Raw genomic sequence first — 49,081 nt, forward strand, 5'->3', positions numbered from 1 at the left:
GCAAGGGACAGCCTCATGGTCCGTCTCCATCGCAACCCCATTCTCAGTATAGGCCGCCCTGCCCCGTGCTGTCGATCCGATCAGCTGCCACACCCGGTGATCCGCGACGACCGGCGGCGCCTCAGTCAGGGCAGACGTGTGCTCCAGTGCCTTCACCGGTGCTGACGGCATCGGCCTTGGCTGGTTGCCATTCCCGGAAGCAAGACGCCGTTCGAGGGCAGCAACCGACCCGGCCAAGGTGTCAATCGCGACTTTAAGGGCGAGCACATCCGCGGCATTGGAAATGGTGGAACTTGGACCGGCCGCAGGCCGTAGAGTCGACTCCGGTCGGCTGTCGCGGGTCTCAGGATGACGGTGAGGACAGGCTCCTGCCGCGTGGCTGGGAGGCGACGGACCAGACGCCAAGCAATCCAGAGGACACCCCGGCTAAAAGGAGGAACAGGGTCGGAAAGAGGTTGGCAAACATTGGGGCCTGTGCCCTTCCACGGACGGCAATTAGCTTCAGGCAACGCGACGTGGGGTGTGGCGTTCCTTTGATCCGGCGCAGAGCGCTCACCAGTCAGCCCCTGTAGGCACAATCAGCAAACACACGCTCTTCAGGGTGCCCTTGTGAGACTGATGTGTGATCAACCAAGGCAATGTTTCGCGTCCGGCGTTTGTTACCACAGAAGGGTGGGTGAACTCCCCTATCCTCCCCTATTCAGTTTCCCGTTCTCCCGGGGTCAGACACTCATCATAGCCGGCCCGGCGACCGTGCTGATTGGTTCAACGACGCTTCCTTGGCAAGAGGCGAAGCCACAATCGCAACTGGACCTTTCCGCGTGAAGCTGTAAAGAACACCCGCAACAAAGGACAGAGTAACCAGTATCGATCCGCGATGGAGTGGCTACTCCCAACGCTTTGTGGAGTAGAGCCGTTGTGCCTTCCAGCGGAGTGACAGAACGCATTGAGCTGCGTGGCCATCACAGCACGAGCTATGTTGAACGCGACATCATACATTTTGAGGGACGTCTATGACGTGCAACATTCTTTTCCTGCACCAGAACTTTCCCGGTCAGTATAAACTTCTCTCGCGTGAAATCGGCAGCCGCGAAGGGTTCAAGGTAGTTGCCCTTGGACAGAAGGCACCATTTGGCATCGACTTCAGCCCGGTCAGCTATGAAGCCTATAGCTCCGGCCCGGATCTCTCGTCCGACCTTTTTCCCCCACTCACGTTTTTCTCCGAACAGGTTCGCCGAGGCGATGTAGTTCGCTGGCGGCTGCAGGACCTAAAGCGGCGCGGCTTCACCCCGGATGTATGCTTCGCCCATCCGGGATGGGGCGAGGCGCTGTTCGTGAAGGAAGTGTTTCCGCAGACGAAGCTGATCTCCTACCTTGAGTACTACTACCGCAGCCAAGGCAGTGATCTGGATTTCGACCGCGAGTTCCAGTCGCCCTCCGTAGATATGCAGTATGTCTCCCTGCGCAATCTGCCCACCCTGCAGGCTTCTGCCTTGTCAGACGCCCTCGTGTCGCCGACCCATTGGCAAGCTGGATCGTTCCCATCTCCTTTATCAGAGCGAATCAACGTCATTCACGAGGGGATCGATACGGATGTAGCAAAGCCGGGTCCGGCTCGTCCGTTGACGGTTTCGAGCGGCACGATTCAGCCGGGGCAAACCCTAATCACCTATTCTGTCCGCTCCTTGGAGCCCTATCGCGGCTTTCATTCGTTCATGCGCGCGCTCCCCCGGCTTCAAGCGCTGCTGCCCGACGCGCACGTGGCGATCGTTGGCAAGGAGCCAACAAGCTATGGGCGCAATCCCGGTCAGGGTCGGACCTGGAAGCAGGTGATGGTGGAGGAAGTCGGATCCCAGGTTAACTGGGAGCGTGTCCATTTTCTGGGCACTCTGCCCTATGACGGCTTGATCAATCTGTTCCGTCTGTCGACGGCCCATGTGTACCTGACCTACCCGTTCATCTTGTCCTGGTCCCTGCTGGACGCGATGGCCAGCGGCTGCGCTATCGTCGGATCAGCGACGGGTCCGGTCATGGAAGTGATCCATGATGGACACAACGGCGTTCTCGCCGATTTTTTCGACACAGAGGCGCTGGCCGAACGGATTGCTTCCGTGTGCACGGACCGGGATCTACGGCAGCGGCTGTCGGAGAATGCGCGCCGGACGGTGCTCGAACGGTATGACTTCAACACAATCTGCCGGCCAGCCTACGAGCGCCTAATGAATGAGGCGCTCGCGCTGTAATGCATAAGGTCCCCAGAGTGGAGCCCTCCCGTCTCACCGGGCTTTTGTGCGCGCCTTGGCGCCTGCAGCGGGAGCCTCACCGGCTTCAGACGGAGGGCGGTTGCCTTTGACGGCGTCGAGGCAATCGGCATAGGCGTCGAGAAGCCAGTCGCGGTCAAAGACGACCCCTGTCTCGCGCGACTGCGCCTGTTCGAGTTGCGCAAGATAGCGCAGGAGCGCGAAGGCCACGACCTCCGGACTATCCCCTTGCAAATTTACCGGACGGCTGCTCGCTTCACCGCGCGACTGATCGGCCGTTTGTCCCGTACGCCCCGTTGCCATTGCTGTCTCCTACTGTTCTTTAAGAGCGAAATCATAGATCTGGAATACTGGATCCAGGAAATAGGCCAAGATCGTGCGCTTGCCCGTCTCGATCGAAACCTGCGCCGGCATGCCCGGCGTCAGCTCGACTTGAGCCTCCTCGATATCCTTCGGATCAACCCTGACGACACCCTTATAGTAGGTGCGGTTGGTGGTCCTATCGTCAAAGCGATCGGCGGATACTTTTTCCAGCGTCCCTGGGATCGCCTTATGATACCGCTGGCGGTAAGGCAAGAGATGGATGCTGGCGCTCTGCCCCGGGCGTACGCGATTGACATCCGTAGGGCTGATTTCCACGGCGAGGACCATAGGATCATCCTTGGGGACGATTTCGAGTGCGGTCTGCCCAGGAACGAGCGTCGCCCCCGGTCCGAAGACCGACAGTCCATACACATAGCCGCTTTCCGGCGCCACAAGCACGGCTTGACCCAGCCGCCATTGCGCTGATTGCAAGCGCGGCTCGATTTCGGCCAGCCGGGCGTCATTCTCAGCGCCGTCCCGTGCAATGGTTTCCAGGCGATCCTTGTTCAGCTGCTGCATCTGAATTTCAGCTGCGCGGATCTTGTCCTCCTCGGCCGTGATAGAGCCGGATATTGAGGAAAGATCCCCTCGTAACCCAGCAGCCGACCGGTCCAGGGTCAGCACTCTGGGGCGAGCGATGAGGCCTTTCGCGACAAGCGGCTGCAGCGACGCCAACTCGTCTTCGATGCTCTTCAACTGGACTTGCAACGCACTAGCCCGCCCCCGCAACGCGCTGATCTGGCGGCGTCCACCCTCGATCTGCTGCGTTAGGAGGCTGATCTGGCCCAAGTAGGCGGCTCTCCGTGCTGACAGGAGTGCAGCTTCCTGCTGAAACAGCATTTGGACCTGGGGATCAGCTTTCCGGTCACGCAACGACTCAGGAAACGCCAGCTCGGCCGCGTCAGCCCGTTCCGCCTGAAGGCGCGCCGTCCGTAGCAGGGCTGCGGCGCGACTGCTGCTCAGGACTGTTGCCTCGGCCTTCGCATCGGCGAGTTCGAGCTGCAGGAGCTTCTGTCCCTTTTCAACGAGCTGTCCCTCACGCACGAACACGACGCCAATCTCGCCTCCAGTGGGGTGTTGGATTGCCTTGCGGTTTCCCTCGACGGCCACTTTTCCCGACGAGATAGCCGCGCTGGCCACCGACATGGTTGACGACCAGAAGGCGACTCCCGCTACTAGGGCGAGAGCCGCAACCCCGCCGAACAACACAGGTCCGGATGCCGCGTCCTTGAGCGGGGAAGCAGGAGGCGCTTCGCTCGAAATCTGATTAATCACGGGCCTGTCCCACCTTCTTGACGATTGTTGGCCGACCAAGCTGATTGAACACCTCTGTCGTGGACCCGAAGCTGACCAGCATTCCTTCCTTCAGCACAGCAGCATGGTCGAGATGCATAACCAGATTGGGCCGATGCGTGATCAGGATCACGGTGGTTCCCCGCTCTTTCAGGTCATGCATACAGGCAATCAGTGCCTCTTCGCCAGGTCCGTCTAGATTGGAGTTCGGCTCGTCCAGAATCACGAGAGCCGGATTGCCGATGATGGCGCGGGCAAGGGCAATCAACTGGCGCTGGCCTCCGGATAGGACAGAGCTGTCGCTCAAAGGAGTCTCATAGCCTTTTGAGAGACGCAGGATCACGTCATGCACGCGGGCCCGCTTCGCTGCGTCAATGATGTCCTCATCGGAGAACATTCCGAAGCGGCCGATGTTTTCGGCGACCGTTCCAGGCAGCAGGCTGATGCTCTGCGGCAGGTACCCGACGAATTGGCCGAACTCGTGATTGCTCCATTGGTCGAGTTCCGCACCGTCAATCCGGACGGCGCCGGCGGTCGGCCGCAGGCCTCCCATCAGAATCCGCGCAAGTGTCGTCTTGCCTGACCCGTTCAGCCCAACCAAGCCCAGGCTTTCGCCAGCGCGCACGCCGAAGCTGATCCGCTTCAGGACTGGCCGATCGGAGCCCGGCGGCACGAACGTGACGTCCTGGCAGGTCAGGCTCCCGGTGGGGCGCGGCAGGTGCATGGTGGTGGCGGGCTCAGGCGACTGCTTGAGAGCCGTATCGATCCGCCGCATGGCCTCCTTGACCGGATGGTAGTCCTCCCATGCCGCAATCAGCTGGTCGATTGGCTTCATGGCATAGCTGAAGACAAGAATCGCTGCGAACACCAGCCCGGCTGAGATACCACCGTTGATAACCTGCACTGCGCCGACAGCCAAGATGGCGCCCTGCATGAGGATGCGGGCTGCGCTGAGGAAGGAGGAGAACGCCACGCCTCGTCCGCTGGCAATCAACTGCTCCTGAACCGCCTTGTTGCGCTCGCCCCGCCATCGGCTGACAACGGCGCTCAGCATCCCGAGGCCGACCACGGCCTCGGCCGAGCGGGTCGCCGCGTCACCAAACACGTGCGAGGCATTGCCCACCACGTTCGCCCTGATCAAGGCCTGTTTGGTGAGAATGGAATTGGCGATCGTGGCGGCCGCCGAGATCGCAATGCAGATTCCTGCCGCGACTCCGATGGCTGGATCGAGGAGAAAGAGGATACCGAGGAAAAGAAAACCCCAAGGCATCTCCAGAGCCGCCAGAGCCCCCTTGCCGGTGATGAACTGGCGGAAGTAGTCCAGATCACGGAGCAGTTGCGCATGCGCAGGACCAGTGCCACGCGCCGATTGCCGGATCACGATGGTGAACAGCCGGTCGGCCAAACGTCGCTCGATCCGGGCCGACGCCCGAATAAGAAGCGTACCGCGCACCCATTGGAAAACGCCCTTGGCACAAACGGCAATGGTAAGACCGACCACGAGTGCGACGAGGGTTTCCCAGCTCTGCGACCCAATCACCCGATCCATGACCTGGAACATGAAGATCGGATAGGCCAACAGGAGAAGGTTGACGCCCGACTCGAAGCAAAGCGCGAACAAGAAATGCTGCCGGCACGCTTTGAGCGCAGCGGCGACATCACGATCCTGATGGGGGTGCATGCGATGAGTGCTCATAATGTGGTGTTTAAGCAAAATTGATTAAGTGTAGCTTGACTCAGCCAGTCGTGCGCCCGGTGGGCCGACGCAGCCGCCGCTTTGCAGCAGAAGATGATTTTCTCAACATTTGCAAGCTGAGCCAATCCAGTTTCGCGTCGAAGTCATCAGGACGGTCTGATGTCCCGCTCGACACAAAACCGCCGTCGCGCTCGACCTGCACCTCTCCTATCGTGCTTCGGCCGCCAATCGCTTGGCCTAAGAGAAACCCTTCCAGAGTATAGAATTGCGGCGTGTCGTCCGCTTTTGGTTGGTGGTTTGACAACAGGGCTGCAAAGACGATGTGCGCGGACAGATCGGCATTGGCTGCTTCAATAAGCAGATCGGGAAGCGACACTGATGAGACGTCGTGCCGCGGCAGGCTGGCATCATTCGTGGCACCCACGAACAGAGCCGATTTCTTACCCTGCAGCGTGGTGAGAATCCGCGCAAGCGAATCGCTGCCGCGGGGTACAACACCCGCGCGACAGAACACCTGGGGCTTTGGGTTCTCAGCGGCTTGCTGCGCCACCTGAGCCTCTGTGGTTCGGGGGCTGTAGCAGGTGAGTCGGAGAGGCAGCCCGTAGATGCGGCTCCAGACCTGTGCGTTGGTCTCAAGGGCCGACCACAGGCGCGGATCAAAAAGGCAAAGATGGACAATAAACGGTGTGTCACGCGACGTGAGTGACAGCGCAAGGACAGTGCGGTGCAGAGCGTCGAGATCGTGTCGGACGAACACAACGACGTCGGCACTAGCCTGTGGCGCCTCGGCACCGAGGTCCAGACGGTGCAGCAGGCTTGGCACCACATCAGAACTCGCCGTTGCCAAGGGATGCAGGACCGTCGGGAGCGTTGCAGCGCTCACCTGTGCCAAGGGGGCGAAGTCACGGGCCAGGGCAGCATTGCGAGGATCATTGGCTGTGACCTCACGAACCCAGACAGCATGCGAGCGTCCAGCGTAACTCCATGACAGTTTCACGCAACCCAAGTCAGTATGTGGCGCGGGCGCTTTGACAATGACCTGCTGCTGCCACACACGGGCTTCGCCATCCACCTCACGCGCAACAATGTCGAGTGCCAGCGGCTCCGTTGCTCCAAAGGACTCAAGACGCAGGTTGCTGGCGCCGACATCGGCATCCGCAATGCGCAGGAAGACGGCCACCTCCCGCGAGGGCAAGCGCACGACCCGAACGACCTCGATCGTGGTCACGTCTGAGGGCACAACAGCGTGTTGCCGGCACAGACTGGCGGCCCAGGCCTGAAGCTCCGGCGAGGGCTGTTCGACCAAAGTGTGCAAAGCCTCCACCAGGTCGAGCGCATCGGCTCCGAGCCCCACGGGCGAGAGTCCGGATCGTGAGGATGGCAGGTTGAGCTGAAGCCGAACGAGAGCGTCGGATAGCTCCAGATACAGAGGTGATCCGGCCGCGCCTTCAAGCCATAGCACCAGCCGGCCGTCGCCCTGGTGGAGCACCTGCCCCGCCGCACGCCGCAGCCCGTCTGCGGTTACCGTGTAAGCACCAACGGGGCTGCCGTCGTGCTCCGCGTGAAGATCAAGGAGGTATCCCTCAGGGAAGGCGGCGATCAGATGGCCCGGCGCTTGCCAAGCACTAATAAAGGCGAGATAGCGCTCCAGGACGGGCGCGGGTCCACTTGCCTGCGTGAAGCGACTGGCCACAAGGCCGAGCGCCCGCCGGGTCTCAACATTGTCCCAACGCGCAAGCCGTGTCACCGCCCGACGGACGGAGTCTTGTCCCTCTTTCGAGGTGACGTGCAGTTCACACTCGGATCCGTCGCGAAGGTTCATCCCGTCGAGCAGCAAAACTTCCAAGTTTTGGCCCGGCCGAATCAGCTTTTTTCGCTCGACGACGGACATGGCAACGCTGGCCGCCTGCACACCGGTTAAAGTGGCGTTCTCCAGCTGAGAACACCACACGAAGGCGGCATTGCCCGACCAGGGGATCACAAAAAGCGGAAGAGCTTCCGGCTCTTGCGAGACCGGAAGCTCCCCCTTGTTAGGAATAACAGACATCAGAAGTGGAAGAAGGAACTGTTGACATCGTCCGGATCGTAGCCCACCAGCTTGAACTTGGTGCCGTCGCTCTTCACGGTGACGATCGTGTTGCCCGAACCGTCGCTCTTCAGCGACAGGCTGCTGAGCTTGTTCGCCGCGGTGGCCGAGAGGTCGATGACATCCTCGCCTGCCTTGAAGTCGGCAATCGTGTCGATGTCGCTCTTCGGACCGTTGTCGATCTCGAAGGTGTCACGACCCGTGCCGCCCAGGAGACGATCAGAGCCCGTGCCACCAAACAGCGTATCGTCACCGTCGAGGCCAAGCAGCGTGTCGTTGCCCGAACCGCCGAAGAGCTGGTCGTCACCGACCATGCCGCTCAGGGAGTCATTGCCGCTGTCGCCGTAGAGACGATCGTTGCCTTCATCGCCGAAGAGACGATCGTTGCCGCTGCCGCCATACAGGCTGTCAGCATCATCGCCACCGTAAAGGCTGTCGTTGCCGGAGCTGCCATAGAGCTTGTCACGGCCAGCGCCGCCCTTCAGCAGATCATTGCCGCTCTCGCCGTAGAGACGATCATTGCCGGCATCACCGTAGAGGCGATCGCTGTCCTTGCCGCCATACAGCTTGTCATCGGCCTCGCCGCCGTAAAGCGTGTCGCGACCCGAGTCGCCTTTCAGCAGGTCGTTGCCCGCACCACCCTTCAGCAGGTCACTGTCATCGCCACCATACAAGGAGTCGTTGCCAGCATCACCGAAGAGGCTGTCGCGACCATCCTCACCGAAGATCGAATCGCGTCCGTCGCCGCCTGCAGCAACGTCATTGCCACGGCCGGCCTTAATGGAGTTGTTGCCATCGTTGCCGGCGATCAGGTCACCCGAGGTGCTGCCCGTGACTTTAGCGTTGGACTCGCCGGTCAGGTTCACGCCACGAAAGCCAGTGCCGCTGATGCTGATCGAGCTGCTGGTCTCAACCACATCGAAGCCCTTGGGAGAACCCGATAGCTTTGCGAGCTTGTCGCCGCTGCCGAGCTTCACGTAGTCGGACGCATTCGTGCCCTTCACCGTGTCCTTGGACGAACCGCTGAAGTCACGGAAACGCACCGCGTCGTCGCGAAGATTGCTCGGAATACCTTTAAGAAAATAACTATACGACTCCGGCGAGACGTGACCGTCCCACACACTTCCCATACTTGCCATGAATACCCCCAAAGAAGAGCGGTTTCGCCCATTCTGGTCGTTTCTCTCGAGATTTCTTTTCTATGCCATGCGGCTAAAAAAGGCTGTAACAGATTCACCACAGACGGGCCATAATTTTCCTCGGCGGAGTTAATTTTTCTGGATTAATCCCTTTTGGCTATGGCGGCCTAGTCCATTTGGGCGGGCTATTGCGAGCATAGGGTGAGTGGGTTCTCAAAGCTGTCTAAAATGAGTCGCGGCGGCACGACTTCGGGAGGTGCGACCATCCTAACGGGAGTGACTGAGGAGGATTGGGAGTCGATGCTACAGGAGTTTGGGCCCGTGCTTCCCACGAGGCGCCTACGGCGGCGGTGACTGCCGCTTTCTTGAGGCTCCTCACTATCTCACGGTCCACAACATCACCTGCCTCAAGGGCTTGGGGACCGGACCGGGGGCCGAAGGTCCATCTGGCGCCTGGGTCGGGGGCGTGTTCAAGGCCTTCCTTGGTTCTTTGGCGATGAGCGACACCCCTCATCTGGTGCATATGTTCGACTCGACCATTGTGCTGGCGCACGTCTCGGCCGCGGACGAACATGGGGTAAGGCTCATCGGCGCTGGGTCCCTCGTGTGGCGACTTCTCGGCCAAAATCCACGCAATGCCGGAGGAGATGGCGATCCGTTGGGCTTTTGCCTGGCGGGTGGAGAGGTCGGCGACAGGCCTTACTTCGAAATCCAGCTCGACTCTGGGTAAGAGATCACGCGTCGAGCAGCCGTGGCAGACAAGGGCTATGACGCCGAGGCCGGCAGGCAGGCTGCTCGCTGCCCTGGCATATGCCCACCGAATGACGACCAGGGTGAAGCCGGAGTTCTTCCCGCGGACGCTCTACCGTCGGTGAGCTTGCATCGAGCAGACAATGGGCAAAATGAAACGGGCGCGTTGCTTTACGTTGTGAGAAGACGGATGAGAACTACGGCACTTTCGTCACGCTGAATCTGAGCCTCATCTTCATCAAAAGCCGCCACACTGCCTAGTGCGTTTTACTTCAGTGAGCGGCGCGGCGGAATTTGCACTGAAGATGGAGCTGGCGCTCAGAGTCAGCGGTCAGCTCCAACGTGGTGCAGGCGCCACCCCACTTGGTGAGTCAGTTGGCACCCGCCCGGCCTCAATCAAATCAGAGCTCGTGCGTCTGAAGCTGTGCCAGCAGCATACGGCCGTACTTCGTTTTAGAAAGCTTGGTCGCCACCTCTTCGAAGCTCCACCGGTCGATCCAGCCCTGCCGATAGGCGATCTCCTCAGGCGAGGCGATCAGCTGACCCTGACGCGACTGGAGCACGCGAACGAACTCACCGGCTTCCAGAAGCGATTCGTGGGTACCGGCATCGAGCCAGGTGTACCCACGTCCCAGGCGTTCCACATAAAGATTTCCCTGGTTCAGGTAAGCGTTGTTGAGGTCGGTGATTTCGAGCTCACCGCGATGCGAGGGCTTGATGCTCTTGGCGATCTCGACTGCCTGCTCGTCGTAGAAATACAGGCCGATCACTGCCCAATGCGATTGCGGAACAGCAGGCTTCTCCTCGATAGAGGTGGCCCGGCCATCCCGATCGAAGGCCACGATGCCATAGCGCTCAGGATCGTCGACGCGATAACCGAAGACAGTGGCGCCCTCCCGCCGTTGATCCGCTTGCTGCAGCACCTCAGTCAAGCCATGGCCGTAGATAAGATTGTCGCCGAGCACCAGGCAGGACGGATGACCGCGTACGAAGTCTTCACCAATGATGAAAGCCTGTGCCAGACCATCAGGGCTCGGCTGCACTGCGTATTCGAGGCGAACGCCCCATTGCTTGCCGGTACCCAGAAGCTTCTTGAACGATGCCTGATCTTCAGGTGTCGTGATGATCAGAATATCCTTGATCCCCGCCAGCATCAGCGACGTGAGCGGGTAGTAGATCATCGGCTTGTCGTAGATCGGCAGCATCTGCTTTGAGGTCGACAGCGTCAGGGGGTGCAGCCGCGTGCCGGAGCCGCCTGCGAGGATAATGCCTTTTCGGTTCATAATAATCTCGTCTGACAATGTTGGGGGTGAATTAAGGTGTTGTGCCGAGCGGCGCCAAGAGCTGCTCGACGGCGTGATCGACGGCATCGGCCCATGGGCGTGCCGTGTAGCCGAAGGTTTCGCTGAACCGGCTTGAGTCCAGCTCGGAATTGGCCGGACGTTGCGCCGGGGTGGGGTATTCGTCGGTGCGAATGGGCAGCACAGGAACAAAGCGTCCCGTGAACGGCTGTTGCGCGGCGACAATACGTTGGGCGAAGCCGTGCCACGTGGTGGCGCCCGATCCAGCAAAGTGATAGGTGCCGAACACCGCCCTGCCCTTACCGAGAGCCTGAGCCACAGCCAACAATGCCTCGGCAAGGTCCGCGGTGGATGTGGGGCAGCCCCTTTGATCGGCGACGATGCGTAACTCCTCGCGCTCACCGGCCAATCTCAGGATTGTCTTCAGGAAATTGGCGCCATAGACTCCATAGACCCAAGATGTTCGCACAATCACGTGCTCAGACAGGATCTCACGGATGGCGTGCTCGCCCGCCGCCTTGCTGCGGCCGTAGACGCCGAGGGGGGCGATCGGGTCGCTCTCGCGGTAGGTGCCCGGCTGCGATCCGTCGAAGACATAGTCGGTCGACACGTGGATGAGGGGAAGCCCCGCGGCAGCGCAAGCCTTCGCCAGCACCCCGGGTCCAGTGGCATTGGCCTGCATGGCCTCCGCTGGCTCCGCCTCAGCCCGGTCAACCTTGGTATAGGCGCCGGCATTGATGATGACGCTAGGCCTGGCTTCGGCCAGAGCGTTCTCAACCTGGGACGGGTTGGCGATATCCACCTGTGCTCGTGTGAGCCCGCGCAGCGCTAGACCGCGCTGGCGTGCCAGCGCGGCAAGCTCCTGCCCGAGTTGACCGCCGCTGCCAAAGACCAGAATTATGCTACCTGCCCCAGCCGCTCGCCGCGGTAGACGCCGGAACGGATGCGCTCCCACCAGGGGCGGTTCTCCAGATACCAGCGCACAGTCTTGGCGAGACCCGTCTCGAACGTCTCCTGCGGCGCCCAGCCGAGGTCCCGACCAATCTTGGCCGGATCGATCGCATAGCGCTGGTCATGGCCGGGCCGGTCGCGCACGAAGGTGATCAGATTTTGCCGTGCCCCGATCTTCGCATCGGGGGCGACCTCATCGAGGATAGTGCAGATGGCCTGCACCACCTCCAGATTGGTCTTTTCGTTGTGGCCGCCCACATTGTAGCTTTCGCCGACCTGGCCCGTGAGGGCAATCAGGGCCAAGGCCCGGGCGTGGTCCTCAACGTAGAGCCAATCGCGCACATTCGAGCCGTCGCCATAAACCGGCAGGGGCTTGCCTTCGAGGGCGTTGAGAATGACGAGCGGGATCAGCTTCTCTGGGAAGTGATAGGGCCCGTAGTTGTTGGAGCAGTTGCTCACCACCACAGGCAGGCCAAACGTGTGATGCCAGGCGCGCACCAGATGGTCGGAGGCTGCCTTGGAGGCCGAGTACGGCGAGCGCGGATCATAAGCCGTGCTCTCTGTGAAATAGCCCTCGCGGCCGAGAGAACCGAACACCTCATCGGTGGAGATGTGGTGGAAGCGAAAGGCTTCCTTGTCTTGGCCTGAAAGGCCCTGCCAGTGGGCGAGCGCCGCCTGCAGCAGGGTGTAGGTGCCGACCACGTTGGTCTGGATGAACTCGCCGGGTCCGTCGATAGAGCGGTCGACATGGCTCTCGGCAGCCAGGTGCATGACGATGTCGGGGCGATAGGAGGCGAACACCTCCCGCATTGTGGCGGCGTCCAGAATGTCCGCTTGGACGAAGCTGTAACGCGAGTGGCTCACGATGGGCTGAAGCGAGTCCAGGTTACCGGCATAGGTGAGCTTATCGAGCACGAGCACCGAATGCTCGGTGTCGTTGATGAGGTGGCGGGCGACAGCCGAGCCGATGAAGCCAGCGCCGCCGGTAACCAGGATCCGCTTGGAAGGTGTGCTTGGAGCCATGGGATAATCCTTGAGGTGCCGGTGTTAGGCTGCGGCTGATGTTTGATGGACGTGGAAGGGAGAGATGAAACCGGCAAAGGCCGGTTGCTTCTTGTCCTTGTCGGACAGGATGGCGTCTTCGGCCGCAATCGGCCAGCTGATGCCAATCGTCGGGTCATCCCAGGCCAAGCCCGCGTCACAGGCCGGCGCATAGAAGCCGTCGACTTTGTAGGCAACCTCGGTGTTCGGCTCCAGGGTGCAGTAGCCATGGGCGAAGCCGTGCGGCACGAAGAGCTGCTCGCCGCCATTAGCGGTCAGCGTCTCCCCCACCCAGTGGCCATAGGTCGGTGAGCCGAGGCGAAGATCGACCGCGACATCGAAGATACTGCCGCGCAGAACGCGCACGAGCTTCGCCTGCGGCTCAGGCGGGCGCTGAAAATGGAGCCCGCGCAAGGTCCCCTTCTGGGCCGAAAAGGCCTGATTGTCCTGCATGAAAGTTATGCCGCCGAGGGCATCCGAGAACGTACGCGTGCTGTAGGTTTCCGAGAACCAGCCCCGCTCGTCGCCAAAGCGGCGCGGAATAACCAGGACAACAGCCGGAATGCGTGTAGGTCTGACAATAAGATTTGACATCAATAAACTCGTTCTTTGTCACACCGTCGCGCCTGTGGCGCAATGCCCCGGCGTGTATTCGAATTATTTCTTCACCGCTTGAATCAGTGCGTCCAAGGTATCGCGCAACTGCTCGGCAAAGCGCACATCAAAGCGAAGGCGCGCCGCGATAACATACTGGGTGTCCACGCCGCCGCCCGGAACCGGGTCCTGATGCCAGGTGCCCAACACCAGGTTCGACACTGGGCCTGGCGAAGCGGTCAGGACGGTGTCAACGAACACAATCGGTGCATTGCCGGTGTCGAGGATCTCAGGAGATGATCCATCCTGCTTGGGGGCGGCCCGGAAACGAACGTCTTGAACCATGGTTGGGGATCCTTGTGAACATTAAGGTGATTAAGAACGGAGTGATTTAAGCCTCGGCTCGGACAGCGGCCGGCTGCCAGCGCGCAGGCAGAAGCAGGGTGTCATAAAGCGTCCGGTGGCGGGCAAAATGAATGTCGTCCGCGTTTGATCGGGCGGTGGCCAGGTCGTTGAGGTGCTGAGCGTTGGGCCTGGTCTGTTGCCGGACAACCGTTCGCATCACTTCGGCCAGGGCTCCAGGACTGCGGGCGGGGAACAGCAGATCGGTGCTCCGGTCGATTTTCTCGGCCATGCCGCCGATATTGGCACAGATCATGGGGCGCCCAGCCATCCGGGCCTCCTGGATCACGACTGGGGAGTTCTCCCACCAGATCGACGGCACCACGATCCAGTCGCATGCCGCCATCAGGTCACTGACCTCCTCGTTGCGGTAGCTGCCCATGAGGCGCACCACATCCTTGGTGTCGGCCAGAAGCTCCTCGACGCGCTTGCCAAACTCCGTCTCGCGATAATGCCTGTTCTCGCCGTGAATCCGGATCTCGATCCGCTTCCGGAGGGTGTCCGGCAGGGCCGACGCCGCCTGCAGGAGGATATCGACCCCCTTGAACGGGTTGATCTGGCCGAAAAAGCCGAACACGATGGCCCTCGCCTCCTCGTCGTTCGAGACGATGGGCTCTTCTTGGACAGGGAGAGCGGCCCGGGCGCGACCGCGCGCGATCACCTCGGCATCGAGAAGGTTTTCGATCACGTGGGTTTTGGCATCCGGCAGACCCCAGGCGACGTAGCGCTCTTTCAGAAAGGCGCTCGGCGCAATGAAGGCATCGACATGGTCGAACATCGACTGCAGGATGGTGTTGCGCACGAAGAACTTGCCCGCCGACCGGGCGGGAAAGCACAGCCCGCACTCGGCGGGCGACGCGGCGTGGCACAGACGCCCGTCCACCTTGATCATCTGGCCATAGTTCGCGCAGACGGCGGCAAATTCGTGGATGGTGAACACCACCCGCACACCGGCCTGCTTGAACAACTCGAAGATTTCGACGCCCCAGAAGATGAAGTGGTGAACATGCACCACATCGGGCTTGATGGCGCTGATCAGCTCGTTCACGAGCTGCTTCAGAACATCAAAGCCGAGGCTCTGGAACGTGAACCCATCCACAGGTGGTGGCGCCGCCAGGATCTCGTCCTGGCGGCCGCGGAAGCTGCCGAACAGCGCACTGTGGCCAATGGCCTGGTGCTCAGCCCGGGCCACGAACACGACGTCGTCTACGGCAGGGTCCTGCTTCAGGCGCTGGAACAGGGAGTAGGCGGCCCGCTCCGCTCCGCCGGTGCTCAGCTCGGGATGCCCGTGCGAGAGGATCATGATGCGCATAGTGGTGGTCTCGGTTCTAGGGGCCGGTCTGGCGAAACGGGGAATAGTGCGTGCGGGGTCAGCCAGCGTCTCACGCGCCGGCGCTGGCCCGCTTTCTGACCTGAATGCGGCGCGCCGGCCTGGCGGCCCGCTGCGGTGACAGGCGGGTCTGCCAGCGACGGTTGAACTCCGCACAGTTCATGTAGGTGACCATCTGCCGGAGGTCGCCGTCGCCCATCTTTGGGATCGACTGCCGCTCCAGATGATAGAGCCCAGAACGCACATACACCTGCACCTCGGCGCCGAGCTGCTCGGCCCGCAGGCAGAGGTCCGCATCTTCGAAGTCGCCACGCTCGTACACCGAATCGAAGCCGCCCAAGGCCCGGTACAGATCCGATGAGAGCCCCATCAGGGCGGCCGTCACGGCCGGCGCGCTCCGGATGCTCTCGCCGCGGTAAAGGCTAAACGGCAAGCCCTTCATCGGGTGATCGGCCAGATGCAGGTTATTGACAGCGGAGGATGTGGGAAACGCCATGCCGATGTGCTGGATCGTGTTGTCCTCGTACAGCAGCGAGAAGCCCACCACGAGCTCCGGCTCGTCGGCCGCGCGCCGCGCCCGGATGGCCTCAGCGGCCTCCTCCAAGGGGGCGGAGTCCATCACCAGGATATCGGAGTTCATCAGGAACACCACGTCGCCGGAGGCTGCCATGAAGCCCAGGTTGTTGGCCCGACCGTAGCCGTAGTTCTCGGCATTTTGCAGCAGAACCGTCGGCACCGTGATCGAGGTGCTCCGGTTGCTCAGGGCGGCGAAGATTTCCGGCCAGATGCGTGGATCGTCGACCACCAGAACCAGCTCGAACCCCGGTCCCAGCACCCGCTGCAGGTGGTAGACGCAGTTCAGGAAGAAGGCATCGCCGTAAAACGGGATCACGATGGAGGTGACGGGCTCGTCCTCGGGCGTGGGCGGGCCGAACCGGAAGGTCTTGGCGAGCGCCTCGTTTTTCGGCACCGCCAGGAGCGGCCGGTAGACCGCATCGATGACTGGAGTCGGCAGCGCCAAAAGGTCGCCATAGGCCTGCCGGACGACCTGAAGGGCCTCGTTGTCGTCCCGGCGCACGCCGGCCCGGACTGGGCCGTAGAAGGTGGCCTGATCGCCCGCAGGGTCGCTCTCCAGGAAATAGAAGTCCAGGTCGCGGGGGGCGCTCGCAGCCGGGAGCACCGCCACGAAGCCGTGTGCGCTCGAGGCGGATTTGGCCGCACCGGTGCTTTGGAGATGCTCGTGGACGTCCTGGCGGGAGCGCAGCGCCAGGGACGCATACGAGGTCAGGGCGCTGAGATCGGCGGGAACAATGTGTACCTCCCGGTGGCCCAGATTGGCGATCCACCCGTCAACCACCAGGCCCGCGCCGCCGGCCACCACGCGGTCGAGGTGAAATGGCCCAAACTTCTCCGGTGCACGCACGCGGAGCGAAGCCCCAAGGGCGCTGGCGATCTCGGTGGGCCCGACCTCCTGGATCAGGTCGGCCACCGCGTGCCCCAAGGGGGTGGTGGCCAGCTGCTGCGGGGTGAACCGGGTGGCGGCGCGGGTGAACTCCTGGACCCCGCCCCGCTCATCGTGCAGGGAAACCAGGAACGGCCGGTCGGCACTGAAGGGGTTGGGCATCTCCGGGTCAGCCAACGCCGCCACATAGGTGTAGGCGCGGCGGGTGGCCTCTGCCGGCTTGATCCGGTCTTGGTTGATAAGGGCGATGGGATCAGCCGCTCCGGCATCCTCATCATCGGCCACAAGCCGCCAGGTGTCGCTGGAGGCGGCGAGCGTGATCTCGCCCTGAGTGACCTCAAGGAGGCTCAGGGAGTCCGGCTCCTGATCCGTTTTGATCGTGAAAACAGCGAAAACGATGCCCCACAGGACAAAGACTTCGTCAACCTCGGATATCATCATCGCCATGCCCCCGGACAGCAGAGAGTTATTTGTCGCGGCGCCGGTGCGCGCACTCTTCTGCATGTGTCGGGAGCAGTATTTGCGTGATTTGGTATGTTTAGGTCAAGGGCGATTACATGACTTCTTTGCCGCAGTGATGCTTATGTCACGCCCAAAAGCCTCCTGTGAGTTGTACTGTGAGAAATGGCGAAGCTAGACGCCGGCATGATCGAGCGCCTGCACGACATGGGTGAGGTCTACCGTCCAGGGCGCATGAGGCCCATCATCGTTCTGACGGCGTCCGAAGACGATCGTATGATGTTTGCCGCTCGAGCGCAGGAGATTGTGATGGGCATAGACCCAATCATGCCCAGCCTCAAGGTCCAGCACGAACTCGGCGTTCGATGCAAAAACACAGTTGAAAAGGCCGGATCCACCAGGACAAACAATAACTTTTGCGTCCCTGATCACCCGGATCTGGTCCTTGAGGCCCATGACTTCCGGCCTGATGATCTCAAATCCCCGGGAGATGAGCAGTGCGATGAGTTCGGCCTCATTGACGAGGGGGCGAATACTTTGGCCTTGACGCGAAAGGTAGATTTTTTCGTGTCTCGATGACTCGGCAACGCGCTTTGCCACGGTTTCGTAAAAGGACACGACCTCCTGATCGAAATATACGTCGACATTTCTGGGCGTCGGGATCACAGCATGGCTCAGGTGATACTGTCGGTGAGGCCAATGGTTCTTGATAGTAAGTTCAGAACCAAAGCAAAAATCCAAGAGCCCCTTCATCCATTTGGAGTTCTGGTACACAAATATCGGATGCTCTTGGTAATTCACACCAATAAGCTTAGGTATTATCCGGTAAATCCATGAACCATAATTCGACGGCTCATCGGAGGCCAAGCTTATGACGGCTTCATCCACATTGATGACGTCGCCATCCTCCTTCAGGAAGGCCGAATCCTCCAAGAAGACAGCTGTGTAATCCTCATAACTCCGACGCGCCTTGAACTTTCTTGCATAAGCCTCCCAGGAGAAGCCGTTCAACAGGCTTTCATCAAGAAACAACTTTCCTTGTTCTGTTATATAAGATCTGAAACCCATCAGGCGGACATTTTTCTCCGCCGCAATCTGAAAGGAGCTCGTCCGGCGCACAAGGTCAATCGGGCGGGCCAGATAGTGGGAATCCTCCGTGGGTGCGATCAGGAAGCCGTTCTGCGGCAGCGGTGAGTATTGCAGCGCGACGGGCTCGCTCACCGTAGCGAGATCGTCGGCACGCGCTGGTGAGACTTCAATGTACTTACTGAGAGTTGCCATGATTCAGCCTAGGAGCATGAAAGCGAGAGCGCTGAAGGCTGTCGCTAAGCCTGAAAGGATCCTCATAAGCGAAATTTGGCGACAATCAATTTGCAATGTCTGCGCACCAGTGTAATTGAGTCCCATCTGCATCAAGGGTTATCCCAATCTCAGGGGACTGGTCGGACGCTTATGCCACTCATCACAATGGATTTTGGCTCGTCAGGCTGGACCGGCGAGAGAAGCACAGGGTTGCGTCTCCCTTTGGCTCGAGGTCAGCTGACCCTGATCGACCGCTCTTACTTTGAGCCCCCGACCTCCGTTCAGGCCCACCTGTCCCAGCACACAACCGTGCAGATCGGTGCATTCTGCTCCATCTCCGGCGGGCGACTGGGCAACGTCTCGATCGGACGATACTGCTCAATCGCACCGGATGTGATGATCGGCGCCAATGAACACCCCACCGACTGGTTGACGACGAGCCGCATCGCCTATCAACCCGAACTGCACTCCTGGGCCGAGTTCCTGGCGCCGGAGCGGGTGCCGGAAATCGCAGCCAATCGCCGAGATCCGGGCGACATTGGGAAGATGACCGTCCTCGGGAACGACGTGTGGATCGGCCAGGATGTTTTCATCAAGGCTGGCGTCCGGATCGGGGATGGAGCCGTGATTGCGGCCCGCTCCGTTGTGACCCGGGATGTGCCTCCGTACAGCATCGTGGGCGGGGTCCCGGCCAAGGTGCTTAAAATGAGGTTCGATCCGCACACGATCAGTCGCCTCACAGCCCTTCAGTGGTGGCGTTTCTCGATTTTCGACATCTACGACATCAATTTTCAGACGATCGGAAGCGCCCTTGATGAGATACAAAGGCGCATCGACTCTCATCAGATTCAAGAATACAGGCCCAAGAAGATCACCCTTGAGGTGATTGCAGGGCTGCTCAAACGGTAACAGCATCATGGACATTGAAAACTATCAGAATCCCCTGTTTTCGGTTGAAAAGGCTAGCGAGCATGTCACAGCGGCCATGATCAATCTAATGCAGCTGACCTCGCGCGACGGCTTCTCAATCTCGAAGACTGATATCAAAACAATTGAGCAGGCCCGCGACGTAAGCATCAACACGATGCAGGACTTCTTCGCGGCGATGGTCGAGCAATCCCATGCACGCCTCTCCAATCTCTCAGAATTCGCTGGGATGAATTTCATCTCGCTGGGAGACGATTGCTTCAGCCGATCTATCCTCACTCGTTGGGGGCTCAAGAAGAGCGCTGCGCTCGGTGAGAAATCAATGCCGTTCGATCTGTCGGTGCATCCCTTAGAGACAATCCAGCACCTGATCACGCATGATTTTGCCGGGTATCTGGACCCGGAGAGCCTTGAGTACTGCCAAAACAAGAAGATTGTCTTGCATAAGAAGCTTCAGGTGACCTTCAACCATGAAGTTGGCGAGAAATATGCCAAGGACAATTATGCAGAACTGATCAATGTGTATTCGAAGAGGGTCGAGAATTTCCGAGCGGCTATCGCGCGCGCGGCTCCGATCACGTTTGTGTTCCACAATTCCGATCCCACACGCCAAAGCCCTGCTAGCGTTAAAAGTGCGTGGAGCAAGATCCGCGACCACCTCAACGTGGATGGCGTTTTTCTGACCTGTGTTAACACATGGAAAGCGGGCATTGTCGTTCCGACGTCATGTAACGCCGATGCCTACTGCGAGCTGAATGTATGTTACCCCTACACAAATTACGTCTGGCATTTGCCAAAGGATCAGTTCTCAGCAGAGGGCAGATTGTTTGAGAAGACGGTCGTATCCTACATCAAGGAAGCGGTGAGGTTGTACTTTAACAAAGAACCCACTTCTGTGTTGGCACAATCGGCCTGAGATTCACTAGCTAGCGTGCGGCGTTTAACTTGGAACCATGATCCGATCCTTCATACGCTTTCGTACGGTCCATGTCTCTGGCCGACACTGCAACCATCCCGAGAGAGTGCTGGACTGAGGCTAATATGACAATATCGAATGAACCCCATGATCTGCGCGCGAAAATTGCTTTAGCCTGGGATGACCCGGAGAGGCAACTTGCCCCGCGCATAGGTGAACCCGGCTACACCCTCCCGGACTTGGCAGATTTGCAATGGTACCCCCTCACGGAAAGCTTTGCGCCCACGCATGTGACTGTTCATGGGCCATCCGCTGACAACAACAATTGGATCGTTGTTCCTCCTGGATTCCAGCCGCCCGCTAGGTTGTACTTCCACCTCGCCGCGCACGCCCGCAACAACATCGTGATCATCGGGACCGACACAAACCTCGCTGGCGAGTGCTACCTTTACGGATCGAATGGAACGGTCATCATCGGGTCCGGGATCAAGCAGACGACCACGCTCCAGGTGCGCATGTGGAGCAGCCACCAACTTCTTCTTTGGGGAAAAGGCAGCACCACAAATGGCGTCCATATCCAAATCCAAGGTGAGAGCAAGCGTATCGTTGTTGGAGACGATTGTATGTTCTTTAACGGGATCTACATTCGCAACTCAGACATGCATCCAATCGTGGATATGCGAAACGGTAGTTGGTTGAACCCTCCCGGCAATGTTCACATTGAGCCTCATGTCTGGGTTTCGCAGGATGCTCTGATCCTCAAGGACACTCACATTGGATTTGGCTCTATCGTCACGGCCAAGGCGGTCGTCACCGAGGATGTGCCCCGGTTCAGCATGGTTGGCGGTATACCAGCTGCAGTCCTCAGAAGTGACGTATCCTGGGACCGACCAGAGTCGCCTCACTCATCTTTGATTGCCGACTTGAAAGAATTTGAGCGCCGCCTGTAAGGGGTAACAGTCTTCGGAACGGGGCCCACCTGCCGGGCCTGTATCCTTAAATGCCAGGGCATCGGACGATTTGTCGGACCCGCTTGGTTCTCCACCTCTGCCCAGCGGAGAGGGATAGCGCGTCATGGATCCGCTTTTCCGTCCGATGCTCTAGGAACAGACTTAAGCCGGATGCAGTGTTCTCCGGCTTATACCAACCGGCGCTGATGCTGATGCATTGGCCCAGTCGCGCAGACCGATGGATATGATCGGACATGCGCCAGGCTGAAAACCCCGAATGAGTCAGCCCTCACGCCGCTTGGTATTAGCTTCCGCTCACAAGATTCCAAACCCAGCAAATACGGCAAGCAGTCCAACTGGTGAAGATGGACTGCCGCGTCGAGAAGCTTGTTACAGGCACAGCAGACAGCCTCCGGCACCGTCTTGTCGCCATCACGTGTGCAATCGAGATGCCGCTTGCCCAGACACAGCCCCCCGTCAGCCTATCGATGAGGCTGTACAACGTCATGAGGCCGAAGATTGCCGTCTGGCTGGCCGAACCTACCAGCACAAAGGCCCGGCGCGTCGATAGTTGATCGCAAGGGTCTTTCCGCCAGAACGTATACTAACTATGCGAGTTACCCGAGTATGCGACTGAAAAAATTCGAAAGCACCTGACCGAAAGCTCCGGTGAGGGCGACAATAATCCCAGAGATTAGACCGAAAATGATTCCGTACTCGATGGCTGTAGAGCCTGACTCATCTGTGCGAAAACGTGAGAAAGGCTCGACTGAGTCCACTGGTGCAGCAGAACGCAGTGCCAAGATCAGCCAAAACTTCATGTGAGCTCCAAAGGGCAGGTACGCATCTGATCCTTGATCTTAATCTAATGGGCGTGGCTGTCTGTCAAAGGCTTGCTGCGCCGCACTACCCAGTCAGCCTGTCGATAAGGTTGTAAAAGCTCATAAGGCCGAAGATCGCCGCCAAGCCGGCCAAACCAGCCAGCACGAACGCCTCAAGCGTCGAGAGCTGATAGCAGCTGTAGTAGCCGAACAGCCGGCACCACAACTCCGCCCACTCGCTCAACTGACCCATGCTGTCCCCCGGATGGCCTTGACCACTAGCTTAACAGCTTATCATGGCTTTGAAAGCGGCTCAGCTGGCGAGGGAATGGTTACCCCCGCTTGAATATGTGCATACTTGAACCAGTTTGGCAGTAGAATTAATGGGGGCCGGCTATGGGGGCACAGGGGTTGAAGCCATCCCCGCACCAAACCACCGCAAACTACCCCTGAGGTCTAGCTTGGCAATTAACTATGCCAAGCGTAAGTTAGAAAAAGCGAATCTTAAAAGCTCAGGGAGTCAGGGGATGAATGAGCGTCGGTCGAGCAGGCGCTGGAACACGTTTCTTAACGGGCGGATTGTGTTTAACAACCGCTGCTCAGTGCTGAGTTGCACCGTCCGGGACCTGTCAGAAACCGGCGCCCGCATCTCCTTTGCAGATGTTTCAGCACTGCCGGAGGAGTTCGAGCTGGAGATCCCGAACAGGGGAATGCGGGTCTATGGCCGCCTGATGTGGAGCCGCGGCGCCACTCACGGCGTCATGTTCTTCGATAAGCTCAGGCCCTGGATGGATCCCCTGCGCACGGTAGCCGCCTAATACTTGTTCGTGGTTAAGGAGCTGCCTTAGGCAAACTGGTTGGGTTCATTCGGAAGAGCGATCCCATCCTGCCAGCGCAACCTTATCGGTTCCGGGCTGTTGTTCGAGAAATCAAAAATGCTGCGGACCGTGGCCTCCGGCTTGGTTTGGCGTTTTGTCGGCCCGGTGTGTTCCGGACCCTGTTCCTTGGCGTTTCCCGAGACACTCTTACTGTGTTGGCGGACCTGTCTGCTGCTGTGCATGTTTGAGAGAGCAGTTCCTAGCGACGCCTGATAGGGCCACCGTTGCGGGTCTGCTCCCGGCAGCCATCTCCGGAACCCTCATCGCCGTCTCCCGCTGTAAGGGAACGAGAAGAGGCCTGGTATGGAGAGACCGGCGCCCTGCTTATAGCGCCCCTGTCGCGGTGGTGGATGTCTGCGCCGAGTGGTTCTGGAACCCAGTTCGACGGCAGCTCGGCCTTCTCATGCGAAAGGAGGTTTCCGTGACGCCCCTTTACTCAGCCAGCGTCGTTGCGTCATCAACGTCCAAAGGGAGAGAGGCAGGTGAGGAAAAGCACAGCCCTCGTTGGAGGCATCCTGGCGCTCTTGTTAGGCGTCTGGATCGGGTGGACTGCCCGTGAGGTAGCGGCCTACGACAACTGCCTCGACCGGATCAACTACGACAAGGCGTTGTGGCACCTGTGCGATCAGAAGGAGCCGCGCACCCCATAAAGCTATTTGCGGGATACGCTGCGACCAGACCGGGAATTGCCCTCAAAGATGGCAGGTCGAAGGGGTGCTCAGGTCGTTCGCCACAGCACCCCCGTCACTAACCTCAGATGACGAAGAGGTCGTCGAACTTCAGAGCCAGTCCCTTCTTCAGCTGGGCGAACTCGACCGCCTGGCCCTTGCCGGAGCCGTCAGCATCGTAGGACAGCACGCCCGTCTTCTTGTCGTAGATGACGTAGTCGTCCTTGTCCTTGGCAGTGTCGAGCGCAAAGAACTTCTTGTTCAGCAGCTTCGGCTTCGTGGCTGTGCCCGCCCCCAGCTTCTTGAAGATGGCGTTGTCGAGCCAGAGGCTGTCGTCCTTCACCACAAAGTCCTTGATGGTGTCGAAGTTGACCGTCCGGTCGGTTTTGGACGTGCCGAGCTTGGTGGTGAACAGGAAGGCATCTGTGCCGGTGCTACCCGTCAGGTTGTCGTTGCCCAGCCCACCGTTTACGTTGTCGTTGCCGCCGCCGCCGTTGATGACGTTCTTGCCCTTGTTGCCCGTGATGGCGTTGTTCAAGGCGTTGCCGGTCAGGCTGATGTTGGCTGTTCCGGTTGCAATGAGGTTCAGAACACCTTCGGGGAGTGTGGAACTTGCTGTAGCTTCGATGGTCGTCGGGGGCGTGACCACCGGAGGCTCAGGCTGCGTGACAACTGGTGGTGTTACAACCGGAGGCTGCGGTTGAACAACCACTGGAGGCTCTGCCACCGGCTGTATGAACTGAGCCCGACTGAGAGTTGCGCCCGATGAAAATTGGAAGAACTCCAGCCCCGCCATAAATTGGGTGCTCTTCGTCAGGGTGTAGGTGACCTGCAAACCGTCTGCCGTCACCACGACTGCATAGTCGTTTTGGCTTCCAGCTAGAACGACCGTGTCCGTTCCAGCTCCGCCATCCAACTTGTCAGCTCCTCCACCGCTCGCCAGAGTATCGTTACCGGTGCCACCAGACAACACATCATCACCGGCTCCTCCGTTGAGCAGATCATTGCCGTCACCACCGTCAATGTTGTCTGCTCCGGCTTCGCCATAGATCGTATCATCGCCAGTTCCGCCGTCCACCAGATCAGCTTCGGTCCCGCCATAGATCGTGTCGCGGCCGTTGCCACCATCGATGATGTCGATACCCATTCCACCAAGGAGGTGGTCATCACCATCGCCGCCGTCGATGATGTCGACACCCGCTCCACCGTCGATCGTATCGTTTCCACCCCAGCCTGAAAGCAGATCCCGTCCTGCTGCGCCTGAGAGCTTGTCGCTCAGCGAACCACCGGTGAGACTATCGTTGCCGGCCCCGGCACTGAACTCGAGCCTCTCAACATTGACGATGGCGGTTCCATCGCTGCTGAACGACAGATAGCTGGGATCGGAAATATCGATCTCAAGTGACCGGATGGCGTCAGACCGATCGACGATGGCAAAGTCGATGCCTGCACCACCATCGAGCACTTCCGTCGGCGAGTAGCCATAGGCGATCGAGTAGCCGATAACCCCTTCCCCGAGCCGGCTGTAGAGAGTGTCGTCCCCGTCACCGCCACTCAGGGTGTCGCCGCCGACGCCACCATCGAGAGTGTCGTTGCCGCTGCCGCCGGACGCGATGTCGTTGCCACCACGGCCTTCGAACCGGTCGTTGCCTGCCCCAAGATCGATGTCATCGTCTGCGGCCCATGCATTCGGCGACGCGCCGGCATTGTCCCCCTGTCCGCCTAAGACGACATCATTGCCAGTGCCTAGAAAACCGGCAATTGCTTCCATGTTCTGGAACCGGGTATGATTTGCCGTCTGCAGCCCTGAGTTGCTCATGTCAATTATCTGAGCTGCACTGGTTGATCTGAGATCAAGAATGAGCCTGTCGTACCCGGCACCGCCATCAATGGTGGAAGCCACGGATGCAGCCTCGATCAGGTCTCGGCCGCTCGATCCAAGAATGCTCACCTTGTCTTGGGATCCCCAGTTCTTGAAACTCCAGTCTCCGAGAAAAGCCTCTGTATTTCCATCGAGTCGAATGGTCAGAGAGTTGACGTTGCTGTCACCGATAATTGTCCAGTTGGATACACCGGCTTCTGCCCCACCGAAGGTAACATTTGCCGCATTCTCGAAAACGAGCTGCTCAACGTCGATGATTTCGGTACCCCTGAAATCATTGTCTCCGAGCACGATGATCGTATCGATGCCATCGGACCCATCGAAGATCTCCCCGGCCTCTGCTTCATTCCAGCCGTTTCTAAAGAGGTCGTCGCCCTCACCTCCCATGAACGTGTCGACGCCAGTTTCGTTGTGAAGAACGTCGTTTCCAGCGCCGCCCTCGAGGTGGTCTTCGTCACTGCCACCCTGCAAGTCGTCGTCACCAGCTCCGCCGTACAACTCATCCTTGCCACCGGCGCCTTCGAGACTGTCGTTGCCGTCATCGCCGACGAGGGTGTCATTTCCTTCCCAGCCGCGCAGCTGGTTGGCGTTCAGATCTCCGGCCAGGATGTCGTCCAATGCACCGCCGTCCACGTTTTCTATCGAGATGAGCGTGTCGACATTGCCATGTCCGTCTTGGGCGGTGTGGGATGAGAGGTTAACATAGATCCCAAACGGTTCGCCCTGTGAACTGTCCGTGCCGTAGGTATCGGTGCCGTCACCACCATCAAGAGTGTCGCCGCCAGCTCCGCCAGTCAGGTAATCGTTCCCGCCACGTCCGGAGAGAAGATCGTTGCCGTTATCACCCGCGAAGCCATTCCAGCTGTCGTCGCCATAGAGCTTGTCATCATGAGAAGTGCCACTGACATGCTCGATGCTGCTCAGACGGTCGCCCTCAGCATCGCCGGTGTTACTGCTGGGATTGGCAAGGTCGAGTGTTACGCCGGCAAAAGCACTCCAGTACCCGACGATATCAAAGCCGTTGCCACCAGTCAGGGTATCGGCACCGGCCTGGCCCTCGAGGATGTCGTCGCCGTCACCGCCGTCAAGACTGTCGTTGCCTAGACCGCCATTGAGCGTGTCGTTGCCAAATCCGCCACTCAGTCGATCTGATCCAGCAAGCCCATTAAGAAAATTATCGTCCACGGAACCTGTGATCGTGTCAGTCTGATCGGTTCCGGTCACGGCCTCAATCGAGACCAAGGTGTCCCAAGCGCCAAACGAGTCGAGTGCGATACCTCCGCCAAGATTGACATTGACGCCACCTGTTCCGCCTTGCGCAACATCTCTCTCATATGAAACAACATCGAAGCCGTCCCGGCCGTCGAGGAGATCGTTACCCCCACGGCCTTCCAGCATGTTGTCCCCGGCGCTTCCTCTGAGGGTATCGGCCAGCATACTACCCCGGGCACGTTCGACATTCCTAATGGTATCTCTATAGCCCCAAGGGTCGATAGCCCATCCTTCTTCAAGATCGACCGTTGCCCCATGTGTTACCTGAGGATCGTTCGCCGACGCCGCGTAGGCCACCTTGTCGGTGCCATCACCCCCGTCCACCGTATCCATGCCCGCGCCGGGTGAGATGTAGTCGCCGCCGCCTCCTGTATTGAAGGTATCGTTGCCGTCGTGCCAGTCACCGAATGACTCTCGATGGTCACTGCCGATGTGGATGTCATTTCCGGCTAGAAGACTCAGCTCTGCTACACCAGTGCTGCCATTCAAATGAAACCAAAGATCGTGAAGCCCGGGCAGACTGAAGTTCAAGTTTCTAATGGTTGCCCAGGGCTGTAGATCAGCGCCGTACAAAGTAACAGAGTTGATCGCTCCTGCGATTGGAAGGCCCGTCTGCGGGTCGAATGCAAACCCAGTGCCTACCAGAACCGTAGTCTTACCATCGGCGTGCGTGTAAATGGCAGTTGTCGCAGACTTGACCCCCAGTTGGGCCGTGTATGGAAAAATCAAACCTGCTTCAAAGTCGAGCGGAGAAGCATTAAAAACCTGATATGTAGCCACGTTAGCCCCTATGTGTTGCGGCTTCTTGTTTATGAGAGCGGCCACCTTGAAATTAAAAATGTTCTGCGGGTGGATGCTCGATAAGGACCGTCGCAGGACGAGTATTGACCTTCAAGGGCTTGCATGGTCTCAGATCGATTTTGTTGGTGTTTGTTGCAGTGACGCTACGTCGCGATCACGGAATACGTTCAACGTCTGAAATGAGACTGGGTTTTTGTTAACGTGCTATTGACCAGATGATACGCCGCCATTCCGTGGGCCGCCTTCACCCTTATGATGGCATCATGCCACGGTGGTAGTTAAGCGCATCAATGGTCCGGAACCCGGAGGGGTGACGCCGGTGCCACCGCTCATCGTGTCGTTGTCGAGAACGCCGAAGGACGACTCCTACCCGGCATCAGTGCCGATAAAGCGGTCGGCAAAGCCCGTGCCTATGGCATTTTCGATGGAGATGAGGGTGTCGATTTCGGCGCTCGTGGGCAGACTGCCCATGCCTTGCCAAGCACGTCCCTGATCCAGGTCAATAGTGACATCGGTTGTGCGACTTTGGTCCCGAGAATAATCAACCAGATCAAAGCCCTCGCCGCCATCGAGCGTGTCGCTGCCGCCCCGTCCGCGCAACGTGTCGTCGCCGGCTCCGCCTGTCAGGGTGTCGTCACCATTCGTTCCAGTAAAGTCTGCCACAATTGCCCCGTTTGTGTTGTTGGCCGGATCGTAAACGGGGCAAAATCATGGCGTAACTATCCTTTAGAGGTATACGTGACATTTCGGGTCCAATCCCGCTGCGGCAAAATCTCACCTTGGGCAAATCTTCGCAGTGTGGCTCCTCCGACCGTACGTTTTCAGTGATGGTTTGCACGGACGCCGAGCCAGGTTGGTATCATTGTTGCGCCTTCTAGGATGGCAGCGGCGCAGCTGACAGTCCGGCCTGAGAGACAACATTGAGGGGCTGCCCGACGTTCAGCTGATGTCCGTTGGCAAGGTGCCGGTCACACTGCCGACCTTAATCCAACGGAAGGGGCCCCAAACACGTGCGGCCCCATACCGCGCATGTCGCTCAGCTTGGCCGGGGAGCCCCCGCTGGTTTTCCTTAACGAAGTTTAGTAGGCAGGGCGCGAAAATTCGCGATTCAACTATAAATGCGCGCCGCTAAGCTTAAAGCAGTGGCATCAGTGGGGCTTTCCGTGAGGGAATTTGGCGATATCGAGCAGGATCAAACCGGTCCTGCCCCCAACGAGGAACTCGACAGCACAGAGCTGTTTGAGGAACTCAGCCAGCTTATGGGTGAGACGCAGCCCCGACGTCGCTCCCCTCCTCCAGTACCAGCGCCGCCGGCCCCAATGGCATCAGAAGTGCCCCAAGCTACAGCCTCGGAGCCTCAGCCTGCTGTTTTCAGGCACGAGACTGTTGAGCCATCGCCGTTCGAGCCAGTCAGCACGATGGTCCAGTCCGACAGGGGTAAACAGGCCTCGCTTGATGGATCTGATATAGCGGATGATGAAGAGGCGCAGCCGCACCACCGGTCGATCTCTCCGGTTTCCGAGGTGCCACAGGTTGAACCATCGGATGGTCCTCCTGATCACTCTTCGCCCATTCGGGCGGAGCCCGCGCCCAGCGCTCCCCCACGTGGGGACGTAAGTGACAATGTGGAGGTTATCGACGAGATCAGCCGCTTATTGGAGGATGCTCAACCGCAGTCTCGGCTCGTTTCCCTGAAGCCGGAGGCCGCTGCACCAGTGGGCGCGAGCCCACTGACGGCCTCGGACGAGCAGGCGCCCAGCGATGTTCCTGATGCGGCAGAACCCACTGCAGCGGATATCAGTTCTGTGCCGGCCTCTCTCCTAGGCGACAAGCTGTTCGACCTGAACTGGTATGCCCCGCAGCACCCGGACATTGTCGGTGCGGGTTTGGATCCGTTCGAGCACTATCTCGCATACGGTGCGTTTGAAGGCCGTCGGCCCAATCCCTACTTTGATCCCTTGTGGTATTTGGAGACGTACCCAGAGGCTAAGGGCTCCGGACTGGAGCCGTTGACCCACTATGTGCGCTCCGGCGAGAGCGCTGGAAACCGCCCTGGCCCACTCTTCGACCCAGTGTGGTACCGCGACCGTTATGGTCTCGACGAGGCTGAGCTCGCGCTCGCTCATTACCTGGCCCGTCGGACCACCGGCAAAGTCAGCCCGATTCCAGACTTCGACGCGGAGTTCTACACCAAGGCGTACCCGGACATCGGGGCGGCCGGCATTGATCCGTTTGAGCATTATATCAATTACGGCTTCCGGGAGGGTCGCAATCCCTCGAAGGATTTCGACACCAACTTCTACATCAAACGCTATCTGCGCGGCTCCACTACGGAATGCCCCCTGTTCCACTTCCTGGCCCACCGGCACGAGCCTGGCATCTTTGGCCGGATGCCGGACGACGAGGCGAGCATTCCGCGAGAAATCAAGCGGTTTACGCGCCCGGGCCCGGACTTTGAGGAGTTCAAGCCTGTTGCCGTGACGGAGGCCAACCGCAAGGCTAAGCTGCTGGCCTATTATCTGCCGCAGTTTCACGCCTTTCCGGAGAACAACGCTTGGTGGGGCGAAGGCTTCACCGAGTGGACCAACATCGTGCGGGGCGTGCCCCGTTTTGCCGGCCATTATCAGCCTCGTGTCCCCCGGGACCTAGGCTTTTATAGCTTGGACACCACCGATACGATGCGGCGCCAAGTGGGGATGGCTAAGGCCGCAGGCCTGTTTGGCTTTGTGTTTTATCACTACTGGTTCAATGGTCGCCGGCTGATGGAAGCCCCAACTGAGCGCTTCCTTGCCGATGCCTCAATCGACATGCCCTTTTGCCTCATGTGGGCCAATGAGAACTGGACCCGCCGCTGGGACGGAGCGGAAAACGAAGTCCTGATCTCCCAAGACTACCTGGAAGAAGATGATGAGCGGCTGCTGGCCGATTTCAACCGCCACTTCCAGGATCCGCGCTATATCCGGGTCGAGGGCCGGCCGCTGCTGATGATCTACCGCCCGCGCCTGATTCCCGAAACGGCTCAGACCATGACGCGCTGGCGCAAAATGTTCCGGGAGCAGTTCCATGAGGATCCGATCCTCGTGATGGCCCAGAGCTTCAAAGACACCGACCCGCGCGTGTTCGGGATGGATGGCGCGATCGAGTTCCCGCCGCACAAGCTGACCGCGACGCTGCCGCCCATCACGAACACGGTCAATGTTCTTGACACCGAGTTCGAGGGCCAGGTCTATCGCTATGAGGATGTAGTTCAGGTTTCCCTGGAGGAGCCGGCGCCGACCTATCCGTTGATCAAAACCCTCGTGCCGAGCTGGGACAACGATGCCCGCCGGCAAGGTTCCGGGCTCACCCTTATCAACTCGACCCCCGCCAGATATGAGAATTGGCTGACACAGCTGATCGCTCGGGCCCAGAAAGCCCCGTTCTTTGGCGAGACCTTCGTGTGCGTAAATGCCTGGAATGAATGGTGTGAAGGCGCCTATCTCGAGCCCGATCTGCACTTCGGCGGCGCATACCTCAATGCCACCAGCCGCGCAGTCACGGGCGTGTCCCAGCGCACCAACGCGCGCGTTGTGCTGGTTGGGCACGACGCCTTCCCAAGCGGGGCGCAGCAGCTCCTTCTCAACATCGGGCGAACCCTGCGCGCGCAGCACGGCGTCGAGATAGAATTCCTGCTCCTCGGGGGTGGGAAGCTCGAGCGGGACTACATGGATCTAGCCCCCACCACCGTTGCCGCAGCGACGGCCGACGCCCTGCGCCACCTCAAGGCGCTGCAGGAGCGCGGCTTCACCACCGCCTTGGTGAACACCACCGCAGCCGGCCACATCATTCCTGGCGCGGCCGATCTTGGCTTTGCGACTCACCTCCTGGTGCATGAGCTGCCCCGGATCCTCCGCGAGAAGGATCTGACCGCCGGCGCCAAGGCGGGGCTCACGACCGCCAACAGCGTGGTGTTTCCAGCTCCTTACGTCCGCGACAAGGTGGCGGAGGCGCTTGGTCTTCCTGTAGACGAGCGCATGCAGATCGTCCCGAATGGCCTCTACAAGAACGTGAGCTTCTCGCCTGACGGCGCCCGGCAGATCCGTGCGGAGCTTGGGCTAGGGCTGGAGGACCGGCTAGTCCTGGGCATGGGCTATGCCGACATGCGCAAGGGCTTTGACCATTTCCTTGCCCTCTGGCGCTCGTTGAGAGATGGGGATGGCGACCTGTTGAGTCGCAGCCGGGTGCACTGCTGCTGGGTCGGTGGGATGGATCCGCAGCTGAAGGACTGGCTCGAGGTGGAGCTGGCGGACGCCCAGGCCACGGGCACCTTCCATTTGGCGGGCTACCAAACCGCTGTGACTGCCTATCTCTCGGCGGCGGATGCCTTCGTCCTGACTTCGCGCGAGGACCCCTTCCCGGCTGTGGTGCTCGAGGCCCTTAGTGCCGGCACCCCGGTGGTGGCCTTCGACCGCTCCGGCGGAATTCCCGATATGCTGCGTGAAACCGGTTTTGGGGCCGTTGTGCCCTATGGCGATGTCGGGGCTATGGCGGTGACCGTCCGCGATCTTATTGGCCAACCTCGCGGGCCTGAGACGCGTCAGCAGCAACAGGAGCTTGCCCAGACCGCCTTTGCTTGGGCGCCCTACGTGCAGCGTCTGTTGAGCCTGGCCCTGCCAGGACTGAAAACGGTCTCGGTGGCGGTGCCGAACTATAACTACGCCCGCTTCATGCCGGATCGGCTCGGCTCGATCTTCCGCCAATCCTATCCCGTGCACGAGGTGATCGTGCTCGATGACAAATCCACTGACGACAGCCTGCCGGTCATCCGGCAGACCGCTGACGAATGGCAGCGGCAGATCAAGCTTGTGCCAAATGCGCAGAACTCCGGGTCGGTGTTCGCGCAGTGGCGCAAGGCCGCCGAATTGGCCACCGGCGACTATCTTTGGATCGCTGAGGCGGATGACCTCTGCGAGCCGGACTTTCTCGCGCGCGTCATCAAGATGATGGACGAGGATCCCAGTGTCGTCCTCGGCTTCTCCGACAGCCGGGCCATCGACAGCGATGGCGCAGACCTGATGGAGAGCTACAAGGGTTATTATGCCACGGTCGAGCCCGGTGCCCTGAGCCGCAGCGGCGTCTTTGGCGCGGACGAGTTCGTCCGCCGGTACCTGTCGGTCAAGAATCTGATCATGAACGTCAGTGCCGTGGTCTGGCGCCGCGATGCCCTGCTCCGGGCGCTCGACCGCTGCGAGTACGAGCTGGATCAGTTCAAGGTCGCCGGTGACTGGCGGCTCTATCTCGACATCCTGGCGGAACCCGGGGCGCGGATCGCCTATGAGGCCACGCCCCTCAACACGCACCGGCGGCACACGGAAAGCGTCACCCATTCTCTGCGCACTGACCTGCATATCGCGGAAATCGAACGACTGCAGGCCCGCGCGACATGGGTGTTTCGCCTTGCCGAAGCCACACAGCGCGTGCAACAGGCCTACCTGACAGAAGTTACGGAATATCTCAAAAAGCCGCACCGATCCTGAATGGAAATCACCAGGGGGGCTGCCCCGACACTCTGCATTGCAGAGCGGGGCCGACCCTGGAGCCTCCGAGACATGAGGCCTGTTCGATCAGCGGCAGTAAAAGGTTTATACGATGGCACGAGTTCTTTTTGTGGGCGCACCCGTCAGTGATCCACCCGCGGACGCGAACACCCAGACGAAGTTCGATCAGACCGGCAAAAATACGGGTAACCTGCTGATCGGCCATGCCCTGCGCCGGGAGCTTGCGGTCGACTCTTATGCGTTCGGCACCGGCCATGACGCCCGTCAGGTCAATGAGAACTTCGACCTGATCGCTATTCCGGCGGCGAACTTCATCTACGAGCACTTCGATTTCGGCTACATGGCCGACTTCATCGAACGCACCACCCTCCCCTGCCTGATGGTGGGCTTGGGTGCGCAGTCGAGCAGCCTGACGTCGCTTGACCTCAATATCCCGGCCGGCACCCGGCGGCTGCTCAAGATTATTGCCGAGCGCTCGAACTCGATCGGCGTCAGAGGAGAGTACACGGCCTCGGTTCTAGAGCACCTCGGCATTACGAACGTCACGCTGACGGGGTGTCCCAGCCTGTACATGACCCTGGAGCCGGAGCTGAAAATCCGCAAGCGCGAGTCGGACGAGGGTGCTCTTCGGGTGGCCGTGAACGGCTCGAACAATGTCATTAAGCACTCATTTGCCCCCTCGTTCGCCGCCGACGTTGAGCGTCATTTGTTGGACACAGCGGTCAGGGACAACTACGCTTACGTGCTCCAGAACGAGTTTCCAGAGATTGACATTGTGCTCGGTCGGTCCACGGCAGACCAAGCGGCGCAAGCGTCAGGCGCGCTGCAAAGGATCGGCTCGCAGCTAGGCAGCAGCGCGTACACCGCCTTCCTGCAAAAGAGCGGCCGTGTGTTCTTCTCGGTCGACGAGTGGAGCCACTTCATCAGAAGAATGGACTTCTCCATCGGCACACGCTTCCATGGCAACATGATCGCGCTTCTGTCGGGCGTTCCGGCCTTGATCATTCCCCATGACACCCGCACGCTCGAAATGTCCCAGCTGATGAAGATCCCGCACGTGACTGTCGACCGAATCGGCAAGATCGACATCGCGCGCCTGTACGACAGCACGAGTTTCGACGAGTTTTCCCGCAATTACGCCAAGCTGTATCAGGACTACATTCGCTTCCTGGACCTCAACAACGTTGCGCACCGGCTGAACCCAGTTTCATCATCACTTGAAGTTTCCGCTAACTAACGTTGTGCGACACGTTTAGAATCGAGAGCAATGCGCCGAATGGAACAGCAATGATCGGATCCCCGATAATCCCAGACGCCATATTCGAGCAGGCGCGAAGCAACAAAGCCCGTGTCTTCTCGGCTCACGCCGGCGATGGCTCTTCAGGAGCCGAGAGGAAGAAGGGCGATATCCTCGCAACGCTTCAGCATACGCCGAAGTTTAAGCTTGATGCGACAGCCCCATTCTTTGCAATCGGCTCGTGCTTTGCCCGCAACATTGAGTTATCCCTCGCGCAGCAGGGGCTCCATTGCGTCACCAGTCAGTGTGTTTTCCCCGACGATTATTACGAACTGAGGGGCTTCGGCGCCCGAAACGGGGCTTTGAACGCGTACACGCCAGGGTCCATTATGGACCTCATTCGCTTTGCGAAGCGATCGGAGGCAGAAACAGTTGCGCTTCAGGATGTCGGTGACGGACAATGGGCCGACATGCTCATGTCGGGATTACGACTCCTGAACGATGATGAGGCCGCGTCCGCACGCAAGCAGTTGCTCCAAACATACCGAAACCTGCCTGACGCCAGAACCGTCATCATCACTCTTGGATACACCGAGAGCTGGCGAGAGAAGGCGACTGGTATGTTCATCAACCGTCCCCCTGCTGGGAATATGCGGCTGAACCGACGTGCGGGACACTATGAATTTCTCAACATGAGTGCTGAACAGATTTTAGGCGCGGTTCACACATCCGTGCAGGAAATCTACCAACAGACAGAAGGTCGCGCGAAGCTTATCCTCACCGTTTCTCCGGTTCCCTTGGCAAGCACCTTTACCGGCCAGGACGTTATCACCGCCAACGACTTTTCAAAGGGTGTGCTCTTAGCAGCGGCCCGTGAGGTGTCTTCTGCGTATGACTTTGTGGATTATTTCCCCTCGTACCAATATGTTATCCATTCCCACCCGGAGGCCGCCTGGGACAACGACGGCGTTCATGTCAAATACAGCCTCGTCAACAGGATCATGCAGCGGTTTTGTGAAATGTACTTTGATTGACACCTCCTGGCCGAGGGCAATCGTCAGGGGCTCCAGCGAAACTCCTGGCAATACCTGAGCTCCCTTGCTGTGGTGTCAGCGACCACGGTGACGCTTTGAGCCGTCTGATATGGGTCGAAATATAGAGCTCGGCTTCACGCCGCTTGCCCCTGAGACCATGCCATTCAACGGTCAGAACGGGCTGTTTGCGGGTGCCAAGCGGTTGGAGACGTTATGTCTCCGGGTCGTTACTGTCAACTTCTCGCTCCCGAATACACGCGGGAGATCTCTCGGCATCCAACTTCGTGCAGTCGACGTTGGGAACTCTGCGCAGCCTCTGCGGTGTCATCACCCGTCCGAAGGTTTGCTCGCATCCCGCCTGTGTAACGCCGCCAGGCTCTGGAGCCTGGGTGTGGACCACCTGAACTGACGATAACGAGTGAATGCTGTGCGAATTGCTGAGGACTGCATTGCTGAGGGTGCGCTTGAAGCGAGCCTGCGCGCGGTGCCATAAGCTGATCCAGAGCTGTGCGGAGGAGAGAAATTGTCGAGCCTGGAGTTGATTAGAACGATCGAAGCGGGCGCACCAAGTTGCCCACCCGGGCCTCTGCTCGAGGTAGATGGCCTGCCACCTGAAATCATCAGACTCCACGCAGCTGAAGGCTCTGTTGCGGATATAGCACTCTATCACGCCAAGAACTTTCAATACGGCGGTGCAGGTCTCCTGATGGTCGACGGCGAATTGTTTGTGGACCCTGCATTCAACCCAGATTATCTTGCCAGTTCTTGTAAGAGGCAGGTCCAAGCGGGCAACCCCATTTGGACCCGTGGGATGTTTGGGAGTGTTAATACTCTCAGGATCGCCGGACCGGTTTACGCTCCTCTGCATCCAAACATGGTCTATGGTCATTTCCTCCTGGAAATGCTTTCTAAGCTCATGATCATCCGATCATTATACAACGAAGGTATGCGACACCCGATTGCAGTGAGCAAGGCCAATCCACAATGGGTTACAGCATTTCTGCATCTCGTTATCCCAGATGCAAACCTTATATACTTCGATCCTGATACAACTGTTATCAAAGCAGATGCGTTTTTGCTGATTACGAGAGTAGATCGCGACGCTCATCTTCATCCATCACTCGCCGAACGGTTCAGAATGATCGCCGGTCTAGCAGGTTCTTCATCTGACGCCGGAGATAAAATTTACCTGTCTCGAGCAAAGCTAAGCAAGAATTTGAGCTGGCACTGGATCGAGGACGAAGCAAAGATCGAACGCCTGTTCGCTGAACGTGGCTTCCGGGTCATTTATCCGGAAAAACTCTCAATTGTGGAGCAAATTAAGCTTTTCAAACGCACGAATATTCTTGCGGGCGAATTCAGCTCAGCAATGCATAACGCGCTTTTTATGCCGAAAGGCTCAAGAGTATTCTGTTTGAATTGGATCAACGTATATCAAAGTCGAATTGCAGCCTTGAAACAACAGGCAGTATGCTTCGTCCCTGACCGAGATGGCGCGTTTCACGACTGGAGATCTCACGGAAGCCAAGGAATTGCGATGCATTTCGATCCTACGCGTGTCGGTCGTGAGCTCGACAAGTTTATCGAAGAATTTTCAGTAAACACCGCTGCGTGATGAATTTAAAACGGCTCTGCCTCGAAATCTAAAGATGCACGCTGTCTCAGAAGGGGTGGGGTGCCAATACCGTCTGGCACTTGACTTGGCACTTGGTATTTTGGTGTACCGCCTCGGTGCGATGTTGAGAACTTGTCCAGAGCAGCAGATGGGAGCAGTCAATCGTTTCGGCACGATGCATACTGGGCACCTTGCGCGCATAACTCTTCCGAAGACAACCGCAACGCATGCCCCATGTTGGATGACACTCGTGTTTCCGACACGCCGGTGTTGCCGACCCGGCGAATCGCTACACGCGACACCGACCGTCGCCTATCAGCTTCGAGTGCTATCTCTGCGCCCAAAACTGCTCCGACGTTTGCTGTGCGCCGCGCCAGCGCAGGTCAATCGATCCGAAGTCCATATGAGCCAGAGCCTCCCCACAATGGAACGCGGCAAATGCTACCAGAGCGCAGCGGTCTATCCCAGCCCTGGACAAATCAACTAGAGCATGCCTTTTGCCATTCATACTAAGCTCGACTTTGGCCAATCAGGCGGCTCGGCACAGCGCGTAAGTTAAGCATCGTTGCAGAGCCTGTGAGGGTTTTGGCATTTTGTGCCGGCGCCGGGACGTGAGTAAATCCGTTTCACGCCAGATGGCCTGCCGCACCGCAGCCAGAGCATCTGCAAACGTCGGATGAGACTTACGATACCAGCTTTCGACCAGAACAGCCGTGCGGGCACGCTGACCGAGTTGGCCTGCCAGCAGGGTCACGATGGAGAACAGCCCGAACAAGCACAGTGTGGTGCGGGCCACGGCTTTGTCCGACCATTGCCTTTGGGTCTCCACACCCAGGTGGGTGCGGGCTTCCTGGAAGGTGACCTCGATCTGCCAGCGCAGGATGAACCAGCGGATGATCTGCAGCGCACCCTGCGTGGGGTCAGTACAGAGGAGTGCCTGGGGCGAGAAGCGGCCGAGCGGATCGCGCACCAGCACCCAGCGGATCGGCACGACGGGCATGCCGCCATGACGCCACACCGCCGTCCCGGAGCAGAACTCAATCGTCCGATCCCCTTCGCCATACCAACCTGATACGGTGACCCGCCGCCAACGCGTGCTCGTCCGCTTCAGCACCTCAGACAGGTTCGGCAGGCGTGCGCCCTTGGTGCGGGGTCGACCGTTTGTTCCGGGACGGCGTGGTGGGGCCGGCTCATAGAGGGCAGCATCCAAGCGAAGCCGCGTGATGCAGATCACGCCGCGGCGGGACAGCGCCGCCAGCAGTTCGAGAGCCGCAAAGCCCATGTCAGCCACCAACACTAGCTCGCGCTCGGGCAGCCAACGGCGAATCTGTAGCACCATCTGACGGGCTCAGTCGGTCAGCTTCTTGTGCCGCTTTCCATGCTCATGGCAGTACCGCTCGGAGGGCGCTAGGGTGGTCAGGAATGGCAAGGCCCAAGTGCGGGCCGCCCACGGGATCGGAGCTAGGAGCATGAGGCTGAGCCAGCGCAGGCCCGAGGCTTTGACAAAGTGGGCATCGGACGAGCGCACCGGATCGCGGTAGATGCCTTTGGCGGCAATGCACTTGCCGCGGCGGCGCTCGATGGTGTCGTCGAGACCGAGGATCACCGGGCCGGCCGGGACAAAGGTGTCGATCAGCAAGCCAAGGAGCCGGTGAGCGGCGCGGCGGCCGCTCCATCTCGCGCGATTGAGGACGCCGTGATAGTTGACGAAGTGGCGCTCGCGGCTGAGGCCGGTGATGCGCAGGATACTAGTCACGATGCGCTTGCCGGGAGCCAGGATGGCTCCAACGAGCAGCACCTGGGCATGAAGCCAAGTTCGGTGGCGAAAGAGCGGCGCAAAGGCTACAATGATCGCGGCGAAGCGGGCGGGCAGATCCGGCATGGCGGCGTCTCTTGGCGGAAACGCTGCCAGTCTACCGCATCGTTCGCTTCGCCGCCTCGCGCTCTCAGTTCACCCGCCAAAATGGCCAAAGTCGAGCTAAGATACAGACTCTAATCGCTGCGGCGATCGACGACGTTCCTACTTCGGGGGTGAGAGTGTCGGCAAGAAGTCGTTGATCGAACATGGAGGGGTGCCTTGCGGCAGGTTTGGTTAAGCGAAGATGAGTGCCAGATGGATGGCGTAAACTTCACGGTGGGGAAATCTGACTTCTCGAAGCTCAAGACAACCGCTGATCGGGTGTGGGTTCTAAAGGGTCGCACCTTTTTTTGAGTCGGTATGACAGCTACTTCGGCACCACTCAGCCAACCAACGTTTTAGAGATTGGGATTTTCGGAGGTGGAAGCGCCCTGCTGTTTGCGGATAAATGGGCAGATGCAAAAATCTTCGGCGTCGATATTCGGGATCCGAACCCGGAAGTAACCAATCACATCCAGCACTTCGGTTTTTCCGATCGCGTCTCTCTATTACAATACCTCTCAAAGCGACGAAGCTGGGCTCTCCGAAATACTGGAGAAAGAACTTCCAAATGGAATGGATCTCGTCGTCGACGATGCCTCGCATATCTACGAATTAACGAGGTCATCGTTCGATATTCTGTCCCCACGTCTCAGGCCCGTTGGAATGTACATCACTGAGGACTGGGCGTGGGTGCATTGGGCAGGTACTCAAGAGAACCCAACGTGGATGGGTCAAAAGCACGCCCTGACGAACCTCCTGTTTGAGATCTGCATGGCGAGTGCCAGTACGGGTGGAGTGATTTCGGATATCTACGTCAACAGCAACTTCTTCGCCGTGCGAAAGGCAAAAAACTGCCCGCCCCTGGAAGACTTCCTTTCCGCGCCAATTGGCTACTTGCGGCGATTGTAAACCTCACCGCAACTACGCTCGGAGGGCGGTGGGTCTGCGCGCCACTACCATGCCCTCAAGGTCGCCGTACGAGGCATGTCGTGTGAGTTTACGTCTCTGGTGCGCCTCTTGTTGGCAGCAGCGAGGACCTTGGATAAAGCGGCAAGAAGTAATCGCAGTATCGGTGCCGGCGACAGTCACCGCGTAGGTTAGGCCACAGAAAACACTTCGAAAAATAGCCCTGTGCCCTATTCAACACAACCTCTGCGCTTAACTGCCGCAGGGAAGCGTATTCGCACTCGCTCATCTTGCGCGACTCAGACCTTTGTTGAATAAGATCCCACAATCAAAAAGAGCGCCAGTGCCATAAACGATATGCGCGCAAGCAGTGAATTTGGGGCAGATACACATGACCGTCGCGATAAATGAGTCGGGCCAGGCATCGAGTGCCAACTTTGTCGATTTCGGCCACCATACCTTCTATCTAGATAAGCAAACCGGCAAAACTGGGGTGCTGAACCGAGGCGAGTTCCCGCCCATCGCGTTAGGCCTGAGCGCCTACATGGCCAAGAACATCCCCAACCGGCGCCTGTCATTCACGACTATCATTTCCCAAGTTGTTCCGAGCATTGAGGTATAGAGCACCTATACTTCCCGAACCCCGCTCATTATCGCACATTACAATACAATACGTTGACCGAAGTAAGTTGCTGGACTGTCTGGGCTGGAACCAGAGGTCAGCTTGCAGATATCACGAGAGCTTAGCTTTAAGAACATTGTTTGCGCAACCTGTTGAGCAATTTAACCGCTTTAACCGCGAAAGAACCGAACATGTATTTTGGACCGATGAAGCGAGTAGGAGTATTTGGAACACCGGGTTCGGTGCGGCTGAACCGTCGCGACATAAATGGTCTTGCCGACATCGGAAACAACACAGGTAATCTTCTCTTCCAGTATTCCGTATGGTCTGGGATTCAGAACCCAAAGATGGTCGTTCATCTTGGAATGGACTACTCCTTTGTCCGAGAAAACATCGATATCCTAGTCATTCCAGCCGCGAACCAAGTAAACTCTGATCCGGATTTTGTACTGGGCCCATGGGCTGATATGGTCGAAAGAATCGATCGCCCGGTAGTTGTTGTCGGCTTGGGCGCTCAAGCCGATGACCAATCCGATCCTCGGATTGACCTGGCCCCGGATACGCTGCGCCTCCTTAAGGTGCTTGCTGAACGGACGAACTACATTGGAGTGCGTGGTCCATTCACGGCAGCAGCCCTGGCCTGCCATGGCATTGAGAATGTCGTTGTCACCGGATGTCCGTCAAACTTCATAAACGTGGAGGACATCGACGGGAGCACGATCGCCGAACGACTTTCCCAGCTCAAAGCCAATGGTGCCCAGTGCCCCACCTATGTCCCGGGCACAATCGAGAAGCGCGTAAATGATCTTGAGCGGCAGTTGTTTAGGATCGGCTACGCAGAGAATGCAAGAATTGTGTATCAGACCAACTTGGCGGCGATGAAGGCGATCCGGCTCCATGAGGATGTGGCTGCTGACGAGTATCTTCGCTGGGAGAACAAGGAGCTGATCCCAGAGATGAGCTTCAAGCGTTACAAAGACTATATTGAAGAAGCAGGCGATTTCTACACTAGTGCAGCTGAGTGGATTGCAAGCCTCGGCTCAAACACGGATTTTGTTTTCGGCATGCGGGCCCACGGCTGCATCGCCGCCATACAGGGCGGCTCGTTTGGTGCGTGTGTGACTTTCGACTCGCGCACAGCAGAACTCTTCGAGACAATGCAGTATCCTCGCATCTCCGCTCAAAATGCACTCGCATGCCAAGACATCAATGATGTCGTTCAAAATGTTGAGTTCGATGCAACAAAATTTGATGCCGCACGCTCGTCGCTTCTCTCCTCCTACGCCTCAATCATGCAGAGCAACGGCGTTCGCATGAGCCACCGGGGTATGTAAGACAATGACCAAAATCAGCGAACCAGTCATTCACACATTCGGCGGAGTTGAGGCGGCAATTGCCTCATGTTCCTACCGCGCATACGAATTCAACGACGGCCAACTCGGAAAAAAAACCAGAGAACATCTCGCTGGCCTGATCGATCGGCATGAGATTGAGGTTCTCAGTTTTGATGTGTTCGACACCCTCATGATCCGCTCGAACTCGTCCGAAGCGAGACGCTACTTCCAATTGTCAGATCGGATCTCCAAGACCCTGGCATCGTCAGGGTATGCCGCCGTTGATACATCTGATGTTTTCCTTGCACGATGCGAGGCGCTTCTGTTCGGGTATCGCACCTCTCTTGAGGTTGAGCGATGCATTGAAGGGCGGATTGAGGAAGTCATCAGCAACCAGGTAAAGATGCTTGACCTTCCGTCTGCATGTGATGAGATCTTTCTCGAAGAGGAGATCGCCTTCGAAACTGAGAGCCTCACACCTAATCAAGCTCTCATCGATCTTGCAGAGGATTTTGCAAAGCGCGGCGGCAAAGTGATCCTGGTAAGCGACATGTATCTTTCAGGTCAGGCCATCGATCAGATTCTGCGGCGCAGAATTAGAAGAGACGGTTTTGAATACGAACTGTTCTCAAGTGCGGACACCGTCCGCAACAAGCGCAGTGGAACAATCTTTCCGTGGCTCGAATCCAGGTTGGATGTGCCCTCCTCGCATTTTCTTCACATTGGCGACAGCTACATAAGTGACTTTCGACAGCCCAAGTCCTTTGGATGGCACGCCTTTCACACTCCCATCAGTGAAGCCGATCTGTCACTTCGTAAGGAGGACTTGGAACGTTTCCTGTCAGAGAATATCCACAAAGGTTTGGACCTTTCATTTTGGGCTAGAGCATAGACATGAGCGCACCCGATAATCTCAGCAAACTGCAGTACGACGCGGGCGTTAGTATCTTAGGCCCGGTGTTTGCGTACTACTTCGACCGCCTTCATAAGAACATTGTCTCATTCGAGACGCAACACGATGCAAAGATACTTTTTGCGTCGCGAGCTGGCGTCAGGATACAGCAGCTTTACCAGGACTTCTTACAGCGACGCGGGCATGAGGTTCCGAAACATGACATGTTCTGGATTTCGCGCTTCATGGTCTCCAAGGGGCTTTGGAATAGTGCGCCCGCGCTTGTGTCGGATCTGCTTGCGAAGGAATTCGCCTGGTCGAAGTGCGCCGATATTGCCCAATCGATCTTTCGAGCGGAGGGCGGCCTTCCGGCGGACTTTCCGTCTGATGACCCCAGCCTAGAGCTTAAAGGTGCGGCATTCGACAAGTTTGTGTCGGGTCAGAGCCCTGCGGCGCAATACGTGGAAACATATTTGCGGCAACAGAGCACTCTCTTCGAGGAATACATATCGCAGCTCCTCTGCGATAAGAGCACGGCTGTGATCGTCGACACAGGCTGGCAAGGAACCGCTCAAAACATGCTGCAGCGTGGGTTCCCCAAGATCGATTGGTGGGGCCTCTACATCGGTCGATCCTATTTTCCAGAAAGCGACCGAACATTCGCCCGGCAGATGATCGGCATCTTGTTCGAGTCAGACAACTTCATACCTGCGGATCCTGCCACGAGCATCGTGCTTCACCGTCACCTCTTTGAGGCTGTACTCGAACCCGCGGCACCGAGCATCGAACGTCTGGCTCATAACGGGAACAGCGTCTATGCTCCCGACTGTGAGCTGCTGATCGCCGACGCGCCAACTCGCGCAAGTGCCCCACTCTACCAGGGTGTCCGCGATTATCTGTCAGAACTGCCCGATGGCGTGGCGACGAAGGATATTATTTGCGCGTACCAAAACGCGATCCCGAAGCTAGCGCGCGCGCTCTGCTTCCCGTCGAAAGACGACAGCTATGTGTTCGGCCAGTTCGACAGATCGGCTGATTTCGGGCGTACGCTCAAGGTACCGACGCTTGTAACATCGGCTGATGATCAATCAGTGACAGCCGAAGACCGGATTGCAAAGGCTCTGTGGCCGGCTGGGCAAATCGCGATCGAGTACCCCTCCGACATCGCTCTGCCGCGGCAGCGCCAGGCCGCGGGGCTCAATCGTGATCAGCAGCGGGCCATTGTCAGTGGCGTTCCATTGCCCAATGAGGTCGAGCCAGCCCAGACGTCCGTTCCCGCCGTCGCGGTTATCATGAGAACCATGGATCGTCCCACGTTCCTTCGCAGGGCGTTGGAGAGTGTAGCGAACCAGACGTTTCAGGATTTCCGGCTCGTCATTATCTGTGACGGTGGTCCAATTGCGCCCGTTCTCGACGTCGTGCAGGCATCGACGATTGACCAAAGGCGGGTTGTCGTTATTGACAACGTCGTGAACGGCGGCATGGAGGCCGCCTCTAACAGGGCCATTCGTTCGAGTGAAAGTGAGTTCATCGTCATTCATGATGACGACGACAGCTGGGATCCCCGGTTCTTGGAGAAAACCGTCCAGTTTCTCAGGAGCAAAGCGGGGCAGAAGTATGGTGGCGTCGTTACCCATTGCTGGTATGTGTCAGAGGAGGTGACTCCCACTGAAATCGTCATCCATGAACGCCGTCCCTACCATGACTGGGTCGACAACGTTCAGATTGCCGAGATGGCGTGCAACAACTTCTTTGCTCCAATCTCGTTTGTGTTTCGGCGTACGGCTTATGAGCAGGTCGGCCCCTTTGACGAGAAGCTGCCGGTTTTGGGAGACTGGGACTTCAACATCCGCTTTTTGCTGAAGTTCGACATTGGCGTGCTCAAGGAGAAGTTGTCCTTCTATCATCACCGTGACATCGGAAATAAACATCTCTTTGCGAATTCGGTCATTGGCGACATAGACAAGCATGCCGAATACAGCGCGATTATGCGCAACAAGTATGTTCGCAACGCTCGTCATGCGCAAAGCAGCCAAAACGACTCGTTTGTTGCGGTGGCCCATATCTATAGTGACATTCGAACCACGATCCGCTCGATCAGCGAGAAGGTAGATGGAATCACGACGGGCTCACCGGGCCAGCCTGGAAAAAATGGCCACTTGGATGTGTCGGATTACCGGTGGGTGCACCTGTGCCACATGGCTGGCCGGATCACGTCGCTTCAAGAACAACTTTCAGCCGCTGAAACCGACCTAAAGCGAACCGCCTGGACTGCAGACGATTTGTGGGTGGGGTTAAAAGCGAAAGCGAGACCGTTGCCTGAACATCCTGGCATCCAGGTCGAGGCTAATGAGATAATCCAACATGCACTCGACCTCAGGTGGGTAGTAGCTATCACAAACACCCAGAAGTTACTTGACGATGACTATTCTATTGCGGCCGAGTAGTTCTTCTTTTGCGGGGCCTCGGATCATTCCCAACCCACGAGATGTACAACAGCGACATACGGAACTAAAAAATGAACTTTAATCTGCCTGAGAACTTGAATCCTGAGCTCAATCTGGATGAGGTTGATTGGTCAAAAGTGCCTCCTCCGCCGGATTTCGACGAGGCGGGCTATCTTTCGCAAAATCCCGATGTGGCAGGTGAGCTTGAACACGGCCGTATCACGAGCGGGTTCGAGCATTATATAAGATGGGGACGCGCTGAGGGCAGAGCTAGACCTTTCAAAAGAGCCTAGGAAAGCTCCTTAAAAACGCAGAGGTTGTAGGTTAGGCCATGAGTTCACTCTTACATACTCTCGAGTCGATTGACGATCGAGTGAGGGCAATCTCAAACATGCCGCTCCACCGGTCTGAGAGTTCCCGGACGATCGTGGTACGAACCGACGAAGAAGGGGCCAGAGACAAGCTCCGCGACGCAGGCATTCACGTCTCTGGCCCGGCGCATTTGAACGAACACACATTCGTCATATGTGAACCCACTCCTGGTGATCGCAGCCTTGAGCTGAACTTCTCCTTCGGCTCCAGAAATGTAATCTTCCTCGGGCAAGGCGACGACGTTGCAGGAGTGTTTCAGATTCTTGGGGACGACAATCTCCTGATTTTCGAGGGGAAGGAAGATGGGCCCGCGAGGATCTCAGGTCAGGTCCATGGGTCCAACAACAGCCTTCTCTGGCGTAGAGGAGCAACCTCGAACGGGACAAATGTAATCCTTCAAGATGGTACCACAATCTCTGTGGGGGCAGACTGCATGTTTGCGGAGAGGATCACGCTGCGCTCAACTGACAACCACGCTCTGATCGACATTGAGAGCAAACGGGCCGTCAACCCACCCGCAGACGTGTTCATAGGCCCTCATGTCTGGCTGGCAGATGGCGTAACGGTCCTCAAAGGTGTTCAGATTGGTGCCGGCAGCGTTATTGCAGGTGGAGCTTTAGTAAACCGCAATGTTCCAGCCCAAGTGCTCGTGGGCGGTATCCCTGCCAAGGTTATAAAGAAGGGTGCCACGTGGACCCGTGACATAAATCCGACTGCGGAGATGATAGATGCAGTACTAGATGTCGCGAGCAGCGATCGTCTGAAACCTTCAGAAGCAGATGAGGAACGCCTAGCACGAGAGAACAAAGCATTGAAGAAAATTTTGTCTGAGACCTTGATAGCACAATCGGCTCTAGCTGACATTCTTAGGTCCAAGGGATAAGCTACACGCTGACCAGACCGGTTATGCCTTGCTGCGTAATTCGCTGGTCATTCACGTAACCTCACGTTAAATCCGGAATGTACTTATCTCCGCCGCTCGAAAATGCGGTCTTGCGGAGCTACAAGCGCCTGTCTATGAGGTACTGAGATATGAAGCCTTATCGACACATTGCTTGCTGAACTAGGCGCCGAGATAGTTCCAGCTACCTCCCAGATCCCGACCGGATACATGAGACACGCCAGCGTGTTTAGGAAACGATCCCCTCGGCCGAGTGCCTCACCTTGCCCACCTTCAGTCCTCCTTCGGCTCAGACAATGAAATCCGCACCTCGAATAAATCTGTCAGATCGGTTCAGCCGGGAAAATACAGTGGAAGACGAACAGCCTTCGGGATCGACCACGTCTCGACTAGCGGAAGCTGCCGACCTCGGACCTACCGTGGCAAAGGATCTAGTTCCTCAGCTTCCGCGTTGGCGAGCTGCGAAGGCTAAGATAAGAACAGGCGTGTCTCACATAACTATCGCTTGCATCGGCGATAGTACAACTCGAGGGATCGGAGCAACTTGGGACAATCGACAGGCTGAATCTTCATACCCCGCATACCTCGCATCAATGCTAGACCATGCAGGCCTCGCAGCTCGCTTTGAAAACTTCTTCGGAGCTGGGTATGGCGGGACCCATCTTCCAAATTTTGACTCCCGAATTTCCTATTCTGGAGACTGGGAGATGTTTGGAGGAACCTCGGTCGGAGGGAACCTTCTCGTATGCCGCGGCGCAGGGAATGTTACATTCACTGCGGGGCAGGCGTTCAATGCAGCCGATATATACTACATCCAAACTTGGAACGCGGGCGAGCTAAGTATATCATTCAACGACGGCTCTGAGCGAACGCAGATCAGGCAGCACGGACCTCAATGCATCAAGAAGATTACAATCATCTCCGACTCCCCTCAACAGGCGGTCGTAGTGGAGGGATGTTCCGAGCCAGCTTATATTCTAGGCATTGACTGTTATGATTTGCGCCGACCGCACCTTAAAGTTTGGAATATGGGGTGGGCTGGTTCAACAACAGAAACTTGGACGCGGACAGACACTCCCTGGTCATCTCTGAATGCGTTGAGATATTTCGCACCAGATTTCGCGATATTGGATCTCGGCATCAATGATTGGTGCAAAGATGTGAATCCCGAAGCCTATAAACAAAACTTAGTAAAAATATCCGAGGTTTTGTTAGAAAAGGGCGACGTCATCCTGAAGTCTCCGCTTCCAACGAAGGCAGATTTCGTTTCACTCAGCACCCAAGAGAAGTTCGTACGTAAAATGAGAGAAGTTGCCGACGAGTTGAAACTGCCTCTGGTTGATATCTGGTCGAACTGGGAGAATTACGAACGAATGGTAGACTTAGGCTTCTATCGTGATCCAAAACACGCAACGGCGCTAGGGTACAGCGATGTAGCCGAGATTGTTGCAACAGCCTTCCGAACTTTCTGACGCCTGTCCAGACCACAACGATCGAACGGACTTAGAGCAAATGACAAGTAGCTTTATATCTTCCCAGAAAACTCTTGAGCAGCAAGTAGCCGATCGCGCTGGAATAGCTAAAGCTATAAACGAGCAATGCTGGGCTTTCACTGAAGACCAACTGCCGTCCCTGCGCATGATGAATATCATTGGCAGCCATGACGTAGCGCATTTCAAGCGCAACATGACACAAGTTTTTAGCGAGTTGTACTGGCGTGGTCTACTCAGCACCAGCAGTAATGTCGTCGACATCGGTTGCGGCTGCGGGAGATTGGCACTGCCGATATCTCGACTTTTGAAAGAGGGCAGGTATTATGGCGTTGATGTCTGGAGCGAGGGCGTCGACTGGTGCAAGGCTAAAATTGAGAGTGAATACCAAAACTGCTCATTTTATACAATTAAAGCAGAGAATAACTACTACTTCGAAGAGAGAGCTCCATCGCTCCACAACGATTTCAAACTAGAATTTTGCCCCACGAATACAGCTGATCTTGCGTTCGCTATCTCTGTGTTTTCTCATCTAACTCGGTCTGACTGTGTCGCATACTTCAAAGAGGTCTCAAGAGTTCTGAAACCCAAAGGTATTTTATATCTCACGGGGTTTGTCATCGATCGTTTCTTCAAAGATTATCAATCACGTACCGAATCATTCGGAAGCCTTCGAGAAGAAGAGCCTGGCTGTTTTTATGCGTTCCGCGGGCAGGATTTTTTTGCGGGCTATACCAAGCGCACTTGGAACGCCATGCTGTCTGAGGCTGGTCTGGAAATCCTGTCTTATGAATTGGGATCTTGGGCCGAAAAACCGGGCGCTAGGCCTTACCAAGATACTTTCGTTATAGGGAAGGCAGCATCGCTGTAGCATCCTTCCGGCATAGTTGCCGCGAGGCGGCTCTCGAGGATTGTATGACATCACCGTCATCGAGCGGAGCGTCCCAACCCATGCCGCTTCCAAACATTACATCTAGAGGGCGATTGAACGAGATGGCTACTCACCTACTCTGACTCCTTCCCAACGTGTTCCGAGATCTATGCTTAAGCTCGAGGCGAAGGCCATGCTTACTAGCAGAGCTTTGAGGACTGTCCTACAGGGGTGCAGCCTAATTGATGATGGCTCGTCACCAAACGTAAAGGCTACGAAGGCAAGCAAGAGAACAAACATCGTAATTACCCACGCCCTGTTTCGCACTGAGGTTCAGGCGGACACAGTCTGAAGGATTGTCTTGAACGCGTTGGTCTG

At 57.9% G+C, this 49,081-nt stretch carries 36 protein-coding genes and 1 pseudogene; 19 read left to right on the top strand and 18 right to left on the bottom strand.

Translation table 11 applies throughout. The annotated features are described in order from the left end of the window. Positions 1–1,013: 1,013 nt before the first annotated feature. Positions 1,014–2,243 carry a glycosyltransferase gene (locus JKG68_RS20245; RefSeq protein WP_202063142.1) on the top strand — a complete coding sequence of 410 codons (1,230 nt, stop codon included), beginning with the start codon at positions 1,014–1,016 and terminating at the stop codon, positions 2,241–2,243. 33 nt (positions 2,244–2,276) lie between these two features. On the opposite strand, the gene JKG68_RS20250 is transcribed toward JKG68_RS20245, so the two are convergent. The 5 genes from JKG68_RS20250 to JKG68_RS20270 are packed head-to-tail and all read right to left on the bottom strand — an operon-like array spanning position 2,277 to position 8,838. Then, positions 2,277–2,564 (bottom strand): hypothetical protein, encoded by a 288-nt coding sequence (locus JKG68_RS20250; protein ID WP_202063144.1) that lies wholly within the window; start codon positions 2,562–2,564, stop codon positions 2,277–2,279. Positions 2,565–2,573: 9 nt separating this feature from the next. Beyond that, positions 2,574–3,899 carry an HlyD family type I secretion periplasmic adaptor subunit gene (locus JKG68_RS20255; RefSeq protein WP_202063146.1) on the bottom strand — a complete coding sequence of 442 codons (1,326 nt, stop codon included), beginning with the start codon at positions 3,897–3,899 and terminating at the stop codon, positions 2,574–2,576. Beyond that, entirely contained in the window at positions 3,892–5,598 is a 1,707-nt protein-coding gene (locus tag JKG68_RS20260; RefSeq protein WP_202063148.1) for a type I secretion system permease/ATPase, read from the bottom strand. The genes JKG68_RS20255 and JKG68_RS20260 overlap by 8 nt, the downstream gene beginning before the upstream one ends. Before the next feature lie 55 nt (positions 5,599–5,653). Next, a complete protein-coding gene (locus tag JKG68_RS20265; protein WP_202063150.1) occupies positions 5,654–7,660 on the bottom strand; it encodes a hypothetical protein in 2,007 nt (668 codons plus the stop codon). After that, positions 7,660–8,838 (bottom strand): calcium-binding protein, encoded by a 1,179-nt coding sequence (locus JKG68_RS20270; RefSeq protein ID WP_202063152.1) that lies wholly within the window; start codon positions 8,836–8,838, stop codon positions 7,660–7,662. The genes JKG68_RS20265 and JKG68_RS20270 overlap by 1 nt, the downstream gene beginning before the upstream one ends. 313 nt (positions 8,839–9,151) lie before the next feature. Here JKG68_RS20270 and JKG68_RS32975 point away from each other — a divergent pair, with 313 nt between their 5' ends. After that, positions 9,152–9,568 (top strand): hypothetical protein, encoded by a 417-nt coding sequence (locus tag JKG68_RS32975; RefSeq protein WP_210346399.1) that lies wholly within the window; start codon positions 9,152–9,154, stop codon positions 9,566–9,568. 421 nt (positions 9,569–9,989) lie between these two features. On the opposite strand, the gene rfbA is transcribed toward JKG68_RS32975, so the two are convergent. The 8 genes from rfbA to JKG68_RS20315 form a co-directional block, all read right to left on the bottom strand. Next, positions 9,990–10,871 (bottom strand): glucose-1-phosphate thymidylyltransferase RfbA, encoded by an 882-nt coding sequence (gene rfbA / locus JKG68_RS20280; protein ID WP_202063203.1) that lies wholly within the window; start codon positions 10,869–10,871, stop codon positions 9,990–9,992. Positions 10,872–10,902: 31 nt separating this feature from the next. Continuing rightward, on the bottom strand, positions 10,903–11,844 hold the full coding sequence (rfbD, locus tag JKG68_RS20285; protein WP_312890892.1) for a dTDP-4-dehydrorhamnose reductase: 942 nt from the start codon (positions 11,842–11,844) through the stop codon (positions 10,903–10,905). Then, on the bottom strand, positions 11,787–12,863 hold the full coding sequence (gene rfbB / locus JKG68_RS20290; RefSeq protein WP_202063156.1) for a dTDP-glucose 4,6-dehydratase: 1,077 nt from the start codon (positions 12,861–12,863) through the stop codon (positions 11,787–11,789). Before rfbB ends, rfbD begins: the two co-directional genes overlap by 58 nt. A gap of 24 nt (positions 12,864–12,887) precedes the next feature. Then, complete coding sequence (gene rfbC, locus JKG68_RS20295) at positions 12,888–13,475, bottom strand: dTDP-4-dehydrorhamnose 3,5-epimerase (protein ID WP_202063158.1); 588 nt, start codon at positions 13,473–13,475, stop codon at positions 12,888–12,890. 63 nt (positions 13,476–13,538) lie between these two features. Beyond that, positions 13,539–13,820 carry a hypothetical protein gene (locus tag JKG68_RS20300; RefSeq protein WP_202063160.1) on the bottom strand — a complete coding sequence of 94 codons (282 nt, stop codon included), beginning with the start codon at positions 13,818–13,820 and terminating at the stop codon, positions 13,539–13,541. 46 nt (positions 13,821–13,866) lie between these two features. Continuing rightward, positions 13,867–15,189, bottom strand: a complete 1,323-nt coding sequence (locus tag JKG68_RS20305) for a glycosyltransferase family 4 protein (protein WP_202063162.1) — start codon at positions 15,187–15,189, stop codon at positions 13,867–13,869. Positions 15,190–15,259: 70 nt separating this feature from the next. Then, entirely contained in the window at positions 15,260–17,110 is a 1,851-nt protein-coding gene (locus JKG68_RS20310) for a glycosyltransferase family 2 protein (protein WP_202063164.1), read from the bottom strand. Between the two features lie 192 nt (positions 17,111–17,302). Continuing rightward, complete coding sequence (locus JKG68_RS20315; RefSeq protein WP_202063166.1) at positions 17,303–18,409, bottom strand: glycosyltransferase family 61 protein; 1,107 nt, start codon at positions 18,407–18,409, stop codon at positions 17,303–17,305. 171 nt (positions 18,410–18,580) lie between these two features. Between JKG68_RS20315 and JKG68_RS34290 the strand changes: the two genes are divergently transcribed. From JKG68_RS34290 to JKG68_RS20330, 3 genes are all read left to right on the top strand, one after another. Next, the gene (locus JKG68_RS34290) at positions 18,581–19,339 is read left to right on the top strand and encodes a CatB-related O-acetyltransferase (RefSeq protein ID WP_210346400.1); all 759 of its coding nucleotides are present in this window, start codon (positions 18,581–18,583) and stop codon (positions 19,337–19,339) included. A gap of 7 nt (positions 19,340–19,346) precedes the next feature. Then, the gene (locus tag JKG68_RS20325) at positions 19,347–20,273 is read left to right on the top strand and encodes a DUF1796 family putative cysteine peptidase (RefSeq protein ID WP_202063170.1); all 927 of its coding nucleotides are present in this window, start codon (positions 19,347–19,349) and stop codon (positions 20,271–20,273) included. Between the two features lie 125 nt (positions 20,274–20,398). Continuing rightward, positions 20,399–21,223 (top strand): acyltransferase, encoded by an 825-nt coding sequence (locus JKG68_RS20330; RefSeq protein ID WP_202063172.1) that lies wholly within the window; start codon positions 20,399–20,401, stop codon positions 21,221–21,223. A 617-nt stretch (positions 21,224–21,840) separates the two neighbouring features. Here JKG68_RS20330 and JKG68_RS20335 read toward each other — a convergent pair. Continuing rightward, positions 21,841–22,044 (bottom strand): Flp family type IVb pilin, encoded by a 204-nt coding sequence (locus JKG68_RS20335; protein WP_202063174.1) that lies wholly within the window; start codon positions 22,042–22,044, stop codon positions 21,841–21,843. An 85-nt stretch (positions 22,045–22,129) separates the two neighbouring features. After that, entirely contained in the window at positions 22,130–22,297 is a 168-nt protein-coding gene (locus JKG68_RS20340; protein WP_202063176.1) for a hypothetical protein, read from the bottom strand. A 274-nt stretch (positions 22,298–22,571) separates the two neighbouring features. Between JKG68_RS20340 and JKG68_RS20345 the strand changes: the two genes are divergently transcribed. Continuing rightward, a complete protein-coding gene (locus JKG68_RS20345; protein WP_202063178.1) occupies positions 22,572–22,862 on the top strand; it encodes a PilZ domain-containing protein in 291 nt (96 codons plus the stop codon). 542 nt (positions 22,863–23,404) lie between these two features. Then, complete coding sequence (locus JKG68_RS20350; protein WP_202063179.1) at positions 23,405–23,572, top strand: hypothetical protein; 168 nt, start codon at positions 23,405–23,407, stop codon at positions 23,570–23,572. Positions 23,573–23,675: 103 nt separating this feature from the next. Here the strand turns inward: JKG68_RS20350 and JKG68_RS20355 are convergent, their stop codons facing one another. Both JKG68_RS20355 and JKG68_RS20360 read right to left on the bottom strand, forming a co-directional pair. Further along, positions 23,676–27,524 (bottom strand): calcium-binding protein, encoded by a 3,849-nt coding sequence (locus JKG68_RS20355; protein WP_202063181.1) that lies wholly within the window; start codon positions 27,522–27,524, stop codon positions 23,676–23,678. Between the two features lie 387 nt (positions 27,525–27,911). Next, positions 27,912–28,208, bottom strand: coding sequence for a calcium-binding protein (locus JKG68_RS20360; RefSeq protein WP_246515652.1), 297 nt, complete (start codon positions 28,206–28,208; stop codon positions 27,912–27,914). A 1,052-nt stretch (positions 28,209–29,260) separates the two neighbouring features. On the opposite strand from JKG68_RS20360, the gene JKG68_RS20365 reads away from it, so the two are divergent. The 4 genes from JKG68_RS20365 (at position 29,261) to JKG68_RS20380 (ending at position 36,968) form a co-directional block, all read left to right on the top strand. Next, the gene (locus tag JKG68_RS20365) at positions 29,261–33,061 is read left to right on the top strand and encodes a glycoside hydrolase family 99-like domain-containing protein (protein ID WP_202063183.1); all 3,801 of its coding nucleotides are present in this window, start codon (positions 29,261–29,263) and stop codon (positions 33,059–33,061) included. A gap of 130 nt (positions 33,062–33,191) precedes the next feature. Further along, entirely contained in the window at positions 33,192–34,319 is a 1,128-nt protein-coding gene (locus JKG68_RS20370) for a polysaccharide pyruvyl transferase family protein (RefSeq protein ID WP_202063185.1), read from the top strand. Positions 34,320–34,369: 50 nt separating this feature from the next. Further along, positions 34,370–35,353 (top strand): GSCFA domain-containing protein, encoded by a 984-nt coding sequence (locus JKG68_RS20375; RefSeq protein WP_202063187.1) that lies wholly within the window; start codon positions 34,370–34,372, stop codon positions 35,351–35,353. Positions 35,354–35,876: 523 nt separating this feature from the next. After that, positions 35,877–36,968: a glycosyltransferase family 61 protein gene (locus JKG68_RS20380; protein WP_202063189.1), complete on the top strand. Its 1,092-nt coding sequence runs from the start codon at positions 35,877–35,879 to the stop codon at positions 36,966–36,968. Positions 36,969–37,497: 529 nt separating this feature from the next. On the opposite strand, the pseudogene JKG68_RS20385 reads toward JKG68_RS20380, so the two are convergent. Next, positions 37,498–38,850: pseudogene (locus JKG68_RS20385) on the bottom strand (IS701 family transposase). A gap of 591 nt (positions 38,851–39,441) precedes the next feature. On the opposite strand from JKG68_RS20385, the gene JKG68_RS20390 reads away from it, so the two are divergent. The 8 genes from JKG68_RS20390 to JKG68_RS20425 all read left to right on the top strand — a co-directional run bounded on the left by JKG68_RS20390 (position 39,442) and on the right by JKG68_RS20425 (position 48,703). Beyond that, entirely contained in the window at positions 39,442–39,777 is a 336-nt protein-coding gene (locus JKG68_RS20390) for a hypothetical protein (protein WP_202063190.1), read from the top strand. Positions 39,778–40,165: 388 nt separating this feature from the next. Further along, positions 40,166–40,396, top strand: a complete 231-nt coding sequence (locus JKG68_RS20395; RefSeq protein ID WP_202063192.1) for a hypothetical protein — start codon at positions 40,166–40,168, stop codon at positions 40,394–40,396. 140 nt (positions 40,397–40,536) lie between these two features. After that, complete coding sequence (locus JKG68_RS20400) at positions 40,537–41,730, top strand: polysaccharide pyruvyl transferase family protein (protein ID WP_202063194.1); 1,194 nt, start codon at positions 40,537–40,539, stop codon at positions 41,728–41,730. 4 nt (positions 41,731–41,734) lie between these two features. Continuing rightward, on the top strand, positions 41,735–42,622 hold the full coding sequence (locus tag JKG68_RS20405; RefSeq protein ID WP_202063196.1) for a hypothetical protein: 888 nt from the start codon (positions 41,735–41,737) through the stop codon (positions 42,620–42,622). A gap of 2 nt (positions 42,623–42,624) precedes the next feature. Next, on the top strand, positions 42,625–45,069 hold the full coding sequence (locus JKG68_RS20410; protein WP_202063198.1) for a glycosyltransferase family 2 protein: 2,445 nt from the start codon (positions 42,625–42,627) through the stop codon (positions 45,067–45,069). 427 nt (positions 45,070–45,496) lie between these two features. Then, positions 45,497–46,324, top strand: coding sequence for an acyltransferase (locus JKG68_RS34575; RefSeq protein ID WP_202063200.1), 828 nt, complete (start codon positions 45,497–45,499; stop codon positions 46,322–46,324). 725 nt (positions 46,325–47,049) lie between these two features. Then, positions 47,050–47,814, top strand: a complete 765-nt coding sequence (locus JKG68_RS20420; RefSeq protein ID WP_202063201.1) for an SGNH/GDSL hydrolase family protein — start codon at positions 47,050–47,052, stop codon at positions 47,812–47,814. Next, complete coding sequence (locus JKG68_RS20425; protein ID WP_202063202.1) at positions 47,789–48,703, top strand: class I SAM-dependent methyltransferase; 915 nt, start codon at positions 47,789–47,791, stop codon at positions 48,701–48,703. Before JKG68_RS20420 ends, JKG68_RS20425 begins: the two co-directional genes overlap by 26 nt. The last annotated feature ends 378 nt before the right edge of the window (positions 48,704–49,081 follow it).

It is taken from the genome of Microvirga aerilata (assembly GCF_016743775.1).
Taxonomy (GTDB): Bacteria; Pseudomonadota; Alphaproteobacteria; order Rhizobiales; family Beijerinckiaceae; genus Microvirga; species Microvirga aerilata.

What these genes read in the sequence shown, in the direction of transcription:
- JKG68_RS20305 (WP_202063162.1), bottom strand. Translation starts at nt 15,189, where the DNA reads ATGCGCATCATGATCCTCTCGCACGGGCATCCCGAGCTGAGCACCGGC.
- JKG68_RS20335 (WP_202063174.1), bottom strand. Translation starts at nt 22,044, where the DNA reads ATGAAGTTTTGGCTGATCTTGGCACTGCGTTCTGCTGCACCAGTGGAC.
- JKG68_RS20405 (WP_202063196.1), top strand. Translation starts at nt 41,735, where the DNA reads ATGACCAAAATCAGCGAACCAGTCATTCACACATTCGGCGGAGTTGAG.
- JKG68_RS20315 (WP_202063166.1), bottom strand. Translation starts at nt 18,409, where the DNA reads ATGGCAACTCTCAGTAAGTACATTGAAGTCTCACCAGCGCGTGCCGAC.
- JKG68_RS34290 (WP_210346400.1), top strand. Translation starts at nt 18,581, where the DNA reads ATGCCACTCATCACAATGGATTTTGGCTCGTCAGGCTGGACCGGCGAG.
- JKG68_RS20245 (WP_202063142.1), top strand. Translation starts at nt 1,014, where the DNA reads ATGACGTGCAACATTCTTTTCCTGCACCAGAACTTTCCCGGTCAGTAT.
- JKG68_RS20300 (WP_202063160.1), bottom strand. Translation starts at nt 13,820, where the DNA reads ATGGTTCAAGACGTTCGTTTCCGGGCCGCCCCCAAGCAGGATGGATCA.
- rfbB (WP_202063156.1), bottom strand. Translation starts at nt 12,863, where the DNA reads ATGGCTCCAAGCACACCTTCCAAGCGGATCCTGGTTACCGGCGGCGCT.
- JKG68_RS20420 (WP_202063201.1), top strand. Translation starts at nt 47,050, where the DNA reads ATGTTTGGAGGAACCTCGGTCGGAGGGAACCTTCTCGTATGCCGCGGC.
- rfbA (WP_202063203.1), bottom strand. Translation starts at nt 10,871, where the DNA reads ATGAACCGAAAAGGCATTATCCTCGCAGGCGGCTCCGGCACGCGGCTG.
- JKG68_RS20325 (WP_202063170.1), top strand. Translation starts at nt 19,347, where the DNA reads ATGGACATTGAAAACTATCAGAATCCCCTGTTTTCGGTTGAAAAGGCT.
- JKG68_RS20265 (WP_202063150.1), bottom strand. Translation starts at nt 7,660, where the DNA reads ATGTCTGTTATTCCTAACAAGGGGGAGCTTCCGGTCTCGCAAGAGCCG.
- JKG68_RS20395 (WP_202063192.1), top strand. Translation starts at nt 40,166, where the DNA reads ATGACCGTCGCGATAAATGAGTCGGGCCAGGCATCGAGTGCCAACTTT.
- JKG68_RS20410 (WP_202063198.1), top strand. Translation starts at nt 42,625, where the DNA reads ATGAGCGCACCCGATAATCTCAGCAAACTGCAGTACGACGCGGGCGTT.
- JKG68_RS20375 (WP_202063187.1), top strand. Translation starts at nt 34,370, where the DNA reads ATGATCGGATCCCCGATAATCCCAGACGCCATATTCGAGCAGGCGCGA.
- JKG68_RS20270 (WP_202063152.1), bottom strand. Translation starts at nt 8,838, where the DNA reads ATGGCAAGTATGGGAAGTGTGTGGGACGGTCACGTCTCGCCGGAGTCG.
- JKG68_RS20250 (WP_202063144.1), bottom strand. Translation starts at nt 2,564, where the DNA reads ATGGCAACGGGGCGTACGGGACAAACGGCCGATCAGTCGCGCGGTGAA.
- JKG68_RS20260 (WP_202063148.1), bottom strand. Translation starts at nt 5,598, where the DNA reads ATGCACCCCCATCAGGATCGTGATGTCGCCGCTGCGCTCAAAGCGTGC.
- rfbC (WP_202063158.1), bottom strand. Translation starts at nt 13,475, where the DNA reads ATGTCAAATCTTATTGTCAGACCTACACGCATTCCGGCTGTTGTCCTG.
- JKG68_RS20330 (WP_202063172.1), top strand. Translation starts at nt 20,399, where the DNA reads ATGACAATATCGAATGAACCCCATGATCTGCGCGCGAAAATTGCTTTA.
- JKG68_RS20345 (WP_202063178.1), top strand. Translation starts at nt 22,572, where the DNA reads ATGAATGAGCGTCGGTCGAGCAGGCGCTGGAACACGTTTCTTAACGGG.
- JKG68_RS20310 (WP_202063164.1), bottom strand. Translation starts at nt 17,110, where the DNA reads ATGATGATATCCGAGGTTGACGAAGTCTTTGTCCTGTGGGGCATCGTT.
- JKG68_RS20390 (WP_202063190.1), top strand. Translation starts at nt 39,442, where the DNA reads ATGGATCTCGTCGTCGACGATGCCTCGCATATCTACGAATTAACGAGG.
- JKG68_RS20340 (WP_202063176.1), bottom strand. Translation starts at nt 22,297, where the DNA reads ATGGGTCAGTTGAGCGAGTGGGCGGAGTTGTGGTGCCGGCTGTTCGGC.